Here is a 57,671-nt window from a genome sequence, read left to right as displayed (position 1 = left end):
ATGGTTAAGAATGCATACTCTACAATCAAGACAACCACTGCTGAGATAATCGCTTTCGTATTATTGCGTATGGAAGCAAGTGCAATGAGAATAAAGAAAACATAAACCATAGGAGCCGCATAAACAAGGCTTGGGTTTTTTTGAGCCTGTGCGGTATAACCTATAACAAAAGTTAGTAAAGATATCTCTAAAAAGGAAGAGAGAAATTTAAAGATATTGAGGTATTTTCCAGATTTATTTAACGAATAAAGAACAATAAAGTTATAACAAAGAAGAATTAAGATAGAGGAAATTTGATAATAGAATTCTACTACAGGACGGCCAGAAAGTAGTCCCAAAGTGGAAAAGATAAATATCATTCCAAGGAAGTAGAATCGAAACTTCGTTGCGAAAATTTCAGCCCTAAATTCACCTTGGTAGGCAATCTCATTGAGTTGTTTTTTGTAATAGTTAGTAAGGACGAATCGGTTTTCGTTGGAAGGAGATTGCTGCATAGAGTAAAGGTTTCTTCCTTTATATTTCGTTTGGGAAAATAAAGAGAATCACTATTAACTTTATTTATTTTGTTAAAATTGCAAATGATTTTTTATATTTTAAAGAGAAGACAACAAGGATGTTCGTTTTGGTGTTAATGAAATTAGTGATATGATAAAGTTGGGATTTATCTTACACTCTAATTAATGTAGTAATATGAATGTGAGAGTTCGATAGAGAGATTGGATGAAATGTCCCGCCAAATTCTCGAATATAGAATGTAGTTCGAGAAGAATGGGGAGTAGATATAGGTGTGAGAATTTGTGGTTTAGGAAATTTCCAAAACCACTTGGTCCCAAAGTTTTTTGAAATTGGATAGAGATTTTGACTGCCAAGAAACGTTAAGAGATCCTTGGATTTTGATTTGGCATGCTGCACTTTTTCTGGAATCGATAATGAACATGGATAGGGTAGTGATTCCTGAACTGTTTACAAATTGTAAATCTCGAAAGTCCAGGGTTAATAATGAGCCTTGGCAAAGTTTGGCCGCATCTCTTAAAAATATTTTTAAAGGTTCATAAGCTGGTAAGTTCTGCAAGCGGATGGAACCTGTGAATCTGACAGTCTTAGTGGCTTCGTCGTATTTTATATTGTAATCTAAGTCTTTGATTTCCATGAAGCTTCGCCTATTATATCTCTTCTACGTTGATAATTGCTCTTACTATGATTTCATGAGTATCGGCATCGATCTCAGTGAAACTATAACCAAAACGGACACGGTAGTCTTTTAACATCATGAGAAGTCCTAGTCCTGAATTGGTATCACCATCTTCTTTGGTTTCGAGTGTAGAAAAATACATCTCCTCCACGTTTTCTGATATGAGTTTTTTTACAAAAAGCTCAAAACTATCTCGTAAGGTTTTTGACGCTACATTTAAAACATCAATCCTTAAAAGATTTCCATATTGTTTCAATTCTACGTTGACTTCGCCATTCTTCGATTTTGAGAATTTAGAAGCATTCTCCAAAAGTTCGTTAATGATGGTAGAGAGGGAGTTGGCTTTGGTCTCACTTGCTTCGTAACAATAGGAATAAAATCCGGCAACAAAGTTTGCAGTAAGTCCGCACCGTCTCCAATAAGATGTCATATCAATTGGTTGGAAGATCAATCGAAGTTGGCCATCAGCAGGCAAATTTTCTGGAATGCTGTGGTAATCCCCCAAAATGATGGGTGCCTTTTGATTCAATTTTGCCTCCCTTTCATCCTGGATGGGTATGTTTGTGTATTGGTTTTCACTCAAAAATGGATACACGCCCGAAGTGGTTTTAAAAAAAGAACCTTTTTTTAAAGATCGGTCAACTGAAATACGGATTGGTTTTTTCTGTTTTTTTTAGGGGAACTTCGAAGGTGTTATGGATCTTAGAAAGTGATCAATGAATTACTGAATCTCGCGGGCCACCACACCATCAATATCACTTCCATTGTAACTGCCTGGGGGCCATGGGAATTTATTCCCTGGATTCCCAGGATTATTCACATTACTGGCAGACGTAATTTTGATAAATTTAAATCCATTCGTTTTGATATTGGTGACAAGTGCTCCATTACAACCTGAGTCGTTAGGATCATTTTCGTCTATTTGGTCTAAATCGAAGCCGTCTCCACCACCTAACAAAAACAATCCACCTGTATTGATGAATAAGTCTTCATTGGTATATGGTTTTGTTGTCATATTGTAATAAACTGGCCTGAGTCCACCAAATTTTGTCCAACTGTCTATTAAGTTGACATTGGCACCCGAATAACTTGGGTTAAATCCACAATAATTTGTTCCATCAATCGAAACTTGAATCACTGAGGGATCCATTGCATAAGTATTTGTATCATCGGAAATACGAAAACTATTGTCATAAACAATAAAATCGTCACCGAATACATTCTTTACTGTTTTTCCACCCCAACTGAGAACAATTGTGGCACCTGGACCTGTGATGTCTAAAGCATAAACATCTAAGGATCCTACAAGTTCGCCTGCTCCGCAGACTCCATTGATCGCTTTGTTTGGATCAGAAAATCCAGAGACATTGGCACTTGCACTAATAACTGTTGTGGCAAGAAAAATATCTGAGGGAAGAGAGGATTTGGGACAAGAACTAGCACTACTTGCCGCATTGAGTAAAGGCAATAAGGCAACCAGATTTTCTTCGGCTGTTGCCGAAGGTGATGGTTTGCAAAAGGAGGAGGATACAAAAATCACTAAGAACATTAGACATAACGTTTTTGTGTTTAAATGTTTTTGCATCACTTCTCCTAGTTTTAGAAACTATTTTTTAAAGTCCAGTCCAAGTTGAGTTTTCAGTTCTTGCAAGAGCCCTGCTGAATGTAAATCCACCACAACCATTGGTGGCATAATTCGTTGAATTGCTTGTGACCGTACTTGCTTGTACTTCTGCAAGTGTTGCTTTTCCAGAAACAGCCTCACAAAAATAAAAACATTTTGAAGCACCTAGTTCGCAACCTGAACTAGTGACAGGAGTATAATCAATTCTTCCAAAAGTAGAGTTTGCAAAATTATTTCCACCAGGTGTGTTTTGGTAATATAGTCTACGAGTAGCTTTATCAAAAGAAAGAATTCGGTAAGTTGTATCTCCACCACCAAAGTAATTTGCATTGGAATTGAATCCAGAAATGATACTTCCCGATCCATCTGGGTTTGTGGCAATGATGAGTCGTCCGTTTGGAGTTCCTGTCATTTGTCCGCTTGCATTATACGTATAACCAGCGTTCCACTGTCCATTGTATTCCAATAAAAATGATGTAGAGACGGCACTTCCTGCCAGTAGTCCAACTAATAGTTTATTATTTGCATCTGCTTCAGAAACTTGTTTTTCTGTTTGGCATGCGAATAGTTGCGCGAGAAGGATCAAGGATAGGGCAGTGGTTTTAAAAGTTCTTTTCATAGAAGTCTCCTAATGGTTTAAGATTTGGGGAACTCCGGCCAATGATAAACAAACTGTAGTTAACTTTTAAGTAAACGAACTTAAAATACAAATATTGTTTGTGATTGTTTCGGGTGCCCCGATTCCTTCGGGGCCCCTTATCCAAATGGAAGGCATTTGGAATCAGTGTGTAAAGCCCCATGACCGCGAGGTAAACTTTACGGGGAAGATCTGGCTCACCAAATGTTAATTTGGATTACAGTTGCGGGTCAGCACAGGAATTTCACCTGTTTCCTCCCTGAAGGTATTTCCCAGATTTTTGCCAAAGGAGGAATTGTCAAATTTTTAAAGCCAACAAGATCATGCGGATAAGTATCATTTGAAACAGAAATGACTTGGAATTGTAGCTAAAATCTTGTGTAAACTTTTGCAACCAATTTGGATTTTGGGGCACTGACAGTATAAGAGGAAAAGTTATGTTCTATTATGTAGGAAGATCAATTGGATTTGTGCTGATGTGGATTGTTGTGAAACCAATGCGTTTGAAGTACGGACACAAAAAAGTTGAAATTCAAAACGACCATATCTTACGCAAGTTAAATGGAAAATCCGCCATTTTGATTTCAAACCACATCAAACCAAGAAATAAGTTTTTAAAAGCAATTACAATGCCTTATGATGCCTTCGTGATTCGAGGGGTTCTCAAACGATATGGAATTTATACAACTGCACTTACTAGTTACGATTCTGGTGTTTCCAACAAAGGGAAAAAAAGAAAATGGTTACATAGAAAAGAACAATTGGTGAAAGGAATTGTAAAGTCCATTGATTTGATTCCACTCAACAGAAGTGAGTCTGATCCAACAACAATCAAAGACTTTAAACGAAGGATTGGACGTGGCAATTTAGGAATTGGTATTTTTCCAGAAGGAACTTGGTACCGAGGATTTCGTAAAAGTCGAAAATTATATCCGGGTATGGTTGTTTTGAGTAAACGATACAATTTACCAATCATTCCATTGTATCTTGATGCTTATAATTTGAATAAACCCATTCGATTGTCCGTTGGAAATCCAATTTGGGAAGTAACAGATGCGCCCGAAACCATTAGTTATATCCGAAGTGAACTCATTCGGTTGAAAGATAAAGGAACTTCTGTTACGATATCTGATACAACCAAAGAAATGTTAGAAGATGAAAATGATGGGTTAAAAATCTCACCAGTAGGTTAGATTTCTTTTTTACTCAAAAGTTTTTGGAAATAGGAAATCCCTTCTTCAATGGGGTTTCCTGAACCTTTTCTTTTTCGAAGCATTCCAGTCATATCCAAAACAATCACTCCATACATCCAACTCCACATCAATCGCGCGATGGCAGGATATTCATTTTTTGGATACGGAATTTCACCGGATTCAAATCCAATGCGAACCGTTTCTAAAAAGAAACGATAACTTTTTGGTAATTGAGGAAATGCTTTTCTATGTACTCCGCCGTAGTCGGTCACAAACATGACTTTGTGTAACTCTCGGTTGTTACTTGCGAAATTAAAATAGGCACGGGCAATGGCAGCTAATTGTTGGAAGGCGGAGTTAGTTTCTACTTCCGCACTTGCCTTTTTTAACATGGAGAGGAGCTCATCCTCACCTGATTTGATCAAGTCTTGGACAAGGTCAATTTGGCTTTCATAATAGGAATAAGGACTGGCAACACTGCAACCAAGTCGGTTGGCAATCTTTCGCATGGAAAGACCTTCCAATCCTTCTTCCTTTAAAATTAGGAGGGAAACGTTTCTAATTTCCTCACGCGAGAGGCTATTGCGAATCCGTCTTTGTTTGTTTGAAGCTTCCAACATGGACTTGAATCAATCTGACCTCCATCATATTCAAATCCATCTAAAAATCGAACGTTTTTCTTAAAAAGCAGCGTTGATTTGGGCATAGGCCATATAGGCGTCACGTGCCAGTTGGTTTTTGCCTTGTAAGTAGTTTTGGTTCCATTCAAAGGATTGTGTGGTCGTATTGTATTGGATTTTGCTATTTCGATAATTACGCACCGAATCCCCCGCATTCAAATACCCAAATCCCATCCATAAGGAAACAAAATCGTTAATTTGTCCGTGCCAAGTCAAATCCACTTCCGTATAAATTCGTTTTCCCAGGGCATAAGGAGAAGAGTATGAATTATTAGAATAATTCTCTGTACTGCCTTTGTCGGAAGAAACTGGATAAGGATTTTTTTCACCCAGAGAACTTGTGGAATTGGCAGCACCGCTGATGGCATACCAAGCATCTTGTTTTTCTGCTTTATCATTCTGGAAGTAAGTGACCTGGAATTCTCCAAAGGAATCGGTTTTATAACTGATACTCACTGACTTTGAATAAAGATTTTGTGCGTTGATGTTTTCTGAAATCCCAGCCACACTATTAAAATAGGGAATCACTCCAAATCTTGGATTGGCCAGTGTTTGGAAAGTGGATACAGACGCATCAGCTCTATTTTTGTCACCAGATGCGTATAAAACTTGTCCACCTAACCGTAGTTTTTTGAAAAAAGTATATCCGGTTTGAAACACATGCATTTGTCCTGTATATTTTTCTCTTTCGGTCCTCGAGTTGTCATATTCATTGGGCAGATATTCTTTTAAATACGGGTCTTGGATTCGTCTGCCACTGGTTCCTGTTTGGAAAGCGGATTCCCAAGTGAAGTCCCAAGATTTTCCTTCTGGAAGGAAATTTCCTTTGGTTCTGTTGGTCAGACGAAATCCTGTTGTGATAAGGTTTTGGTTTTGTTTACTTCGATTCATAGCTTGAGGATCATCATTCGAAGATTCAGGCAAACCAGTCACAGGATTGATTGGATTTTTTTTCCATTTGCGAACCACTCCTAAACTATAAAGATCCAAAGTCACCCAATCAGGAATGGTAAAACTATTATAGGTTCCGAGAAGTGTTGTATCTGTTCCTGTTGCTGCCGAGTTGAGTTTAGGATCATTGGCAGATACTACACCGTTGGTTCCGCTTTGTGTCCAGTAGGGCCTTGCCATTAAAAAGTGGATTTTAAAATTCTCATAATTGAACATGAGTCTTGCGCCATCGAAAGAGAGGCCGTTCACTGTCCAGTTTCCTCCACCAATCATCCGTTGGTCTCCATAAGCCCAAATTTGCCTTCCCACTTGTAATTTAGAATGTAGGGGGAGTTGGTTGAGAGTCACAAAGGCTTCTCTAACTCCTGTTTGGTTTAGAGAAACTGCATTAGTTTGGTTCTTTGAATAAAGATCTGCAGTATTGTTAAAAAAATTAGCTCGGATGTCTCCAGAGGATGCGGGGGATTCTCCTCCCCAAACTCGAGCATCTTGGAGTGTTACCTTAGCTTGAACATAAGGACTTGGGTCAAAAATAAAATAAATGGAAGATGTTTGGATGGTTCTATCAATATAACCTTTGTCAGAGGCATTAAAATCCAAATTGTATCTGGATTCTTGTCTGGGTCTTAAATACAATCCAAATCGTAATACATCATTTAACCAAAATTGTTGCGAGTTGGCGGAATGTTTGGACAACTCTGGTTCGACAAACATATGCCGATTGTATTCAGGATCGATCCCTTTTTCTTTCATTGTTGAAACATAAGGTTTGGGAGTCTGAACTGTTCCTTCGGAATTTTGTGTTTCTGTTGGTTCAGCCTTTGGCACTGTTAGCGGCAAAAAAACCGCTAACAGTAGAAAATAGAAATAACCTTTTGAAATATACATGCGATATCTCCTTTTCCTTAAGTGATATGTTCTCTCAAATTATGCGACTCCGCTTATTACTTTTAGTATATAAAAGTATAAGGGAATTCCAATAATAATATTAATTGGGAACACGATTGATAAAGCTACTGTTAGGTAAATGCTTGGATTTGCCTCGGGAATAGATTCCTTCATGGCTGCCGGTACTGCAATGTAGGATGCGGAAGCACAAAGTACTACGAACATCAGAGCATCGCCGATAGGCATTTGAATGATTTTTGTGAGTAGGATCGCAATGACGACGTTGATCACCATGATGGCAATGGCTGATCCAACCAAAAAGAATCCAACTTTCTTTAGTTCGCGCATTTGTCTTGCGGCATCAATTCCTTTGTCCAAAAGAAAGAAAGTGAGAAGTCCTTTAAAAATATCCTCAGTGAAAGGTTTTGTAGTATTCCAACCAGATTCACCAGATAGATAACCAACGATGAGTGCTCCGATCAAAATATAAACTGAAGAACTAAAGAAAGCTTCGTGGAGTAATTGTTTCCAATGAATTTTTTCGTTTATATTTTCATGGTTTTTCTTTTTACCCAAACGATCCAAAATCACTGCGAGAACAATCGCGGGTGATTCCATAAGAGCCATTCCTGCTACGATAAAACCTTGGTATTCATATCCATAGCTGTGTAAGAAAGCTCCTGCGGTCACAAAGGTAACGGCACTGATCGAACCAAAACTTCCCGCAAGGGCTGCAGAGTTCGCATGATCCAGTTTTGCTTTGAAGATAAAGTAAGAATAAATGGGAACAAAACATGCCATAAACATACAGGCGATGAGTGTTAACAAATGTTCTTCTGCAAAAGGGGATTTGAAAAGTTCATGACCACCTTTGAAGCCAATGGAGAACAAAAGATACAAAGATAGGAATTTGGAGACACCTTCCGTAATCCTTAGATCTGATTTGAAGAATACGACACCCATTCCTAAAAAGAAAAAGAGTACCGGTGGGTTTAAAATGTTGTTGAGTGCTGCGTGGAAATCCATAATTTCATCCCTCTATTTGTCATCATTTTAGACATGTATTTTGTCCAAAATCATAAAATTGGACAAAAAATAATTCATTTCAAAATTCATTAAACATCGAAATCGCTTTCTCATGCGTAGATAACACGAAGACTGGTGATTCAGATGAAACAAATGGTCCGAATTATCCTCCTATTGGCAATCTATGCCGGATTGGGTGGGTGTTTGTGGAAGCCTGAAAGTTTCTACGGGCGGAACATAAGCCGCGATGTCCAATTTTTAGTACCTCAAAAAACAGAAGTTCCTAAGAACTGTAGCCACGAATCGATCCAATCTCTGCGAAATTTGGTCTGGATTGAGAACAGAAGCGCGGATGCTATGAGGGGAAAACGGGAGGAAGGTGGCCAATGGGTCCGGTTTCAGTTACTGAATGAACTGGAAATGGATTCTCAATTCAGCGTGCTCATCCAATGGATTAACATTCCTTTTGTGGAACTTTGTTCGGAGGGTCCGGAAGGGAACGTCATAGATTCCTATAGTGGTTACGTTTGGGAAGATTGGATGGGTTTACTTTCTCCATTTCCTCATTTCAATGTCACCCTCCGCCCTAAAGAGAGTCGTTATTTTTATATCTATCTAATTTCCAACGAAGATTTGAACTTCCCGATCAGAACAGTCTCTCAGGCAGGTTACCGTTCTGTCGTTTTGTTTCGGTTTCTGACCTTTTTATTTTTTTCAATGGTTGGGATAGTTTCTTTTGGTTGGGCTTTATCAGAGTATTTTAAATCAAAAGAAAAAGTTTACATATCCATTTTAATACACTTTCTTATGTTCTTTCTTCTTGTGTATTCAGTGCACGGGAAAGAATTTGCATCAATTTTTGGGAATACTAACAATTTAATCAGGCATTCTTATTACATCTTTTTATCGATTAATCATTTCATCTTCTTTGTTTATTTAGCTTCTTTTGATCAGTTTGTCGGCAATCGTGTTTCTCGGACTATTTTGTTTTGGGTTTCAGGGTTTGCAGGATTTTTGTACATCCTTGTTCCTCTTTTTTCACGTGTTTACGAATTTAGAATTTTTCTAGTTCTATCTATCTTCGGAACTGCTGCCTATCACTTATATAAGACTCATGAATCTTTGTTAGTAAATCAAGAAAGTGAAAATAGATCTTACGTTCTTGGTTGGTTCTTCTTTCTTTTTTCCGTCTTCTTAAAGACATTGTTCCATTTCGATTTTTATCCATATCAGCCGTTTTTTATTTATGCGTCTGTGTTCTATCTTCCTTTCTTAACTGCGGGATCTTTTTTGTTTTTGCGGAACTACGAAAAAAAAGATAAATCGAAGACAAGATACAGATCGTTAACTACAAAACTAGATAAAACGGAGTTTCGTAATAAACTTGAGATGTTGTTAGGCGCAGAAAAAATCTACCTTGATCCAGCATGTAACGAAGAGCTCATCGCATCCAAAATGGGTCTTTCTTACCATCAGCTAAGCGAACTCATCAATTCAGAATACAACTTCAATTTTCCATCTTTGTTAAACCAATATCGAATCAAAGAGGCTATGATTTTACTGAATGAAAAACCAGAACTCAATATTGCTGAGGTTGGCAAACTATCTGGATTTGGATCCAGATCCGCTTTTTATTTAGAATTTAAAAAACAATCCGGTGTGAACCCGAACCAATTTCGAAAAACAAAAGGCCATATAAATAAAGATAGTTAGATAGATAGAGAGGATGTTCGCTATGAACAATCAAAATAAACCAAAAGATTGGTTACCCGGGTTAAAGGAAAACTGGAGATCTGATATTGTCTCCGGTTTTATTGTGTTTCTGATTGCATTGCCGCTATGTTTGGGCATTTCACTTGCTTCGGGAGCACCACCAATGGCTGGAATTTTTTCGGGGATTGTTGGTGGAATCATTGCTTCCTTACTGAGTGGCTCCCACCTAACAATCAACGGACCAGCCGCTGGGCTCATAGCCGTTGTTTTGAATTCGATTATGGTTCTTGGTGGTGGAGATCCAAAACTTGGATTTGAACTCACCCTTGCGGCCATTGTAATTGCAGGTGCTATCCAAGTCGTTTTGGGACTTGTGAAAGCAGGCAATTTAACTGTCTATTTTCCAATTTCAGTTGTTCACGGAATGATGGCTGCCATTGGAATTATCATTATCTCAAAACAGTTTTATGTAGCTCTGGGAATAACCCCGAAGGCAAAAACTATCGGTGGATTACTTTTAGAAATACCTTCGAGTTTTCCTTTTGTAAATCCCGAAGTCGCCATTATTGGAATTTCTGCCATTGTGATCATTGCAGTCCTTGCAAAAATCAAAAACCCATTAGTCAAAAAATTGCCTGCACCACTAGTCGCAGTGTTAGTGGGGATAGTCCTCGGATTGGTTTTTGATTTAGCAGATGAACATTCTTATACATTACTCGATCAAACTTATAAAATTGGACCTGAAAAATTAGTAAATCTACCTGATCATATTTATGATGGGATTACCTTCCCTGACTTTTCCAGATGGAAAGATGGGATCTTTTGGGTCATGGTGATCACAATCGCACTCATCGCAAGCATTGAATCTTTGTTAACTGCAACCGCTGTTGATAATACAGATCCATATCGACGTAAATCCAATATGGATCGTGAACTTGTGGCGAAGGGTGCAGGAAACTTTCTTTTAGGTTGGATTGGTGGATTGCCGATCATCGCAGAAGTGGTCAGGTCTTCGGCCAATATGGAAAATGGCGCCAAAACTCGTTGGTCGAACTTTTTTCATGGTTTGTTTTTGTTATTTTTTATTTTGCTTTTGCCCGGCCTCATCCACAGAATTCCTCTCGCATCACTTGCAGGTATTTTGATTATGGTGGGGATTCGATTGGCTTCTCCTCATGTTTTTAAAGAAACATACGACAAAGGTTGGGACCAAATTGTTATTTTTACAGTCACTGTAGTTCTAACGATTGTTGAAGATTTGTTAGTTGGTGTTTTCTGTGGAATTGTTACAGCAATTTTAATTCAGATTTATTTCGGAGTTCCTCTTCGTTATATTTTTGTCGCCGATATTACTGTAAAATCTGAAAATAAAGTCCATGAGTTGTATGTAAAACATGCATTGCTTTTTTCGAATATGATTTCATTGAAATTATTACTTAGGAAAGTGACTCCCGGTGAAAGAGTGGACTTAAAGTTTGATAAAAACGTAAAGATGATTGGATTTTCAGCTATTGAGTTTCTACAAAGTTTCAAACGAGATTATGAATTAAGAGGTGGGCAAGTAAATCTAATTGGTTTTGAGGATTTAAAACCAATCTCGACTTATTATGGAGCCACACGAATCCACAAGTAAGTAACAAAAAATTCTTGTAACTTCTAGTTTCAAAACCAATATTCCTGTATGCAGAGAGTATTGGTTTTTTCTCTTCTTTTCTTTTTTCCCATTTTCATCCAAGCAAAAGACGTTCCCACTTTGACTGGTAGAGTTGTGGACGAAACCTGGACTTTGGATTCTGGTTTTGTTTCCGCTTTAGAAAGGCAACTGAAAGAACATGAAAGTAAAACCAGCAACCAAATTGCGGTATTAGTGGTTCCGTCATTAGAAGGTGAAGGAATAGAAGAATATTCCATGAAAGTTGTGGAGGCATGGAAATTAGGCCAAAAGAAAAAGGATAACGGAGTTTTATTGTTAATTGCCATAAACGATCGAAAATTACGGATCGAAGTGGGATATGGATTGGAAGGAAATCTAACGGATGTTCTTTGTCACCATATCATAGAAAAAGAAATAAAACCTTATTTTAAAAAAGGAGATATCCAATCTGGAATTCAGAATGGTATCAATGCAATTATTGATGCGATCCAAGGTACTTATACGGCTCCAATTCCCGATGATTATTCCCATTTAGGTCCATTGTCTTTTTTGGGAGAGTTATCACATGGACAAGAAGAAATTCCTTTTGGAGTAAAGGTGTTTGTTTCCATTTTCGTTTTGTTTATTCTTGGTATTTTTACTTATATAGCAGCTAATGCACCTTATATTGGTTGGTTTATCTACTTCTTTTTGTTTCCTTTTTGGAGTTTATTTCCAACAGCAATTCATGGTGCCAATGTAGGTGCTTCTGTATTTTTGACTTATGCGATTGGAATTGGACTATATAAACTCTACCATTTGTTAACGCCACATGGAAGGAAAAGAATGAAAAAAGGTGTATTTGGTGGAACTTCCCGCAGTTCAGGAAGCAGTGGTTGGTCGAGTGGTGGTGGAGGATTTCGTTCGGGTGGATTTAGCGGTGGCGGCGGAAGTTTTGGAGGAGGAGGGAGTTCCGGGAGTTGGTAATTTTTTTTAAAATCAAACTTTTGGGAACTTTTGTAATCAAACTTAGGTTTATTATATAGTGAAGTTTCATCGTATTCTATTGTTTGTTTTGGTAACAACAGGGTCAGTTGTTACCCTTTCGGCAAAACCTATTCTCATTAAAGAACTTTGGCAAACAGCCTTACAATCCAATCCTGAATTTTTATCGGCAAAGGCAGATTACGACAAAGCCTTTTTCGAAAACGAAAAAAGTTACGCTTCTTATTTACCTACCGTAAATGTTTTGGCTTCAGCAAGACAATCGTCCGCCAATTTTAGTGGATCGGGAACTGTGAATGATCCTTTGATCAATGGATCGGCTGGAACAGCTTCAAATACAAACCAACAAACCAGTTCAGGGGAATCAAGACCAACGGCAATCAATCGTTATTCAGTAGGCCTTAGCACCAACCAAAACCTTTTTGCCGGATTTAAGGATAAAAGTGGAATAGATAAAACAGAAGCTTTGTTGCAAGCAGCCAAACAGACATTACATGATTCTAGGTTGAAAGTTTGTTTTGAACTAAAGTCAGGTTACGCACAGATGTTGTATGCCAAAGAATTACACCAACTTTCAGAAAAAATCAAAGACCGACGTACAAAAAATCGTGATTTGGTAAAACTTCGATATGAAGTGGGTAGGGAACATAAGGGAAGTTTTTTACTTAGTGAATCTTTTGTAAAACAAGCCGAATTTGAAGTGTCTTCTGCCTTTCGATTGTTTGAAAGTAATGTAAATGAAGTGGAGAGAGTAATCTCCAATCGTTTGGATATCAATATCAATTCAGAATTTGTGTATGAGCCAGTTTTGGAAAAAAAGTTTTCGGAAAAAGAAAAGGAAAACTTGTTAGAGTCACATCCCTCTGTAATGGCGGAACAATCCAAAGTGCGCGCTGCACAGGCAAATATTGGTGTGGCAGAAGCAGGGTTTTATCCTGATCTGAATTTAAGCGCGACTGTCACCAGGCAAGATGATGTATGGTTACCAAAACCAAGAAATTATAGTTTTGGTTTGAACTTAACCTATCCATTGTTCAATGGTGGAAGAGATTATTATAATGTTAAAATTGCAAAAACTGAATATGAAAAATCAATTCATACAAGAGATGCCAAAAAAAACTCTCTGACATTTTCCTTAGAACAGTCACATCTCAATTTCAAAAATGCATCGGAACAGTTGGTTGTATTGACAGAATTTTATAAAGCTTCGGAGATTCGTGCCATGATAGCCAGATCACAGTATTCGAATGGACTGATCAGTTTTGAAAATTGGGATATCATCGAAAACGATTTGATCAACCGAGAAAAAAATCTATTGATAGGCAAACGGGATTTAGGTTTGGCAGAAGCTACGTATTTGAGAAATTTAGGAAAGTGTTTTGATGAAGATTAAATTTGTTTTGATAGCAGTTGTGTTGGTGATCATTTCACTTTCCATTTATTTTTTTGGATTTGGGAAATCAAAACCAAATATGAAACTAGAATCTTCCAAAGTGTTTCGTGGAGATTTGATTGTTACTGTGCGTGCCACAGGTTCAGCCATCCCCAAAAATCGATTGGAGATCAAACCACCAATTGCCGGGCGTGTGGAATCCATTTTAGTCAATGAAGGAAACCACGTAGCACGTGGCAAAATCATTGCATGGATGAGTTCAACGGAAAGGGCAGCTTTGTTGGATGCTGCTAGGGCCAAAGGGGAAGAAGAACTTAAAAAATGGGAAGATTTTTATAAACCAACGCCAGTCATTTCACCTTTACGTGGTTTGGTGATTGCATCCAACATCAGTCCTGGGCAAACAGTAACCCAACAAGATATCCTCTATGTTCTTTCAGATAATTTGATGATCCAAGCAAAAGTTGACGAAACAGATCTTTCCAAAATAAAAATTGGCCAACTCGCAAATGTAACTGTTGATTCTTATTCAGATGCCGTCATCCAAGCTAAGGTAACACATATTGGATATGAAGCCGTTACAGAAAATAATGTGACTATGTACAATGTAGACTTGGAATTAAAAACCATTCCTGAATATCTAAGGAGTGGGATGTCGATAACAATTGACTTTATTGTTTCCGAAGAAAGAGATGTTTTGCTTCTTGCCAATGAGTTTGTAAAAGGGAAATCGGAGAAAGGTATTGTTTTAAAAAAGATAGAAGGGGAGTTAGTGGAATTCTCTGTTAGTATTGGAAAGAGTGATGATCAAAATACTGTGATCCTCTCCGGACTTGAAGAAAACGAAGTAGTATATCGAAAGAAAAAAATTCAGGAAGAAAAAAAGTCCGGTAGTAACGGTCCATTTTCTTCACCTAAAATGCCCAAGAGATAACTTTTGTTAGCAATTGAAATTCAGAATTTAAATAAATCCTATAAAATCGGGAATTCAAAGTTTCCAGTTCTTTCTGGAATTAATTTAGAAATTTCGCAAGGTGAATTTGTGGCGATCATGGGTCCTTCCGGTTCTGGTAAATCCACACTTTTGCAAGTGATGGGACTACTGGACCATGTGGATTCTGGCACCTATCGTTTGTTTGGTCGAACGGTCAGTGGAGAATCTTCTGATGTATTGTCAGATGTCCGAGGCAGTATGATTGGATTTGTATTCCAACAATTCCATTTGTTAGCAAAATCGAATGCATCGCAAAACGTAAGTTTACCTTCTTTGTATACAAATGTGGATCATACAGAAATAAGAGCTGAAGAACAACTTCGAAAAGTGGGTTTGGAAAGTAGAATGTTTCATACTCCCAATGAACTCTCAGGTGGCCAACAACAAAGGGTTGCCATCGCAAGAGCACTGCTTGTCGATCCACCTATTATTTTTGCTGACGAACCTACTGGAAACTTAGATTCCAAAAGTAAAATTGAAATCATGTTGGAATTACAACGCCTTCATAGGGAAGGAAAAACCATTGTGATGGTAACTCATGAACCAGAAATGGCAGAGTTTTGCGATCGAATCATTCATGTGAGTGATGGAAAGATTGTTTCCGATGAAGGGAAAAAGAAAAAAAAAGAATTGGTTACCTTTCCTAAAACAAATTTGAAACGGAAAACGGGTTGGCCTCTATTCCAAGGAATTTTTTTACAATCCTTGTTTTCTTTATCATCAAATCGTTTGCGAACTTTTTTATCAGCTCTTGGAATTCTTTTTGGTGTTGTTTGTGTGATTTCAGTGATGGCACTAGGCGAGGGAGCAAAAAAATCAGTAGAGGAACAATTTTCTTCGTTAGGTGCTAATTTGGTCATTGTAAGAACAGGTGGAATGCGTAGCGGGGGAGTTTCGCTGGAGGCAGGTACTGTCAACCGCCTGGATGTTTTTGATGTAGGAGCTGTGGCTAAAAAATTTCCAGAGGTAAAACAAATCTCCGCTGTTGTGAACGGAAGAGGACAACTTGTTTTTGGAAATCGAAATTGGAATAGTTATATCACAGGTGCCAGTCCAAATTATGAAGCGTTAAGAAATTTGGAACCTGTGGAAGGAAGATTTTTTACAGAAGAGGAAAACCAAAAAAGAGCCTTAGTTTGTCTTGTGGGAAATACAGTGGTTAAAGAACTGTATGAAGGAAAAAATCCTGTAGGAACTTATTTAAAAGTAAATCGAATTCTGTTTCGTGTGATTGGACTTTTACCTGAAAAAGGGAGTGCTGGATTTCGTGACCAAGACGATGTGATTCTTATGCCTTTGCATACTGCCATGCGAAGGTTATTAAACAAAGATGCTGTCGACAGTTTAGAAATGGAATTAGAAAAAACAGAATCTTCAGATGAATTCACAACTTCTTTAAAACGTTTTTTACACAAAAGACATGGAACCAACGAATCAATGGGTAATATTTACCAAGTAATGAATATGGCTGACATCCAATCAGCAGTCTCTGAAACAAACCAAACAATGACAACCTTACTCATTGCACTGGCAACCGTATCTCTTGTTGTCGGTGGGATTGGAATTATGAACATTATGTTGGTATCTGTGAAGGAACGAACCAAAGAAATTGGCCTACGGAAAGCTCTCGGTGCGAGGGAATCAGACATTCGTATGCAATTTTTAATAGAATCCACTTTGACAAGTTTGACGGGAGGAATTGTTGGACTTGTTTTTGGAATTTTATCTGTTTTGTTTTTACAAGAATACTTTGGGTGGAGTATTGTTTTATCCTTTCCTTCTATTGGATTTGCTTTTCTATTTTCCATAACGATCGGAATTCTTTTTGGCTGGTGGCCTTCTGAATATGCAGCAAAATTGAGTCCCATTGTGGCCCTAAGATCAGAATGAATATAAAATTAAATCCAAGGAAAATTCCCCAACAAAAACGTTCCAAGGAAAGGTATCAAAAAATTGTAGATACAACAATAGAGTTGTTAGGTGAGGTTGGGTATGACGATTTAACAACGGATTTGATTGCAGAGAGAAGTGGGATACCAGTCGGTTCTATTTATCAATTTTTTCCAAACAAAGAATCCATTATATATTCTCATGCAGAATCATGTTATATCATTCTACATGACTTTTTTTTCAAACTTCTGGACGAAGAACTCAAAAAAAGAAAAAAATTTACACCAGAGTTCATTGATTTTACATTACATTCCTTCGAACGGGCGTTAAATGAAGTAAAAGGATACCGTTTGATCAATTCGATTCTTTATACAAACCCAGCATTGTTAAAACTTGATATCGAAAGTAACGAACGGTTTGCAAAATCCTTAGCGGAAAAAGTAATTCTTTATTTGTTTCCCAAGGTGGATAAAAAAAGGGCCTACTATAGTTCTCTAATGATTGTGGAAACTGTCGATTCTGTCGTTAAAATTGCGCAAAGAAAGGGAAAACCGGCTGAAAAAAAGGCAGTCCTTTCGGAACTACAAAATCTCTTATTTGTATATTTTTCCTCCTTCCTTTGATTTAACATTGACAAAGTTTTAACACAGATGTAAAATTCTCCAAATGTGAGGGAATCCTCATGTTCTGGGAAAGAACTATGAAACAGACCAAAAAATATTTATTGGGAATCTTCATTGCAGTATTCATAACGTTCGGTATGAATCATTGTAGTTCGGAAGACCCTGCCAATTCGGCCTTCGTCCATGTTACGATGATGGACAATGCCTTCCACCCGCCAGTCATACGGACATTCAAAGGCGGTAAAATTCGATTTGTGAATGAAGGAAACAACCCTCACAATGCTATCTCGATCACCAAAGATTGGTCCACAGAGAAAACATTTGGCAATTTGGCAATGTTTCGTGGTGCACATACCGATGTGTTCTTCCCAGAAGAAGGTGTGTTCCCTTATTTCTGTTCCTTCCATGCTTCCCCTGATGGTAAAATTGGTATGACTGGAGTTGCCGTCATTGGTGACGCCACTTACAATCCACAGACGAACATTGCAAAGTCGAAGATATCTAAAAAATGGACAGGTGTGACTCGCAAAGTCCCTTCTCAATACAAAACCATTCAGAATGCTGTGGATGCTGCATCCCCAGGAGACTTAGTTCTTGTTGCAAAAGGTATCTATAAAGAAGAAGTAACTGTCACCACTCCTTCCATTGTGATTCGCGGTGAAGATCGTAATGAAACCATCATTGATGGAGAATTTTTACGCGGAAACGGAATTATGGTTGTTGGTGCTGACGGTGTTGCCGTTGAAAACCTAACCACTCGTAATGCGACACTCAATGGTGTGTATTGGACTGGTGTAAAAGGATATCGCGGTTCTTATCTAACTGCTTACAACAACGGCGATTATGGAATTTATGCATTTGATTCAGTAGATGGACTTATGGAACATTCCTATGCATCAGGATCTCCAGATTCTGGATTCTATATTGGACAGTGTAATCCATGTAATGCGATTATCAATGATGTAATTTCTGAAAACAATGCTCTTGGATATTCTGGAACAAATTCGAGTGGTAACTTATATCTTTTGTCTTCCATTTGGAGAAAAAACCAATTGGGAATTGGACCTAATACATTGGATCGTGAATTACTTCCTCCACAAAAACAAATTGTGGTGAAGAAAAACATTGTCTATGACAATAACAATACCAATGCTCCTTCTAAAAAATTGGAATATCCATCCATTGGAAATGGAATCGCTCTTCTTGGTGCACTCGAAAACTTAGTTGAAGGCAATTTGGTTTTCAACCATAACAACTATGGAATTTTAGTGACCATGAATATTGACGAAAATATTTGGATCTCCAATAATAACGTCATTCGAAACAATCAAGTGTATCATTCCGGTAGAGGAGACATCGCTCTGAGTGGTCCAGTCAACGTTGGAAACTGTTTTGAAGGAAACTCATACGGTGTTTCAAGTCCGCCATTTTTGGAATCTCTTCAATCATGTTCAGGGCTTCGATATCCACATACAGGAGATATGTCATCTAGTATCGGTTTACTGGCTTTATTTGTGCAAGCAAACCTTCGTGAATTTGTGTTAGGTTCCTATAAAAACCAACCAATCCCTGCGGCTCAACTGAACATGCCTAAAGATAGTTTGGCGAATGTGATTCCTGCACACGATGTTTTTGAAACAAACAAAGGTTTGATTGAAACAGCGGAGTTACCAAAACTTAGCCAAGCAGAATTTGATGTTGCGACAAACAAAATGTATACTTCTGGATGGAGAGTTCATTTTCCAGGTACTTTAAAAACTTGGTATTTCCATTTGATGGGTTATTTATTGCCATTTGCTATTTTTGCTGCTTGGACAGGGTTATCAATCCTTGATCGATTCTCTCTAAAAGGTGCAAAACTAGATTTTTACTTTTGGTTAATTTTACTTGTTCCTTTTATCGGTTCTTTGGTTTATTTATATTCAAAAGAATCTAAAGTTTCACGAGTCGTTCGGAATACCGTTGTATTTGGTGGTATTTTGCTTTTCTTTACAATTCTGGCTTATGCCGGTTATGCGATGACAGCGGTAACGGAACCGTCTGTATAATCATTTAGGAGATTATTTATGGAAACAACTTTTGCAAACCCAGGTTTTTGGACTTATTTTATCGGATCCTATGCGTATTACCTTCCTTTCGTTTTAACGATGGTATGGGCACCTTTGGCATTGTTTGGATTATCTAAACAAAAAGATATGGACACAACAAAACAGATTATTTGGTCACTTGTGATCTTGGTAATCCCTGTTCTTGGTCCGGCAATCTATCTTTTGTTAGCTGACAAGGAATACGAAAAAAAATTCAAACAAATCGCTGTAGGTGGTGGGTTAGGAGTTTTTGTTCTAGTTTGGGTTTTGAGTTTAATTTCTCACATTTAGGACATAGGAAAAGAGAGTTTATTTATGGATCGGAAGAGTTTTTTAACAACACTGGGGTTTGGAGTGATGGGCTTTGTGGGATCATTGTTTGGTTCCATGAGAAATAACACTCGAAATTCTGAGGAAATCTGTGGGCCTTCTGATCCGAATCGTTCTTCCACTGCTGCAAACTTTGGAATTGTCACAACGCCAACAGTCAGTGATAACTACCAAAATTCAATTGGGGCAGGCGGAAGTCTACGAGCCACGAATACATATGGAAGCATGGCTCATCCGCCATTTTTTATCAAAGAAGAATATACGGAGCGGTTTTACTATCCACCTAACTATTCAAATACGAAAAATAAGGTGAAAGATTTTAGTTTAAATCTTTTTCCACTGAGTATGAATATTGCTCATAATATCAATTATCCCGCTTGGACTTTTGATGGACTTGTCCCAGGTCCAGTCCTTAGAGCAAATTTGGGTGATACACTCCGTATCCATGTCAAAAATTCAAGTCCTGATCCCCATTCTTTACATTTTCACGGAACACATGATCCCTTAGAAGATGGATGGGAACCCATTGCTGCTTTCGGAGAAAGGACCTACCAAATTGAAGCAGGTCCTATCGGACTTCATCCATATCATTGCCATGTTCCTCCACTTATGTTACATACCGCCAAAGGATTGTATGGTGCATTACTTGTGGATCCACTTGTCAAACGTAAACCTGCGCATGAATTTGTTTTAACATTTTCTGGTTGGGATACCAAAGGTAAAGGTAGGAACGATTATTATACTTGGAATGGAATTGCTGGCATTTATGACAGATATCCTATGAAGGTTCCTGTGGGTGAACGAGTGCGCTTTTATATTCAAAATATGATGGAAAGAGAACCAATCATTACTTTCCATTTACACGCACAAACTTTTGATATCATTCGTAATTTAGGTTCAGTTGTTCCTGAGGGTCATTCTGATGTTGTCTCTTTGGGGCAAACAGAACGTGTTGTGATTGAATTTGTCCTTAAGAAAAAAGGGAGATATATGTTCCATCCACACCAAACACATATGGCAGAAAATGGAGGAATGGGTTGGATCGTTGCCGTATAAAAATAGTATTTATTTTATTTGTTCTTACCTTTAGTTTTTTTTGTAAATCCAAAGAAGATCATATCAAAGAAGAGTGGAAACACCTATCTTTTGTTAAACCTGATGGAAGTTTATTGGAGCCAAAGTTTTGGTCTGAAAAAAAGTCAGTTTTGTATTTTGGATTTTCGCACTGCCCAGATATGTGTCCACTTGCTTTGACAAACTTTGGAAGGGCCTCATTAATATTAGGTGAAAAATCCAATCGTTTTCGGTTTATTTTTGTAACTCTTGATCCCGACAGGGATTCTCCTGCGACTCTCAAAAATTACGTTCAAAATTTCCCTGGAAAAAATTTGACCGCACTTTCTCCAAATGCGCAATCATTAACTAAACTTACCGATTTATTTGGGATTGTTCGTGAAAAAGTAGGCGAAGGAAAAAATTACAGAATCGATCACTCCAATTTTATTTATGTGTTAGATGAGGATTTGAATACAATTGCCAATTTTCCTGGTGGAGTCTCTGCGAATGCTCTTGCCACAAAACTTAGAGAGTTTGTTGGACCCGAGAATTAAGTATAATTTCTATTTCTGTTCGTGCACCTTCTGGGAAATTTCTCGTTACTTCAAAATTAAATTCCGAATAAATATTTCTTAACCGTTCTTTGATATTTCCAAGAGACCTGGCTAAAAGTTTTGTTTTATCCGTTAGTAAATCTTCAGGAATTCCAATTCCATTGTCATAAACAACAAAACTAAAAACTGAATCCCTTATCATTTTTGCATGAATGAAAAGTTGGAACTGTTCTTCTGCGGAACCACGGAATCCGTGTTTAAAAGAATTTTCAATGATGGGTTGGAGTAATAATGGAGGAAGTACTACCGAAGAAAAATCACCAGATTTTTTGAAATCAATTTGTACTGTATCATAAAATCTTAATTTTTGAAGATGTAAGTAGTCTTCTAAAAAATTCCACTCTTCTTCAAAAGGAATCCAATCTCTATCCGTGCGATCAGAAATGAATCGATAATTATTTGCCAAACTTAGGATTGCATCCCCGATTAACTCTGGTTTTATTTTATGAAGAGCATGAATTGTATTCAAAGAATTGAATAAATAATGTGGACTCATTTTTGTTTGTAAAGTTTTCAGTTGGCTTTCTTTTAAAGACTTTTCTGCTTTTAACAAATCTTCTTTATAACTTTGTGCCTTTTGTCTATTTGCAAAAATGGTGCGTTCTAAGGCAAAACCTTGGGAGATTACACCAAAGAGGACACCCCAAAGAACTACTTTGTTTGTAGAGTTATCATTTGATTTGATTGCAATAAACAATTCTAGGATTACAAGAAGAAGTGTAACACTGAATCCGATAAAATGTCCAAATGCTTCCTGATTCCCTTTTTTCCAAGATTCAAAGGTAATGAAAATTGGGCCTAGAATATTCAAAAGATTGAATAAGATAAAGAAAGTTCTACTGCTAATAAGCAATGTATGTGATAAATCAAAGAAAGGAAGAGAAAAAACTAGTATGGTAGTCAAAGAACATATGAATACATCTATATAAATTAAGATGTCCAGAACCCTAAAACTTCCGCTGCCGAAAAGACGACGAACACCTGACAACATAGGTATAAAAACAAAATTGGATGCTATTGTTGTGAGAATGAATAATGTTTCTGAATTTGTAAATAAATATCGGATTAGTACATTGGATGTGAGTCCAAGTAATCCGAAACATAATGAAAATGCAGAAAAATCAAGGAGAATGTTGTATTGCTTTTTGTATTCAATGAAATAAACGAGAGCACAGATAATTCCGATCATCAAAAAAAAAGAATGAAAGAAGATAGGTGTTAAATTTTTTAAAGCAATTTCTCTATAGAGAGCAGTTTGTTTACCCACTAAGTTTTCAACAATAGAGATTAGAAAAAGAATACCTTTTTTATGGTATAACCTTAGATAGTAATATTTTGAATCATCATTTGGAACCTTGACCCAATCAAATTTTGATTGGAAAATATTGGGCAGTCTTTCTTGTTCTGAAAAATTTCCATACTTAAAAATGGAATCTCCGTATTCATTAAAAATCTCAATATTTAATCCACCATGTTCTAATAATAAAAAAAGATCCTCCGTCTCTTTGTGATTTGGAAATGCTTTGGAACGTAACCAAATAAACTCTGAATCTGTAATTCGTTGGAGTTCGGAATCATTGATCCAACCGAAGATGGATTCCCAATATACTTTATGCATTTTTTGAAAGTCAATGGTTCCATTGTCATCTGCTGGTATATCACCAACAAAGTATTCCGTATTTTCTGCTAGGTAATATTCAGCTAAAGAACTATCGGTTGGTTTTAATACAGAATAACCGTAGGAAGTTACTGTAACAGTGATGACGAGAGATAAGAGGCAGATTGATAGAGTTGGTTTTTCTAAAAATCTGCTCCAGAAAATTCCCATATAACGAATATTAGTCTTCTAGGGAAAATAAAATAGGAAGTCTATGTGCCATTTTTTTAGGTTGTCCCTGCACATAACCTGGACTAAAACGAACACGTTTGATGAGTTTCATAGCAGCTTCTTCAAATCCGTATCCAGCCCGACCAGACACAATTTTAGCGGACTGAAGACTTCCATCTTCATTTACCTGCACAAGAAGTACAACTTGTTTCTCGACAATGTTTGCGGCTTTTGCTTGCGGAGGAAAGTATTCCTTTAGATCGAAGTCAATGATGGCAGTCGGCATTTTGTCTCCGTTAAACGAAAACAAGTATCCATCTTTATCAGTTCCATTACCAGAAAGTTGGTTTGGGTTGATGTCAGAGTTATCTGGTTCGTCGGCTTTGTCTTTGTTACTTCCTTCTACCCATTCTTGTTTTTCGATGGGTGCTGGAGAGGAAGTACCTCCAATGAGTTCCGGTGGAATTTCTTCGAAACTAACGTCTACATCTTCAAAGTTCGATTCTTCTACCACTTCATCGCCACGTAATTGGCTAATCTTGTAACCAGCGTAAGTTGCGGTATGGAGAAACAAACTGCCAATCAAACAAAGATGAAATATACGTTCTCTATTTTGTTTGATGGAATGTTTGAATTTATCCAATAATTCCGCGAAACGATTCATTTTTTTACACTGAGGGCAATTTTAGTCACACCCGCTTTTCGGATGATTCCCATCAGCTCCGTAATTTTTCCATAAGGAAGGCTTTCATCTGCAGATAAAGTTAAACGCATGTTAGGTCTAATTTTTGCTTCTCTTTCAAGGTTTCTTACTAAACCTGAAATGTCTGTGTCTTTTCCTTCCAAAAGAATTGCGCCAGTTTTGGTTAACGCTACTTGGACCGATTCCGCAACGTTTGGATCAGCTGCTTGAACTTTCGGTAAATTGATATTCAAACTTTCTTTTTTTAGGAAGTTTGCTGTTACCATAAAAATTACAAGAAGTACTAAAATCACATCCACCATCGGTGTGATGTTGATACTTCCAATTTCTTCGTCTTGTGAACCTGATGCACCAGCCATAATTATACCTTTGTCTTATTCATTTGATAAGAGAGTAGTTCTTTTTTCAGAATTTCCAAATTCTGTAGGATGACTTTGGATTTACGAGAAAAATAATTGTTAGCCATTACCACTGGAATTGCCACGGCAAGACCGGCTGCTGTTGCAAGGAGGGCAGTCGAAATAGACCGCATGACAACTTCCGCACCAGAACTGCCTAAGGTTCCCAAACCATAAAATGCTTTGATGACACCTAGAACGGTTCCGAGTAGACCAATGAATGGAGCATTATTTCCCAAAGTATTTAGGATTGGTAAACGTTTTTCCAATTCTAATTTTTCAGATAAAATTTGACCATCTAAACTTTCATCTAATCCTTTGCGGCCTAATTTCAATTGGTTTAGAGCAAATTGAATGAATCGAGTATAAATTGATTCTTCTCCAGCATCCGTTTTCCAATGAATTTCTGGTTCTTCTTGTAATGAAGTTCTAACTTCTGTTAAATAGTCTTCGTTTTTTTTACCTAGAGATTTTTTGAAATAAATCAACCTTTCTGCAAATACTGCCAAAGCGATCACACTCGCCACCGCCATTGTTATAAAGACTAATTCTTCCCCTAATTCTACATACTCTTGCATATTATCCTCCGTTTTGAATGTTATTAAATAATAAATATAATGGTATTTGATCGTTACTAATTTGATTGTTTGTGGATGCAAAACAAGATCTTAAACAAGAAATTACCGAACTTGAAGTTAGACTCGATTCAATGAGTGCCGGGATTGTTGACTGTGCACAAAAACCAGATGAAGTTTTTGATTTCCAATCAGTAACTTGGCAATTGAAAGAACAGGTTTGTGCTATCCCAGACATATTTTTATATGTTGTGGTGATTAATCCTTGGCAAGTTGTTGTTTTTGTTGCCGATGGAGTATCTGTGAAACTTCCACCGACTGCTGTAGCATATGCTTTGAAACATAAATCTTTATTGGTTATCACTGATTCACATGTTTCTTGTGGAGCGTTCGGTGTAGTTAAGTATTGTAATAAAACTGTTTCTTTATAAGAATCTTCAAATTTTTTTGATTCGGCACAAGAGAACACCATCACAATTCCAAAAAATAGAATCGAATATTTCATTAGAAATGTACCTCCATACCAACGTTAAAGAATGGAATCACTGTACCACCTGGAAGTTCTAAGGTTCCGAAGGTGTCATTTTCTTTTGGGTTTGTTGCAGAAAATGGTCGGGAGTTATCGAAGTCATATCCGTTTTTATTTTTTCTCATGTAAACGTTTACGATTTCTAAATACCAGTTTAGGTATCCCCAAGAATAATTTTCAAAGATATCAAACCGAATATCGAATCTATGAAAGTCGGTTCCGCGTTTCACATATCCATATTGCGATGAGTAAGGGTTATTTGAATATTGCGGATTCCAATAAGTAAGGCCATTGAGTGGATTTGAAAATTTACCACCGTCATCTCCAACAACGGGACGAGTCGGAATTGCAGTTAAGTAACTCCATCTTCCTCCTATTTGGAATTTTTCATTCATTCTCCAACCATAAATAAAATTGGCCACATGAGTCCTATCCCAAGGTGCTAATTGTTCGACTGAGTTTGGGAAGTATGCAGCAAGAATTTTCCTTTCAATCCCACCTACTTGCGAATTGTCACCTTCGTAAACTTGGTATAAATTTGTATTTTGGAATGACTGAGACCAAGTATAAGAAATCCATCCAAACCAATCTCTTGTTCCTGGACGTGCATTTTTACGGATTAAGAGTTCATAACCATGGGACCAACCAGACGCCCTGTTAGAATAATTTAACGGACGATTGGCGACAATCGGTTGTGTTAGCCATTGTCCTTTGTCTGGATTTAAACCAACAGGAGTGGATACATAAGGATCGTCAATGATCGTATCAGTGAATTGGTTTTTGAATACTTCCATCTTCACTTGCCAAACTTGATCGATTTTTTGATCAATCCCGGCACTTACTTTTCGTGCTCTTTCAAAACGTAAATCAGGGTTTCCTGTTTCTGAATTGAAGTTTGTGGTTAATGGAAATCTGGAAACATCACCACCACTTCCGTAGATCGTCATCCCTTTTCCAACTTCAGGGAATGTGTAAGAAGCTGTTGCCCTTGGTGTTAGTGCACCATTGCCAGTGACTTGGACATAGTCGTAACGAGCACCTGGCTCAAATACAAAATTTCCAAATTTAAAATGAAGGGTCGTGTATGCATTGTAATATGGTGAATTTCCTTGAATACTAATTGGCCTACCCACAAAATCAGGATTTGCCGAATTGTATGGGTTAGGTGAAGGATTTGTTGGATCACGGAGTGCCACTTCTGTTCCATAATCTCTAAAGGAAAACTTTCTAACTTCAGTTCCAAAATCCACTTTTAGAAACTTTGCCGCTGTCCAATACGCATCTTGACGAACACCGACATAACTACCTCTTTGGTATTGTTTTCCTTGGATGGTTCCAAATCCAACATTGTATTCTCCAATTGGGTCAAAGTTAATTAATGTAATACGGTTTTGAAATTTATCACCAGGAATCCAGGTATATCTAAGTGCAGTCGTACGGAAACTTTGTCCAAAACTAGCTTTGGCTCCACTAAGAAGTGCAAATGCTGAAGCTGTTGGATCATTTGCAGGTTTGTTTGGAACGTTAATCGCAAAGTTATCCTGTGCAGTTAAATTATAAAAAGATATTTGGTGTTCGGGTGTAAAGTTATGAACATATTTGATTTGAGAATCGTTATAACGAGGAAGTCGAATTCCTTCAGGCAATAAACCTGTAGCTCCTAACGATTTATCCAAATATCCAAGTTTACCAGCAATCGCCAGATATCCTTTACCACCTGAAGTGGGTGTTGCTGCATAAGCAGTTGTGTTCCATAAGGAAACTTGAAATGCACCTTTTGTTTTTTGCACAGAGTCAACAGTTTCGATTTCAATGATACCACCTGTCGCATTATTAAAGTTCGCTGGATATGCTCCTGAATATAAATCAATGGATTTAATTAAGTCATTATGAATGACAGATGTTAATCCATCTAAGTGGAAGGGGTATAAAATAGGAAGGTCATCGTAAAGATAGGTGTTTGCATTTGGATTCGCACCTCGGACAATAATTCCGTTTGCCCCACCACCAAAACCAATATTGGGAATAACCCCGGGTAGAGTTTCCAAAGCACGAAGAGCTTCTCCAAAGGTTCCTGGCATCCTTTTGATTTCTTCGTAACGAACTTTGGTACGGGAGGCTACAGTTTTTTCTCGTTCACCTTCCACAACAATTCCAGTTTTTGGGGCAGTTGCTTTTTTTTCAGTGTAAATGGTTCTAGATTCATCTTCGGATCCAACAGAAATTTTAATTTCTTGGATTCCCGTATCACGTAACAAACGCAAGGTGTATTCACCGGAAGATGGAAAATCAAGAGTGATATTACCTTCTTCATCTGTTTGTGCAAATTTCTTTGTTTCGAAAATTAAAACAGATAAATTCTTTTCGGCAATTTCCTTTTTAGGATTGATGAGTTTCGCACGAATACTCACAGCGAATATTGGGGATCCGAAACAAATAAGGAAAATCCCAAATAAAAAAAGTTTATTTAATTTGAATTTTGCTGAGTTCATTGAAGTTTAAATACCAAGGGACATCTCCCGTTTCTTTTTCGAGGTAAATGAGCGTGCAGGGTAGTGGATATCCAAGAAACGGACATTCTGTACGCGTAATTGCAATTGTACAAAAATCTAAATTTCTTTGGATTGGTTTATTAACAATCACCAACGGTGGATTGGGAATTGGATTCCCGCATTTTTCTGAAGCAAATTTTGCAGCAGCATACACTTGGCTTTGTGCATCATTGGTGTCTACACGATCAACACCAGGTCCGCAGTTTACGATGAGTGCTGCGATAACAATCAAAAAACCAATCAGCGCTTTCATTTGTTACCTTTTGCGTTTGGATTTTCCGTTTCTTCTTGTTGGCCAACGACATCTGCTGTTACATTGACTACTGTTACAAGACCTAATGGAAAGTATGCTTTATCTTCTCTTTGGATTTTGATATTGATAAGAGTTTTTCCTGTAGGATATTTCTCTAGAATTTGACTCATTGCAAGTTCTACGTTAGGTGCTTTTGTTACAGGAAACATTCCTAATAAATAAAAAGCAGAGTCCTGTCCTTTTCCTTTGCCAAGGATCTTGTAATCTGTGGAACGAACAACAGTTGCAGAATCAAATAAAGTAATCTCTTTAGAAACATGAGATCCAATGCATCCCATAACCATGATGGAGGCAGATAGGAAACTAATAAAAAATTTGAAAATGGAGGTTTTCATTTGTGTTACTATTTTTTGTTTTTAGTACTTGTTTGTGATGGAAAACGCACCAGATCACCTTTGATGGTAAATCGATAGCGAGTTAAAGGTCCGAAAATTGATTTATCGTTCCAGTAACGAATGTTAACGAGCGCATCACCAGAATCTTCTTCCATAACTTTTTCATACAAATCGGTGACGGGAGGTTCAGTAAAAGGTAAACCAAAGATGATGAAATCCAATGCATACCATGTAAAGGTTTTCTCTACAGTTTTAACAGTTTCGTAAGGAGTGTTCGGGATTGGTTTATTGCTAGTAGCAAGCCCAACAGATGAGGACGCACAATTATTGATAATAAAGGATAAAAAGAAGATTCCGGTTATGGTTATAATTTGTTTCATAAAAGACTCCGTCTCTGTCCAAATCCCATTTTTATGAGATTGGTCAACGGAATATTTGCACTAACGATGATTAACTACTTAACTCGGAATGAACGCTACATATTCCGGAGTGAAATAAAAAATTGTTATAATTTGAGAGCTTCTTTTAGATTTTGAGCAAAGGAACGGCCGACAGGTAAAGTAGTTTCATCCTCATTTTTTAGTTGGATCGTATAGGATCCGCCCTTATCATATCGTAGACTTGCCACATAATCCAAATTAACCAAAAAACCTTTGTGAATGCGGATAAAGTGTTTTGATGGCAGTTTTTCCTCGATTTCTTTTAGTAATTTTGCAGTTTCGTAATCCTTTTGAGAGGTATGAATCACACAACTTTTGTTATTTGCAGAAATAAACTGAATGTCTTGGTACGGCAAAAGAAATACGGCGGAATCAGATTGGATTTTTAGATTTGTGTTATTGTTTGTAGGTTGGATTTTGGATTGTTTTGATTCTTGTAAAAAACGCAAAGCTTTATCTACAGATTTCCGAAATCTTTCAAATGAAAATGGTTTTAATAAATAATCTGTGGCATCCAAATCAAAAGCCTCTACTGCATGTTCGCTGTAGGCAGTCGTAATGATAAAAAATGTACCTTTGTTATGTTCCTTTCTTAGAATATCCATCCCATTAACGGCAGGAAGATTAATATCCATAAAAACCAAATCAAACTGTTTGTCTTGTAGTAGGTTTAAGGCCTTATCTCCACTTTCAGCAATTCCTGAAAGTTTTAATTCCGAACAGTTCATGATGTAATCCATCATGAGCATCCTTGCTGGATATTCATCTTCAATGATTAATACTGAATAGGTGGATGATTCCATGGTTTTAAGTTATATCTATAAAGAAAAAAGTAACATCATCTTTTAGTTCTTCTTCCGAAAACTTGGAAATTTGTACTATAATCTCTTGAGATAATGATTTTATATCCTTGTCTTTTCCTCTTTCCAGTAGATCAAGTATTTTGCTTTCACCAAACAATTTATTTTCAGCACGAGCTTCGGTGACGCCATCTGTGAAAAAAAAGTAACGATCGCCAGTTTCCATTGGATGGGTCCATTCGCCGTAAGTAAATGACTCCCTCCAGCCAATGATGGGACCTTTGATATTCATAAACTCGAATTTACCTTTGGATCGATTGTATATGAGTGGATTTGGATGACCTGCTGTAGAAAAGGTAATGGTCTTTTTATTTGAATCAATCAATGCACAACAAGCTGTGATAAAGTATCTGCTAACAAGTGAGGTCAATGCTTGGTTCATATGTTCTAAAACATCTTTTGGTGAATTGATATTTTTGGTAGATTCTCTAAATTGAACTTTAACCATGGATGAAACAAATGCAGCGGGGACACCATGTCCGGCAACATCTGCAATTAACAAGAGTAGACGGTTTTCATCTAATTCCACCCAATCATATAAATCGCCACCCACTTGTTTCATTGGCAAATAAGTTGTATGAATTCGAATTCCGACCGTGTTTGGATGTTCCTTTGGCAAAAGATAACTTTGGAGTTGGGATGCAAAAAATAAATCTTGTTCGAGGTCTTGGTTTTTTTCTCTTAGTTCGATAGTCCTTTCACGGACACGAATTTCTAAATCTTTTGTGAGTATTGAAAGTTCTTTTTCGTTTTTTGCATGTCGGTAAGAGATTGCAACACCCGATAAGATCATTAGAATTAAAAAACCGTATTGTGTTAAGTATATGTTTTTTCCTGATGTTACATCGATAATGATATCTATAGTTGTACCAATGCAGATACAGATGAAACCGATGGTAAGGAAGTAAGCTTCTGCTTTTTTTGCTTTGGCTGCTCGAACAACTCCTCTTATAATAAAAAAAACAACTATGATTAAAGAGAATTCCCAAATCCTTAGTAACAATATTCTTGTTGGAATTTCAATTTCCCAAGTTTGCAAAAAAGCAAGGCAAAGAAGGAAAAAAATTAACAGTCGTTCTTTGAGTTTAAGTTTAGTTTGAAATAAAGAATAACTAAATAAAAAGATAGAAACCGGAAGTAAAGTTTGGGCAGTAAAAAATACTTTTAACCAAAAGAAAAAAGAAAAATCAGTATATGTGTAACTTATGTTTAATAAAGGAAATCTCCACATAACAAAAATTAGCGTAGAAAGGAGTAGGTAAAAATTGGATTTTGCCTGTCTTTTGAGAACAATTGAAAAAATTTGGTAAGCACCAATTCCAAAAAATAACATAATAAAACAAAAATCACGTCCGTCTTCCTTAATAATAAATTCTTGAAGTTGTTCGTAATTTCCCATCACTGGAATTTTTCTAAATAATCCTCCTTGGAAGGTTTTGTTTCGAAAATGGATTTCGATTTCTAAAAGATTTGTTTGGTTTTCTTTGAGGACGGAACTTGGAATAAAATATAAACGTTTGTAATACCAGTTTGGTAAATACAAACCTTCTTCTGAAATTTTTCCAGTCTCTCCTAACAACACACCGTTGACAAAAAGTTTGTCGACCTCTTGGATTCTGTCTAAATAGATACCAAGGGGTTTATTGTTTGGTTCATAGTAGAAGGTGGTTGTATAGGTTCCGTGGACCGGTGGGTCCATTCCTTGTAAAGATAACCCTTTCCCCACTTGGATGGGGATTGTTAAACCTTGGGACGTAAAGGTCCAACCTTCCGACATCGTCGTAAGGTATTTAGAACTTACTTTGAGTGGTTCCGAGGAAAGCGAAAAGACCGCAGTAAGGACAATGGGGAAAATAAATGAGAGGATTCTCATCACTATCGGATAAAGTTAGTTGTGTACAACAAGAAAGCAAGTTGATTTTCAATCTCTTGTTTGGTTTAGTTAATTTTTTGGAGCAAATCTAAATGACAATCACTCAACTTCGGTATATCGTTGCTTTGGATCAGTTTAAGAGTTTTGCAAAAGCCGCCGAACATTGCTTAGTTGCTCAGCCTACCTTGAGTTTACAGGTCCAGAAAGTAGAGCAAGAGCTTGGATTTGAGTTATTTGATCGAAAAAAAAATCCGGTCATTACCACAAAATTAGGTAAAGCTGTGGTGGATCAGGCTAAAAATACATTGAAAGAGGCGGACAAACTCTTTGAAATTGCCGGCCAATGGAAGGACGAACCAGCGGGAAGTATATCGATTGGAATCATTCCTACTGTCAGTAATTATTTGATTCCTTCTATTTATCTAAGTTTACAAAAAGAATTTTCCAAGGTGAATTTTCGAATTTCAGAACTTCCCACACTAACCATTTTAGAAAAATTAGAATCAGAGGAAATTGATTTAGGTATACTTGCCACTCCGCTTAAGATTCCGAACATCGTAGAACATCCGCTTTATTATGAACCCTTTGTTGTTTATTATCCTAAAGATGCCAAAGAAAAATCTTCATCTGTTTCTATGAAACATATCGAGAAATATCCTTTGCTTGTACTGGGTGAAGAGCATTGTTTCAGGCACCAGTCTTTAAAAATTTGTAATCGAAATTCACTTGCGAAAATTGAAAGTGGAAGTGTGGAAACTCTGAAACGAATGGTGGATATGGGAATCGGAGTGACTTTGTTGCCAAAGTTAGCTGTCGGAAAATCATCTGAGCGAGTGGTTCCGTTTCAATCACCAGAACCGGCACGTGAAATTAGTTTGGTTTATAAAAAAGGTTTTTATAAATCTAAAATTTTAAAAAAACTTACCAGTTTAATTCTCGATGCAATTCCAAAGGAATACCATTCAAAAGAAAAATATAAAATCATCGGGGTTTCTCTCAACCAGGACTAAATTAAACTAATAGCTTTTGTAAATCTCATCATTTATAGTATTTATTTTACAAATGATCCTTTATAGGGTATATTCTTCTTAACAGCAAAGGAGGATATTCAATGTCCAATATCAACACTCAAATTCCAGACTTTACAACGGAAGCTTTCCACAACGGAGCTATTAAAAAAATCAGCAAAAAAGACGTACTTGGAAAATGGTCCGTTTTTGTTTTTTATCCTGCAGATTTTACATTTGTTTGCCCAACTGAACTAGGTGATGTAGCAGATCATTATGAAGAACTCCAAAAAATGGGAGTCGAAGTGTATTCTGTTTCTACTGACACACACTTTGTTCACAAAGCTTGGCATGAAGCAAGTGATACCATTAAAAAAATCAAATTCCCAATGTTAGGTGATGCTTCTGGAAAGATCACAAGAGGATTCGGAGTAATGATTGAAGATGATGGTCAAGCACTTAGAGGAACATTTGTAGTGAATCCAGAAGGTGTGATTAAAACTGCTGAGATCCATGATCTTGGAATTGGCCGTTCGGCTGAAGAACTCGTTCGCAAAGTGCAAGCTGCACAATATGTTGCAAACAACGATGGCGAAGTATGCCCAGCGAAATGGAAACCAGGTAACACAACATTGAAACCAGGTCTTGACTTGGTAGGAAAAATCTAAACTTAATTAGGCGGGCATTGCCCGCCTAAATCGGGAGGTTATTATGTTAGATGAATCAACAAAAGAACAAGTAAAACAATATTTTGAAAGAATCAATAATCCTGTAAAAATACGATTGTATTCAGGTGTTCATGAAAAAAGAGAGGAGTTAGTAGCGTTTTTAAAAGATATCGTTTCTCTTTCTTCAAAAGTTTCATTGGAACATTCTGAGGAAAAAAATGATGGTCTCCGATTTGCAATTTTTTCTGAAGATAAACCTACGGGAATTGAATTCTCTGGTATTCCTATGGGTCATGAATTTACTTCATTGATTTTAGCAATTTTACAATCAGGCGGGAATCCAATCAAATTAGAGGAAGGCATTCTTTCTGCTGTATCAAAACTAAAAGAAAATTTGTATTTTGAAACATTCATCTCACTTGATTGTCATAACTGTCCTGAAGTAGTTCAAACTCTTAATAGTTTTGCACTAATCAATCCAACTATATCTCATAATATGATTGATGGAGCTATGTATCCAGATCTTGTAAAAGAAAAAAATATCCAAGGTGTTCCTGCTGTTTTTTTAAATGGCAAACGTTTTCTTTCGGGAAAGGCAGAAGCTTCGGTAATCTTTGATAAATTATTAGAATTATATTCTGTTCCTGAGTCGAACGAGGAAACAAAGGATCTTTCTAATCCATCTGATATTTATGATGTCACTGTCATCGGTGGAGGCCCTTCTGGTGTGACTGCGGCAGTGTATTCGGCTCGGAAAGGATTAAAAACCCTTGTCATCGCAGACAGATTAGGTGGACAAGTAAAAGATACTTTAGGTATTGAGAACATCATATCTTTACCTTATACGACTGGTCCAGAGTTGACTCATGTATTATCTGAACAACTTGACAAAAACCAAATCAAAAAGAAAGAAAATGTCCGAGTTTTAAAGATTGATCCTGGTAATTTAAAAACAATCCATTTGAATACAGGCGAACGAATTGTTACTAAAACTGTAATACTCTCAACAGGTGCCAAATGGCGTGAACTCAACGTCCCAGGTGAAAAAGAATTCGTTGGAAAAGGAGTTGCATATTGCCCTCACTGTGACGGCCCATTTTTTAAAGACAAAGATGTTGCTGTTGTGGGTGGAGGAAATTCTGGAGTAGAAGCGGCTTTAGACTTGAGTGGAATTGTAAAATCAGTCACCTTGATCGAGTTTGGTGACAAACTCAATGCGGACAAAGTGTTGTTGGATAAGGTAGCTCAGTCTCCTAATATCAAAACCCTTGTAAAAGCGCAAACAATGGAAATCCAAACGAATACGGAAAAAGTAACTGGGTTAACCTATAAGAACAGAATTTCGGAAGAATCTGAAACCATTCCTTTAGATGGAGTGTTTGTGCAAATAGGTCTAGTACCAAACAGTAGTTTTGTGAAGGATTTGGTTACAACAAATCGATTTGGTGAAATTTTGGTCGATGAAAAATGTAAAACCAATGTGGATGGAATATTTGCATGTGGGGATGTGACAAACACTCCATACAAACAGATCATCATTGCAATGGGTGAAGGAGCAAAAGCAGCTATTAGTGCGTTTGAATATCTTTTACACGCTGCTTGATAATAACCATTTTTCAAGAGCAGCATAAAGATCGGCGGAGGAGATTGGTTTGGTGAGAAAATCATTCATTCCTGACTCCATCGCCGTATCTTTAACAGAGAAAAAAGCTCCTGCTGTTAGTGCAATGATGGGAGTTTTTTTGATTGATCCTTTTTCTAGTTTTCGAATTTCGATAGTTGCCGTATAACCATCCATCACCGGCATCTGTAAGTCCATAAAAATTAAATCAGGAGGTTTTTGTTGGAACTGTTTGACGGCGTCAGCACCATCAGTTGCAAATCTTAGTTGTATATGAGGGTATCTCTTTAATAACATTTTTGATAATAGTTTTTTGTTTAAATCATTGTCTTCTACTATCAAAATATCGTTTCGGATTTGTTTATTTTCAACAATAACTGTTTCTTCCGGTGCTGTCAGTTTTTCTTCAAACAAATTAGAAGAAACAGATCCGGTTGCGTTCATCTCTAAAGATAAAACAAAACTAAACCTACTTCCATTTCCAAGTTCACTATCTATTTTTAGTTGCGAGTTCATTTTTTGTATGAGTTGGTTTGTGATCGAAAGACCAAGTCCAGTTCCACCATATTTACGAGTGATGGATGTATCTGCCTGCGAAAAAGAATCAAATAGTTTTGATTGTGAGTTTGGATCAATTCCTATTCCTGTATCAGAAATTGCAAACTCGATATCAATGATATCACCTACTTGTTTAAGAGGTCTAACTGAAACATCTACCTTCCCTTCATGGGTGAATTTAATTGCATTTCCAATTAGATTGGAAAGAACTTGTCGGAGTCGCAAAGGATCTAAAGAAACAAATTTTGGTAAGTTGGAATCCAGCTGAAGGTTTAGAGGAATGGCTTTAGATGCCGCTGAAATTTGGAATAAATCAACAGTTGACTGAACAAGATCAATCAAATCGGTACTAATAAATTCTAGATCCATTTTCCCAGAATCAATTTTTGAAAAATCTAGAATTTGGTTTACTAAAGATAACAAACTTTTTCCAGAAAGAAATATACTTCTCAAATATTCTTTTTGTTCGTCTGTAAGAGAAGAGTGTAACAAGAGTTCTGTGAATCCAATGATTCCATTGAGCGGAGTTCTAATTTCGTGGCTCATATTGGCCAAAAAATTTCCTTTCGCCATATTTGCTGTTTCAGCCATTTCCTTTGCTTTTCGAAGTGTATATTCTATTTTTTTAGTTTCTGTTAGATCGGTATTGGAACCAACCATTCTGATTTTATTTCCAGAAGAATCTCTTTGGATATAACATCTTGATAAAACATGAGCATAATTCCCTTTTCTTTTTTTCATCTGAAAGCTGAATTCAAATGTTTCTCTTTGTGAGAGCATGATGTTTTCTAAAAATTCTGAAACCCAATCCAAATCGTCTGGATGAATCAAACTTTTCCAATATCCAATCGGGACATTGTCAGCCTTATCGTCATTTCCGAATTCTAACCACCACCTGCGTGAATAGATGACTGTATCGTTGACTAGATCCCAATCAAACCAACCATCAGAACTGACTTCCAAAATTAGAGCATAGCGCTCGTTAGATTCCTTTAATGCGGTTTCTGCCCGTTTTTGCTCTGTAATGTCTTTACTGGCGCCGACAATGAATTTATATTTTCCTTCTACTTCAATGGGAGTGAGTGCAGTTGTCCAAATTTTTGTTCCCGCAGGCATCGGAATACTTTCTTCATAAGTAATTGTTGTTTTTGCATTTAAAACATTTTTGTAATTTCTGATGACAGGTCGTCCCAACTCTTCTCCGAGTAATTCGATTGGAGTTTTGCCTTGGATATAAGATTGAGTTACACCTGTTGATCTTTCATAAGCTAAATTGATACGACGGATGATAAAGTTTTCATCATCCATTACTTCCACAAGGAACATCGAATCTTGGCTTCCATTAAACAGAATGTTATTTTCGAGTAACAACTGTTTGATTTCTCCAGATTCATTTTTGATGATATCTTGGAGGGAAAGTAACTCGGAGATATCAGTAATGATTCCATCGAAACGTAAAATTTCACCGGTTTCATTTCGAATCAGCTTTCCTTGGCACTGTATAAATTTGATTTTTTTATTTTTAGTTTGGATTCGGTAACGAACTTGAATTTTATCGTCAGCGTGAAGCGATGTTAACGCAGTTTCAACAATAGGACGATCTTCCTCGTGGATTAGATTTTTCCAGTTATCTCGTGCATTTGTAAAATATTCTCTGGGGTATCCAGTGAGAGTTTCTGCCGAAGGGCTAATATAAAGAATTTCTAATTCTGGAAAATTAGCCGAAAAAACAACCTCCTCCATTGCAGAGAGAATTTGTTTTTCCAGAGATGGCGGAGGCAGACCCATACCGTCAATTCGACGGAAATTTTCAAAATATTTAACATGCTAAATTAGGATTTTCTAATAAGAAAGGGTAGGGCCAGTTGAGGGGTGAATAGACTGTAATTCATTCCCAAAAGTTCCTTTTCATTCAAAACCCGAAATTCATCTACGAAATAGGGCCAAGGAAAAGGTGCTTCTTTTGTGTATTCCAGGATTAAACTTGGGTTTCCATCAAGCCTCGACTTTCCAATGGACAACTTCATGGGGTGGCGCATTTGAAACTCTGTTGCTTTAGGAGGTAAAAAAAGATTATAAGCAATCTCAGATCCATCGAACGATTTGCCCCACCAATGACGAAAGGACATAAAATTCAAACTGAGGCGGGCGCCGGTTTGGAACCATCGGGGGCCTAGCCAATCGGCTTGGTAGTTTCCGATGGGGAAGGAGTTGGGTGCTTTTAATTCCAAAAATTGTTTTTTGAATTGAGATAGGGACATCGTCATCAATCAAATTCCAAAATGACAAAAGCATAGCGAAAATTCCGATCTGAATAAAAAAATATAGAAAGAAATTCCATTTCATTCAGGAAAGAGTTGGCAATGGGAAGTACCCATCGTAGAACAGGGAACATTCGAATTTCGGAGTCCTTATGCGTAAGTTGGTTCTTACTTTTGGTTTTTTGTTTTTTCTAAGTTCCTGCCATTCCGTTTCTGGTTTTTTTCGGTCCATCAAGCGCAGTTTTTTTCCAAGTAGTTGTCGTATCGAGGTGAAACTCGACACAACTGATTTAAAATATTTAGAAGATCTTTGGGACTATCGATTTACAGTTACAGAAGATACCAATTTACGAGATTTTGCATCTGCAGTTCAAATTTCCCCTAAACCATCCAATCCAAAAACCGAATTTTCAGATTATGTAAGCCGCGAGTTTTCTCTTGATACTTGGAACTTTGATCCAGGTGTTGTTTATGAAATCAAAATAGAAAAGTTTTATGCAGAGAATGATTGTTTTTTAGAAACGCCTGTTAGCTTCAAACTTCCTGTGATGCAAAGGAAACCATCTTTCTATTTATCAAGGGAAAATATATTTGAATCCAATTTAAACAAAGTACTTCCAATCTCAATTTCGAATGTACCTGAATTCCAAATTCGTTCTGCAGAACTGTCGATTCCAGTTCTTGTAAATGCAGTGGCAACATTGGGCGATAAGTATTATGAATTTGAAAACCAATTAAATTGGAAAAAGACGGTTTGGAAATCTGGTATCAAAGTAAATTCCTTTGGAAATCAAGGAATGGATATTGACCAATATTTTGGATCCAAACCAAATACGAAAGCTTGGGTCGCATTCCAGTTAGGTGCCAATGTCATTGGTGAAAATAACAAGGAAGAGTTCAAAAAAGAATCTATCTTTTTACAATCTACAAATTTAGGAATCACAACAAAGTTAGATCCTAATACGATCCATGTTTGGGTTCATAGTTTATCTAAAGCGGAACCAGTTGCAAACACGGATATCAGTTTGTATGAAAAGGGAAGTCTGCGTGGAACTTGTAAAACGGATAAAGATGGGTATTGTACGACACCTTCTATCAGCGACAATAAAGCATTCGGTAAATCGGTGTTAATTGCAGAAGATCCTACCGGTGATAAAGCATTTTTACATTTTAATGAAACACATATTGAAGGTTATAGTGACTACTACACAGAGAATCATGTAAAAGGAAAAATTTACTTTGATCGAAAACTATACCGACCGGGAGATCGAGTTGAGGTTAAAGCAGTCCTTGCTGATCGAAAAAACGGTGTTTTGGTTCCATATTCTTCGAAAGTAGTCAATGTACAAATTCGAGATTCGAGAGGAAAGGATATCTCGAATGTAAACTTAACTTCTACCGCACAAGGTGGCATTTTTACAAGTTACTCGATTCCTTCTGATGCTCCGCTTGGGCATTATTCCGTATCGGTTTATGTTTCAGGAAAAGATTACTCAGTTACCTATGATACCTTCCAAGTAGAAGAATTTCGTCCAGTAAATTTTATGGTGAATGTAAATTTGGCCAATACCGTAAATAAAAATCAAAATCTTAAAGGATCAGTAGAAGGAAAATATATGTTTGGGGCTCCGATGGGAGGAGCTAAGATTAGTTATTCGGTTTTAAAAAGGAAAAGATATATATCTTTCGATACTTATCCAAATTATGATTTTTCGGATACTTGGAACGATTACGAGGACGAATACTCGAGTGGAAATTCTGACTATGTAACTGGATCTGAAGGTGTTTTAGATACAAAAGGTTTTTTTAATTTGGACATTCCCATTAGCGATTTAACAGGTAAGTTTGCCACTGATGGAGAAAATATCGAAATAGCCGATCCGTATAATTTGATTGTAGAATCTTCTGTTTTTGATGTAGACGGGAAATCTGTTACAAAGTCTTCCAGTTTACCTTACAATCCATCTGAAACCTATGTTGGTTTAAAATGTAATGATCGATACCAGTCAATGGATAAACCATTCCAATTTAGTGCAATCGCTGTCAACTTACAAGGGAAAGCAGTTGCCGGTGCTGAATTAAAAGCCTATATTATCTACAATGATTGGACTTCCGTTCTTTCCAAAGGTCTTGGAAAGTTCTTCTTTCGCAGTAACCAACTAACAAAAAAAGTTGTAGAAGTAAAAAGTCTCACTTCGAAAGCGGAGGGAGTTTCGTTTGATTATAGAGCAAAAGATTCCGGAAGTTATACTATTTTAGTTTTAAATCGGGATAAAGTATTTTCGCGAGTAGATTTTTATGCATATGAAAAAGAATCTTATTACACTTGGGACTTTCGTGGTGATGACTCCATCGAATTACGTTCTGATAAAAATGAATATAAAATCGGAGATAAAGCAAAAATCTTAATCAAATCTCCGTTGCAGAATGCCAGGGTGATTGTCACGGTAGAAAGAGATTCTGTTTATTTTAAAAAATCATTTTTAATGAAAGGAAACAGTTCCCCGCTTGAGATTCCAATCGAAGAATCTTATCTTCCCAATGTAGATGTAAATGTTGTTATGTTGTCAGGAAGATTACCTGTACCAGAAGGACTCTCTGAGGATGATATTAAAGAATTCAATGAACAAGACTTAGGTGCTCCAAAAGCCAAAACAGGATCTGTGACTTTGAAGGTAAATTTAGCCTCTCGAACAGCACCTGTGGTTATCAAAACGGATAAAGCAGAATACCAACCGAGAGAACAAGTCAAACTATCGATCCAAACAAATCCAGGTGCCGAACTCACAGTATCCGTGGCAGATCGAGGGGTTTTAGATTTGGTTGGATATTCTTTTCAAAGTCCAGTACAAATGTTCTATCAATATTGGTATAGTATCGTGAAAACATTTGAACTCCGTAGTATGATCATCAAACATTATATTTACGAAAACAAAGGAGATAGTCCTGGTGGAGATTATGGTGAAGATTCTGGAGGAGGATTTTCTGCTGAATCAGAATCAGGAGCAAGAAAAGATTTTCGTTACACTGCTTACTGGAACCCAGTTGTTACGGCAGATAGTAATGGCAATGCTGATTTAAGTTTTACCTTACCAGATAACTTAACAACATTTCGAGTTATGGTTGCCTCCTCTTCTAATGGAAAATATGGAGCATCAAACTCAGAATTCATCGTCAAAAAGAATTTAGTTTTACAAAAGACCGTTGCAAGATTCATTCGCGTTGGCGATAGTTTGGAGTTAGGTGGTAGTATCACAAACAATACGAAGAAAAAAGGAAAATTTAAATATAAAATCGATTCAAAATTCCTTTCACAGGAGAAAGGATGGTCATCGATAGAACTTGCTGCTGGTCAAACAAAAGAAGTGCTCAGAACATTCCAAATCACAGAAGCACAGTACATCAAACTAAAACTGGATCATCCAAAAGATGAGATTCAATTGTCTTATCAAATTTCAGTGGAGCCGGAAAACGCAACCGAGTTTGCCGATATGAAAAAGGCGGATCTTTCTGATGCTTTAGCAGTTACGATTCCTATCAAAGAATTTGATCCTGTAACTTCAGTGCAATTTTCGGGTTATACCGATTCAGAATATAAAACCTTAGTAGTTTTTCCTAAAAAAGACTCTATTTTACTCAATAAAGGATCGTTGGACATCCGTTTGTCGGGAACTGCTCTTACTGCCTTAAAATCTGCCTTTGATTTTTATGAATCAAATCCTTATTTTTGTATGGAACAAAGAACATCGGCTTATTTGCTTTCATTGAGTGCAGGAGAGTTGTTGAAAGAATTTCAATACAAAGCACCAACAAAAGATTCATATGATTTTACTCAAATCGAAAAGTTGTTTTTGGATGAGATGTCAGAATTCCAAGCTGCTGACGGAAGTTTTAAAGTATGGAAAGGACATGGAAGAACTGGTTATCCATATTTAACCGCTTACATTGCTTCTGTAATGCAGATTGCAAAAGACAAAGGAAAAAGATCCAATCAGCAAGCATACCAAGCTGCGATCCAATACTTACAAAACTATGTCAAAAATCCTACAGAAACATCTACGAATTCCTATCAAACTCTAAGTTTAATATACTCAGTACTTTCGAAAGACAAGAAAGATGTTCATTCTTTAGAAAAAACATTGGTAGATAACTTCGAAGAACTAAATTTAAAATCCCGCGGTATTTTTCTAACAGCTTATGCAGAAACACATAAACTAGAATCTTATGAATCGGATTCCGTTTTTAAAAAGTTGTTTGTCGAATACACAAAGTACATTTCGTACGAAAAAGAATTATTCAGTTTAAAACCGATCAAACAAAAAAATGATGAATATTATTACTATTCTTACTATAGTTCGCCAACAGTTCTAGGTAACTATTTGAGATTGTTACTTAGGGTTGATTCAAAAAATTCTAGAATAGTCGATTTAGTAAAATCAATTATGATGGATCGACAAAACCATTTCTGGGCAGACAGTCATAGCGTGGGAACCATTGCTTTGGCACTTTCTGAATATAGAAATCGTTTTGAGTCAACCTCAACTGACACAGAAGGGCAGGCTATCTTTGGTGAAAAAACTTTGATTGATGAAAGCTTTTCTCCTTCATCAGATTCTATTTATAAAGAAGAAATTACCTTTGATCGTCTTTTTGAAGGAAAAGATCCTTCTAGTCGTCCTTTGCTGTTTAAACGTACAAGTTCCGAAGGAAGATTATACTTTCAATCTAGATTGATGTACATTCCTGTAAAAGACACTACTACTCAAAAGTTTAATGGACTAGAAATTAGAAAAACATTGTATCGAATTGATGGACGGGACTCGAGTGGTGATCCCATCTTAAAAGAAGTAACAAACCTACAAAGAGGTTCTACTTATCTTGTAAAATTAAAAGTGCTAAGTAACTCGGACCAAGCATTTGGAATGATTGTAGATCCAATCCCTAGTAACACAGAAATTGTAAATACCTCTTTTCTGACTGAAAAAAATTCGGATGCAGAAGATACTGAAGTTACTGAAAATTATTATAGCGGTTATAAAGAATATCGTGATGACCGTGTGATTTTTTCAGAAGACCGAATTGAAAGAGGAGAAACTGAGTTTAATTATATATTAAGACCGGTTGCCAAAGGAAATTCAATAATGCCAGCTTCAAAAACATTTTTGATGTATCACCCGCAGTTTTATGGAAATACCAATACGATTCGAGTGAAAGTGGATTGATCTCTAAAAAAAAAATCATTCTTTATACACTGTTAGTTGGAGTATTTGTTTCTCCACTAGCAGTTTTTTTGCTGCGGCCTATTTCTTTTGATTCCTTAAGAAATCAAACAACCGTTCGTATTTTAACAAAAGAAGGTACGTTAATCGGACGAGGGAAAAATCAAAACCAAACAAAACAGGATTGGGAAAGTATTAAGGAGTATCCAAGTTTTGTACCAGAGATATTAAAGATTGCTGAAGACAAACGTTTTGATGCCCATCACGGTGTTGATATTTTGGCAGGTATTAATTCTCTTCACTCTTATTTTTTTTCTAAAGGAAAAAGGGGAGGTGCTTCTACCCTTACGATGCAACTCGTAAGAATCCAAAATCCTGAAGTTCGTAATTATTCTTTTTTATTGCGGAAAGGTTTTGAATTGATAGAGGCTTTTCGATATGAGTTGTGGCTTACTAAATCAGAAATTTTAGAAGCTTATTTAAATTCAGTTTCCATTCACTCAAATATTGTTGGATTTCCTTCCGCATCACTTGCGTTATTTGGTAAACATGTACGTTTTTTGTCGATTGAAGAAACTTTGTATTTAACAGTCTTAATCCGAAAAAACCAACCCAAATTAGAGGAACTTTCAATTCGGTATCTCAATTTGAGAGATAGAATTCCCTATGAAATTCCGATCATCAAAGACCCGAATGAACTTACGATCCAACATAATTCTAAATTTAAATCGGATTATGTTGACCAATGGAAAGGTGAAAATCAACATTTTCTCAATTGGATTCGAATGTTGATTTCGATTCCCTCGGAAGAATTTGTATCTTCCTTATCGTCTGAGTTGAATTTTGAGTTAAACTCTATTGTAAATTCTGAATTAGAAGGATTAGAAAGATGGAATGTATCAAACGCATCTGCTATCGTTTTGGAAAGAGTTCCAGGTAAGGATGATGAATTAGAACTAAAAGCAATGATTGGTTCAAAAAATTTCTTTGAAGACGGGAATGGTATGGTAAATGGCACTTTGGCTTACAGAGATGCAGGAAGTACACTAAAACCGCTGTTATATGCAATTGCTATCGAGAAAGGCCTTTATCATGTTAATTCTATTTTTTCCGATGAAAAGTATTCATATTCTTTGGCGCAAGGTGGGAATTATCTCCCTAGAAATGCGGACCTTCGGTATTGGGGGGATTTAACTCTGGCGGAAGCGCTTGGAAATTCAAGAAATATACCTGCTGTGACTGCTATCAACCAAATGGGTGTTCCTATTTTTTATCGGTTTCTACAATCAGCAGGTTATACCCACTTAAAAGAATCTCCTCAGTTCTACGGGCCAGGTCTTGCACTTGGGGCAGGAGGAACTAGTCTCCTTCAGCTAACGCGCGCTTATGGATCTTTCCCTCTGGGAGGAATATTGCCAAAAATTCGATTAGGAAACATTGATAAAAAACCTCTCTACTTTGGTTCATCCACTCGTTTATTTTCTGAAGAAACTGCTGAAGAAATTAAATTTGTTTTAAAAGATCCAAAACTTAGACAAAGAGCCTTTGGTCGCAGGAGTTATTTGGATTTTCCTTTTCCTGTTTCAGTCAAAACAGGCACTTCCAAGGATTATAGAAACTCCTGGACTGTCGCATTTAACGACCATTATGTTGTTGGTGCTTGGGTTGGAAACTTCTCTGGAGAACGAACCATGGATGTATCTGGTTCTTTCGGAGCCGGAAGAATTGTACAAAATATATTTAGAAATTTAATGAAAGACCGACCAAAGACAGATTATATATCTAAGTTCACTGAAACAAGGAATTTCTGTCGGCTAACAGGAAAATTGGCTTTGTCCCAATGTCCATCCATTGCCTTAAAAGTAAGGAGAAAACTTGCTTCATTGGAATTGTGTGATAAACACAAGGAAGAAACATATGTGTCTGTATTAGGAGTTGGATTTGTTTATCCTTCGATGGGGCAGATATATTTATACCATCCTTCTTATGAAAAAGAAACACAAAGTATTCCTGTTAAAGTAAGAGAAATTAATACCTTAAAAGATCCAAAATTAATTTGGAATGGGAAAACCGAATTGAAACCTTCCCTAAATGGAGATTTAAGATTACCAATCATACGAGGAAAACAATCTTTGGTGTTGTACGATGGAGAACAAAAAAAGGCATCTGTTGATTTTGAAGTTAGATAAAGAAAAATTAATAAACTGGAAATCGTTTGTTCAAAGTGAAAATTCACCGATGACCCTTTTATACTTACTATTGTATTTTTTCCAAGGGCCTATTATTTTTTCTTTCGGCGTTTGGGTTTATTTTCACGGACTTTGTGTGACCTTACTTGCAGTCGTAACTTTGAGTTTAGATTTTTATCTTATACAAAGTCAAAAAGATAAGCGCCTCTTAAAAATTATGATTCGATTGTTTTTGTGGGTTTTCTTTTTGGTTGTTCTGGGATACCAAGAAGTTTATCAAACTGCATTAACCTTTGAAATTGTTTTCTATTTTTTGAATCATATCAATCATTTGTATTCGGATATCCTAAATTTTTTCTACCAGTGGCAAGTTTGGCAATGGATCACTTTAGGTATGGGAATTTTAATTTTATTTTTCAAAAATCGTAAAATAGTCACTTATGTTTTGTTATTTGGTCTTATTTTTGTTTTGGTCCTTCGTTTTGATTCTGAACGAAGAAAAACTTCGATTCATTTAAACACAAACGCTAACCAACAAATTTCGAGAGGAAAAAAAAATTTACAGTCAATCCCAGGAAGACCAAATTTTGTTATGGTTATGTTAGAAGGAGTCGGACGAAAACATTTAGAAAAAACTAAATCAAATTATATTGATTTTTCGGTTCTGCAAGATTCTCATTTTTGGATTCCTATGCCACATACTTCTAAAAGTATTTTTACTTGGTTAACTGGGGATTCACAATTACAAACCACTCGTTTGACATTTAATGATTCTCTTGTGCAATTGAATCTTCCTAAACAATTAGAGAATTTATACGGTTACGAAACTTTCATGATTTATACTCAGTCACTTCACTTTGAAGGGATGGATCGTTTTTTTCCGCAGATTTTTCAAACGGTTCGGGATAAATCTTATTTGGAAGAAAAATACGGAAAACTTTACAGCGCATTTAGTTGGGGAATGGATGACCGAGTTGTCCTTTCTGCCATGAAACAAATGTTTGGGGCAGAAAAAAAACCTTTATTTGTTTTGATTGGTCTCAGTCAAACTCATAGTCCATATTTTGTAACAAATGAAAATTCTCAGAGTCAATGGAATTCACCTTTGATTCGTTATGAGGCTTCTTTGAGAGAAGAGCTTGCGGTTATCGATTCAATTATATCATATTGGAAAGATTACTCATCAAGAGAAACTGTTTTGATCTTAACGGCAGATCATGGTGAATCGTTTGGTGAAGAAGGAGCACATGCTCACAACTATTCTTTGTACAATCAGGAAACTGATGTACCGTTTTTGTTGTACTTTATAAAATCCGGTCAAATTTACGTTCCAAAACTTGGTACGTCAGTCGATTTTAAAGATACCATTTTGCATTTGTTAGAAACGGATAGTGGGAAAACAAAAAATAATCTAGAAGCAAATTTTTTTCATCCCAATTACCAACCAAATTTATTTTTGAAAACTTGGAATTCGGAAATTCAAAAATCTTGGGTTATAAAAGATAAAAAGTATATTTATCATAGTGATCGAGACCAATTAATTCAAATGGATTGGTCAGAAAAACAAAGAGTTCCTATCACTGATTCTCGTTTGAAACAAAAAATTAAAAATCAAATTTATTCAGGAATGTATTAAGGAGATTTGATTCCATTAAGAAGTGTCAAAATAGAAGTACTAATAAAACTTTTGAAATCTAAGACAAATATATCTAATCCATCGTCCTTTACTGCTTCTCGGAATTGATTGGAAGGAAAACCGTGAGACCATGATCCAACTGCCAAGGCATGGCATTGCATCAAAAATATAAAACCTGTTTGTTCATTGAGAAAAGGAAAAGTTTTGATAAGCAGTGGAAGAATTTTAAAAATTTGTGCTTTTAAGCTCAATTTGAATTCCCGGATGGTTTCAACACTTGCATTTTTTTCTAATATCGTTGGAACAATTGGTAGGAGTTTTAAAAAACGAATATGTCGATCCATAGATTCAACAAACCAATTAGAAAATCCTTCAGCATCGATATTCTTTGTTTCAGTAAGAAACAATTCCATATCTAAAAACCATGCTTCATAATCTGCGATGTGGACACGAAGGCAGAGATCTTCTTTGGTAGGAAAATATAAATACAATGTTCCTTTTGCTATTTTGGCTCGTTTTGCAACTTCATCCATTGAAAGTTCAGCCCAGTCTTTTTTTTGCAATAGGAAGGCCGCTGATTGAAGAATGGAAGTTCGTTTGGAAAGTTTATCTTTTTCCAATACGGCTCGTTTTTTGGGCGAACGTTCTGCAACCGAAAGGCGACTCATACCTCCAGAGTAGGGGAATCCTAAAAAATATGCTAGAAAAAAATGTCATATTGACTAAAGGTCAATTTAAAACAACCATCAGTCATTTATATTTGACTTATAGTCAGAAAGAAGATTGAAGTGATACAAATGAGGGAAGGTTTATGAATTTCCGTGGTCTCCTATGGTATTTTACGGCAATTGTTTTGTTTTTATTGATTGGGGTTTCTCATGTAACTGGCAAATCTAATGTTTGTTTACCACTCACTGAAGAAGAAAAAATAGAAAAACTTTTAAAAAAAGTTGGATTGCTCCAAGGGAGTTTCATTCGGAATGGAGAATCACATACAGCGGAAGAGGCAGAGAAACACCTTCGTTACAAATTGAAAGAAGCGAAAAACTCTTTCTTTGCTCCAGACCCTAAGGAATGGACCGCCAAACTATTCATCGAAAAAATTGCTTCCAAATCGTTTCTCTCTGGAACACCTTACCAAATCAAATTTGTGGATGGAAAAGAAACCAAGTCAGCAGATTGGTTATCTGCCGAATTAAAGAAAATTGAATTTTGTTTATAGTAGAATGGAGATGATTCTCCATTTTCATTTTATGTAAAACGGAGGAGCAAACTTTATTCTTCTAAAGTTTGAAATCCTAATCTTGATGGCGATTCACTTTCTGTTGTGAACACTTTGTCCATGAATCCAATTTTCCCAGTGCATAGTTCTTTCATCTGGTCTGTCCGTTTGGATTCAGTTCCACCTAAGTTAGAAGAATAGCGAATTCTATCAAAGATACCGTCAGGACGAAACCAAACATCTGCAATTTGATATGTTCCAGATTCTGTTCCTGTGGTTACACTGGCACCTGAAGTATAACGATCATATGTATTCGGGACTCGAGAGCGGTTTCGCCAAAACCCTTTAGAATCAAGTAAAGTTGGTGGTTCCTCAAAGTTAGGAACGTCACCACTATTAGATCCTAAAAAAGATATCCATTCCAAACCACCGTTCAAATTGTACTGCGCAAATGCATAATGTTGGGTATCACTCTGGATTGGTTCCTTTATCACGGAACTCCATGATAAATTTGTTGTTAAAAGTTGTAAGATTGATGTACCTGAGACTATGATTTGTCTAGTATCTCCGTATGTGGCACTTGTGTAACCAGTATAGACAAACATCTCTCTGATGCCACTAAGGATATTAAACTTTGTTATATAAGGTAGCTGCGTACCAGGATTCGGGTGAGTGGTTCCATCTATACTCCCGTTGGTTGTTCCTGATAAATAGATATACCCGTTCGAGTAAGATACATTAAATCCAAAATCATTACCGGAACTTGTGATGTATTTTTGAAATAATCCATTTCCAAAAGGATCCACACTTCCGTACAATATGTCTGTATCACTTGTGCTACCCAAAGAACTATTTAATATAGGGGGTAGTTCTGAAAATGGTGTATGGCCAAAGGATCCTTCAACAGTAGTAAAAAAATGAATCCTATCAAAACTATCAATCGTTGTGACTAAATAAATTCCTATATCCACTGTATCCAAATAAGTATACCAAACCCTACTGCCATCACTTCGGTGTCTTCCCAGATAAACTGACATACCTTCATCAGCTTTTGGAGAAAGATTAGATGGAAGTAATTGTCCAGCACCATTTGCAAAAAAACTTACAGCCAAATCACCGTTAGTGTATAAATGTAGTCTCGGGTTGAAGTTCAGTGAACTATAAGCCTCCCCTAAATAATCGATCCATTGGATATCGCCATTGTTTCTAGAAAGGCGCATGATAAAAAAGTTCTTAGTCAAACCAGGAGTTCCCACAAAAGATCCAGTGACTCCTGTTGACTTTCCCGGAATGATCGGTTCTTCAGTAATTCCTACTACAACGATGTCTCCATTTGACAAAAATTGAAAATCAGAACCAAAGGTAGAATAAGTTCCTGAACCATAACTTCTGTTCCACTGTGAAAAATTGGAACAACCGTTGTTTAAAAGAGCTGTTTGGATGAGGTTTCGTAACCAAAAATCATTTGTAGCCGGATCATTGGGGTTGTTTAGGTTTAATTTGCAGGATAATAGTAAAATCAAAAGTGTAAAAATAGAAAAGATACGCAACATATAGATAAACCAAAAAAGGATATAACCATATCATCGTCGTAAGGGTTAGGTGACGATTTGTTTTTGTAAAAGGATTTACTTTTTCATTTATTTCATTAGTTGTTTTGGTTTTAAGAAAAAAATTGTAAACAAAGTTTGTAAAAAAATTGCATTCTTGTAGTGTATTCTGCCATACGAAACGCGCTGGTTTTGTGATCGAAAATAAAGACAAATCAGTAAACACCAAACGGTATTTTTTATGGGTTAGGATCTAGTAACTAACAACATAGATGTAGTTGAATTGATTTATGAAATTGGAAAAGATGATAAAAAAATCTTTGTACAAAGTTTGGTGATTGGATATTCACAAAAAGTTAATGCTGGATATTTTACTTTTGCCGTTTCAAAAATTATAACTTAGAAATATTTTAGAAGACCCGGCTGGCGGTGCCGCCAACCGTATCTTAGTTTCTCCATAAATCTGATTCAGATTTATTTCCAAGAACTTGCGAAATCTTTTGCGTATTCTGCAAAAGAGATCGGATTTTTTCCTGTTAAGGTTTTAACAGTTTCAAGAATCGGGGCAGAAAATCCTTCTTTCAATGCTCCAGCGATCATCACAAGAAATGCCGCGTAATCTTTTGATAATCCAGCTGAAACAAGTGAAGATTCAAAAACTTTTGGATCAACATCAACATATTCAATATTTTTTCCACTTACGTTTGTTAAGTGTTTTGCAACTTCATTATGATCAATGGATTCTGGTCCAGTCAAAGTGAAGGCTTGGTTATCATACTTTGTAGTAGTAAGAAGAACGGCAGCAACAGAAGCAATGTCTCTTGCATCGATAAAACTTGTTTTTGCGTTCCCACCAGGAAAATAAATTTTCTGGTCTTGTTTGATACCTGCGATCCAAAAAGTATGGAAGTTTTGCATAAACCAGTTAGGTCGAATGATATTCCATGGAATCCCAGCACCTTCGAGTAAAATCTCTGTTTTGCGAAATGGAGCTTCTGGCGGTGTATGGTCCACACCCATTGCAGTCATAAGAACTATTTTTTTTAGGCGGACTTGTTTTGCTTTTTCAATCCATGGAGAAAGGATTTCGTATTGGTTGGTTTGGCCGGGAGGACTTAAAAAATAAGCGGCATCCACTTGTTCCAAAACTTCTAATCCTTTAGTGAGATTAGATGAATCAGCAAAGACCCAATGCAAATTGGCACTGCTTTTTTGGGACTCGGGTTTTCTGGATCCTGCCCAAACTTCATGCCCCTGTTTTTGTAATTCGGTAACGAGATGGCCCCCAACAAGTCCTGAACCACCATAAACAAATACTTTCATAACGTATCCTCGATTTCGGATTTAAATCCTTTATTGTTTTTCTATCATACTGGGGATTTTTTATACTGTCTATGTCGTAAAATATTAAAAATATATCCAATCGTATAAAATGATAGACTTTTGGGTAAATTTGAGAAAAATGGGAGAATGGATCTACTATCGGATATTCTCTCCTCTGCCGGTTGGACAAATGACCTACTATCCAAAGGCCAAATTTACCAAAGTTTTGGATTTCATTTCCCTTGTGAAAAGAGTGGGGGATTCCACGTCGTAACACAAGGCAGTTGTTATGCGAGGATGGGAAATACAACGATTCCTTTACATAAAGGGGATCTGATTTTTATCACCCGGGGAACCAATCACGAACTATTATCCGATCCGAAAGCAAAAGTAGTTACCATTGAACGTTTCTTAGGTGAAAAGAAAACACAGATAAAAAATGAAAATCCAGTTACTACTTTTGTTTCAGTGAGATACGAAGTCCCACCGGGACCTGTCCACCCATTGTTTTTGGAACTACCGGAGTATATTCATATTCCGTATGAAACGATTCAAGCTCATCATGCACTCGGAGACATCATTCAAATCCTTTCCCGAGAATTAGAATTGAATTTAGGAACTGATTTAATCGTACAAAGATTAACAGACATTCTGTTATATTATATGTTGAGAATGTGGTTAAACAATCATGTCACTTCACAAGTCGGATGGATTAATGCTTTCCATGACACGTTGGTTTTGTATGCATTGGAAAAGTTGCACAATGGATATAGCAAAGAATGGACTATCGAATCCTTAGCTAAAGAAACAGGAGTTTCTCGTGCAAATCTTGCGAACCGATTTCGAGACGTTTTGGGTATTCCTCCTATGGAATATCTGACAAAACTTAGAATGGAAAAGGCAAAAGAATTATTTCAGAAAGGGAATATCGGATTGGAAGAAGTTGCGCAAAATGTAGGTTATGCATCCGCTTTTTCTTTTTCAAAAGCTTATAAACGAATTTATGGAACTTCACCGAGCCGTGAGTGGAAACGAGTTGTTTAATAAAGATTTAATATTTTCTAATTGGTTTTTTTTCGGTAAAAACTCTGGATGATTACGAAATACTTCTGCAGCTTTTCTGATTTTGGAAGTATTTGCCATCATAGGTTTTGTTTCTTTCCATCTTCCATCTATTTTCATTTGTTCTGAAAGTTTTAGATAGGATTTGATCCTTCCTCTTTTTGTAGCATAAGTGACACGATCTTTGCAGTGACAAGGGTTGTCTGCTTTGGTTAAACTACATTCTTTTCCGAGAAAAGTTTCCATTTGTTTTCTTGATCTGGACAACTTTTGGCGAAAGGTTTCGGAGCGAATTCCCATAACCCAAGCCCCTTCTTCACTAGAAGTTTGGAATACTTCGCCTAGTAGATATACCATACGGTAAGGTCTTGAAAGGCCTTGTAACATAGCATAGGTGCAAGCAACTTGAACGTGTAAAATCATCTCCGAAAGTTTTGGAGAATTTTCCCCTTCTTCTGGACTTGGGGTGTAGGCGATTTGTGTTCGGTGCAATTCTTCACGAACGGCTCTTAAATGTACTTTCCTTTGTTCCATTTTTGATTTCTGCAGATTGATCAAGTGATTGCTTGCAATTCGATAGATCCAAGTGGAAAGTTTACTTTCCTTTCGAAAGCCACTTAAGTTTGTAATGACTTTGACTAAAATTTCTTGAGTGGCGTCTTCCGCATCTTCTGGGTTCCATAAAAACTTCAATGCCAAAGAAAACAACTTTGGTTGGAAGATTTGAATTAGTTCTTCCAACGCTTTTGTTTTTCCAGCAAGTGAACTTTCTAATAATAAAAGATGCGGATCGTCTATCATTGGTTTTTGTTAGATAAGTAGTGTAACACGAGAGCTAGGAAAGCTGGCAAGCCTTGTGAAAACAAAATAGAAAACTTAGCAGTTGCTGAACCATAAATTCCTGCCACTACCACACAAATGAGAAAAAACAAAATGGTTTGGAATTTCTGGTTTTGGTCTTTGATAAAAAATAAAGCCCAAAAAAGTCCCGCTGCTAAAAATCCATTATAAAGGCCTTGGTTTTTTGCAAGTTTTGCCGTTATTTCTGCAGTTTCTGGTGTTAACTGGAAAATTTTCATCCCTAGATCGGTTTTCCAAAGGAACATTTCCAATACCAATATGAACACATGTTCTACCGCAACAAATGCAGTTAGAATGAAGGAAGTGAGTTTCATCGAATTCTCCTAAAGAACTGTTTTACTATTGGGACAATTGATCTTACCTTTTGTGACAGATTGGGAAGAAAAAAATACGAAAATACTGCTAGTTTTGCACAACAAAATACGAGGAGCTGATTGGCGTTGGGTGGAAATTGCGCTGAAGGCAGTGGCGGCAGTGTATTATGTTTCAAGTTCGTACATGCTTTCTAAAAATAGTTGAGAGTGAACTCGGTTTGGAACCTGGGAACCATAAGATTAGTTAAAGTTCCCTTATCTTATGGTTCTTCGTTTGCCGGCCTTGTTCCCAGTTCGAGCACACCTATTTCAGATATAACATTCTGAATACTTTGTAATCGAACCAAACGACCGCCACATGCCTCTGTTACGGCAGATAGATTTTGTAGCAATTCATCTGCTCCAGGGGGGTCATTTAATATACTTGTTTTATAGTGGATTGATTGGTACTTTCCATTGGTTCCCGCAATGGTTAAGGTCGTCATTTGAAAGGGATTAATTCCAGTACCAGTTACTGGTATAGTTAAACCAGTATATAAACCTCCATCTTCAAAGGTATAGGTGAAGGCTTTCATTGAGTCAGATTCTTTGATATAGCTGATTATTGCTGGAATTTCCAAAGCTCCATTTGTCGTAGATCCAAGGAACTGATTCCAAATCAGGTTTCCATTCCAATCAAACTTAGAGAAAATATTGTTTCTAAAGTTTGAGGCCGATTGATAGGGGTGGATAGATGTTCCGAATTCACCAGCATTCAAACCTGTTCCATAAAATCCGTCAGATCCTTGCACTAGATTTTGTAAAGCTCCGAAAATATAGGTAGGATTAATGGATCCTAGATAAGTAATGTTGGAAATGGAAAAATTGGTAACGGAGAGATTAACAATTACTGGCCTATTATAATTATAAGAAGGTAGCGGGTGACCGGTGTATCCAGTAAAATTATCTCCTGCACTTCCAGATAAGATAATAGATCCGTTTAAACCGAGAATCGCAACATATACCGTTGAATTATTGTTAGATGGCAAATAGCGCTGGCGTAAAGGTCCACCATGTTGTGATAAAACTGCCCATCCTATCTCTTCTTGATTAGTTGAACCATTGGAAGGAACTTCCATGGCTAGAAATTCACCAAACCCATTTGTATCTGGATATGCTGTACCAATACTCGTGAAAAAAAGATGTATTTGATCAAAACTATCTGAGACAAGGGTAAATCTATTTACTACAATAGAATTATCAGTTTTGTCTAAATAAGAACTCCAGACACGGTTCCCATTGGAATCAAAACGAACTATTAGCATTGAGTTTGTATTTGTTTTTGGCGATATGGGATTCCCTTGGGCGGCACTGTTTGTATAAGCAGCCACAATAACATCACCATTCGACAATTCCGTAACCGGAATCATTTCTTTTTTATCTGAAGCAGTTGCAAGTTGGCCGAGATAATCCAACCATTCTATTTGAAACGTTCTTCCATTGACTATAAATGCAATACCGTTCAAATCGCTTCCTGGTGTTCCTGAAAAAGAAAAATTTTTCCCAGCGGTTTTTCCATTCCAAACCACTTCTTCAAAAACTCCTGCCGTCACTAAAAAATTCCCATTTTTGAGTTTAAGCAATTTATAAGGATAGGTCTTATATGTTCCAGTTCCCAATCGAAGAGAAGCTTTTGCATTGGGATTACATAAACTACGTAGGTATTCTTCCCAAAGCCAAGTTTCTGTATAACTTTTAGATATTGGGTCTTTTGGGTTGTTAAATTCCAGCTTACAGTTGTTCAACTGCATTAAGATGATAGTTAAGGGCAGAAGTATAAAAAACTTCCACTTTAAATTTCTAAAATGATTCATTGCCAAACTAAATTTTCCGCTAATTGGGAAAGTTTTCTGTATTTTTAGTCATTTCAGAGGAAGACAGAAATTTCTCAAGTCCTTTGTGGAAATCCCTAACAAAACAGATTCAATTTGAAACCGATTTTCAGAGTTTTTTGGTTTGAAGTTAATCTTGAAAATTAGAATATTCTGTTATTTATATGCATTGAATCAAAGGTGATTTTATGCGAATGGATTTTGGTGTTTATCCCTGTGGTCTGTAGTAAATACCGCATGGTTCTAGGGTTCTTCCATCGGAGGTTTGGTAGAGAATTCTAAATAACCAATTGTTGCCGGAAAATATAAGAATCTTTTTAAAGATACCATTCTCCCATTACAAGCATCTTGAATGTCTACATTTAATCCTATCAAACCAGAAACGGGATTAGTGACTAAAATATTGGTTTCGTATCGAATGGAGTTATAACGACCTGCTCTACCATTGATACGCAAAGTTACGTCCTGATAAGGATTAATTCCAGAACCATAACTGATGGAGTCGAGTCCTGTCATTCGTGTTCCAGCTTCTGTTCCCAATAGTTTCACGCGAATTTCATCGAAGTAAGAAATATAAGACAATGCAGGAACTAAATCAATCACGTTAGTAGTGGAAGAACCTAAGAATTGGTTCCAAAGTAAGTTTCCATTCAAATCAAATTTTACGAATGAATAATTTCTGAAATTTCCAGCAGGATAAAATTGATAGTCATGAATGGGAAATCCATAAGATCCTGCTGCCACTCCTGTTCCATATATTCCGTCATTTCCTAATGTCATCGCCTCTAATTTTCCAACAGTAAATGTTGAATCGCTGGAACCAAGATAATTGATTTTAATTACGTCTTGCGTATTGGAAGATAAAAAGGCAGAAAATCCTCTTGGTTGATTCAATGCTGGATGACCAGAGAAATTTTCGATTTGATTCAATGCACTACCACCTAACAAGATAGTGTCATTTTTAGTATAGATCGCAGAGATAACTTCAAAATCACTCGCACCACGTAAAAATCTTTGTCGTTGTGGAATTCCACTTCCATTGAGAATGGCCCAACCAATTTCTTTTTGTCCTGCAAACAATCCATTTGAAGCCACTGTAGGAGCTGGAAATTCAGTGATACCCACCGAGTTGGGTGTATTGGCAGCAGTGCCGATAGACGTATAAAAAAGATGTATCTGTTCCTTCGAATCGACTATATGGGCTATTTTGTCTATGTTAAAGGTTCCTATTGCCATATCTAAATATGTGAACCAAACACGCGAGCCAGATGGGGAATAACGTGCTACCATAAAAGAATCCGAGTTTAGTTTTCCTGAAATGGCTCCAGCTTGTTCAGTTCCAGTGACTTGAGTAAATATGCCGATCTCTCCATTGGAAAATTCAGAAAGACTGGAAAAATAACGATTGGAACTAGTAGTTGCTGCGTGCCCTAAATAGTCCAACCATTCAATTTCGAATGTCCTCCCATTAACTTGAAAGATGACTATGAATGGGTCTGTTCCTATTACTCCCGTATAACTATGATTAATTCCATCACTTCTTCCTGACCATAAAATTGGTTCTGAAACACTGGCTGTGATAATGTAGTTCCCGTTTTTTAAAGAAAGGAGTGATTGCGGTAATACTAAATAATTCCCACTGCCAATTCTAACATTTCCTCTCACGAGAGGACTACAAATCGTTCGAAGATAGGTATTCATTGCAGCTGTTTCAAAATAACTTTTTGATTTTGAATCACTTGGGTTGTTTAAATCTAACTTACAATGAACGAAAGCAAAAATGAACAAATAGATAAAGATAATCGTTATTTTGTGAGCTTGGAAACCAGATAACATGTTTTTCCTATTCCATTGTTCCTGAAGCGAATATGGAAACTAATTATTGAATTTGATTTCTAAAAGAGAGCAGAAAAGATTTAGTTCTCAAGTCATTTGCAGGGATTTGATTCGAAAAATAAGTTAAAATTTGTGGCTAGTCCTAGTTGTCATATGAATTTTTCTTATCTTCTCATACTTTTGCACCCATTTACAAAAGTAATACTCATAAAACCGATAAAAACGGTGCAAACCTGTTTTCAGACCGTTTTTAACGGAAAATTGAAACTTTTTGGACAAACTAATAAAAATTAGCTGTCGCCGAACGTCACAATGGAACACATTAAAATTTGTTAATATACTTCTAAACATCTAGGCTAATTTTTATAATGCGAATTCCCAAACAAATTTACTTTTTTTCTTTTCTCTTTTTATTCACTCAAAATTGTCTTCTGTTTTTTCCCACAGGTGACAACCAAACAGACTTTAGTCTATTTGCTTTTCTATTTGGCCTTGTCGGTGGATCACCTACATCTTCCCAAAACCTGACCCCAGGTGC

The 57,671-nt window shown here is 36.6% G+C and carries 48 protein-coding genes (1 of these 48 running past the window's edge); 20 read left to right on the top strand and 28 right to left on the bottom strand.

Annotation, left to right across the window (positions count from 1 at the left end):
* The 5 genes from EHR01_RS12665 to EHR01_RS12645 form a co-directional block, all read right to left on the bottom strand.
* A protein-coding gene (locus EHR01_RS12665; protein ID WP_135695132.1) for a PP2C family protein-serine/threonine phosphatase crosses the window boundary here: on the bottom strand, positions 1-494 show its start. 1,018 nt of this gene lie to the left of the window's left edge; the window shows 494 of its 1,512 coding nt (coding positions 1-494); its start codon is at positions 492-494; its stop codon lies off the left edge, out of view.
* A gap of 308 nt (positions 495-802) precedes the next feature.
* Positions 803-1,150 carry a slr1659 superfamily regulator gene (locus tag EHR01_RS12660; protein WP_135695131.1) on the bottom strand — a complete coding sequence of 116 codons (348 nt, stop codon included), beginning with the start codon at positions 1,148-1,150 and terminating at the stop codon, positions 803-805.
* A gap of 13 nt (positions 1,151-1,163) precedes the next feature.
* Positions 1,164-1,775: a slr1658 superfamily regulator gene (locus EHR01_RS12655; RefSeq protein ID WP_244310106.1), complete on the bottom strand. Its 612-nt coding sequence runs from the start codon at positions 1,773-1,775 to the stop codon at positions 1,164-1,166.
* A 138-nt stretch (positions 1,776-1,913) separates the two neighbouring features.
* Positions 1,914-2,777: an LIC_13355 family lipoprotein gene (locus EHR01_RS12650; protein WP_135695130.1), complete on the bottom strand. Its 864-nt coding sequence runs from the start codon at positions 2,775-2,777 to the stop codon at positions 1,914-1,916.
* Positions 2,778-2,805: 28 nt separating this feature from the next.
* Entirely contained in the window at positions 2,806-3,435 is a 630-nt protein-coding gene (locus EHR01_RS12645; protein ID WP_135695129.1) for a hypothetical protein, read from the bottom strand.
* Positions 3,436-3,890: 455 nt separating this feature from the next.
* Here EHR01_RS12645 and EHR01_RS12640 point away from each other — a divergent pair, with 455 nt between their 5' ends.
* Positions 3,891-4,646: a lysophospholipid acyltransferase family protein gene (locus EHR01_RS12640; RefSeq protein ID WP_135695128.1), complete on the top strand. Its 756-nt coding sequence runs from the start codon at positions 3,891-3,893 to the stop codon at positions 4,644-4,646.
* Here the strand turns inward: EHR01_RS12640 and EHR01_RS12635 are convergent.
* Genes EHR01_RS12635 through EHR01_RS12625 form a run of 3 tightly spaced genes read right to left on the bottom strand, consistent with a single transcriptional unit; the run spans position 4,643 to position 8,191 of the window.
* Positions 4,643-5,266 carry a TetR/AcrR family transcriptional regulator gene (locus EHR01_RS12635; protein ID WP_135695127.1) on the bottom strand — a complete coding sequence of 208 codons (624 nt, stop codon included), beginning with the start codon at positions 5,264-5,266 and terminating at the stop codon, positions 4,643-4,645. The genes EHR01_RS12640 and EHR01_RS12635 overlap by 4 nt on opposite strands.
* Before the next feature lie 60 nt (positions 5,267-5,326).
* Complete coding sequence (locus EHR01_RS12630; protein ID WP_135695126.1) at positions 5,327-7,165, bottom strand: alginate export family protein; 1,839 nt, start codon at positions 7,163-7,165, stop codon at positions 5,327-5,329.
* A gap of 39 nt (positions 7,166-7,204) precedes the next feature.
* Entirely contained in the window at positions 7,205-8,191 is a 987-nt protein-coding gene (locus tag EHR01_RS12625) for a sodium-dependent bicarbonate transport family permease (RefSeq protein ID WP_135695125.1), read from the bottom strand.
* A 144-nt stretch (positions 8,192-8,335) separates the two neighbouring features.
* Between EHR01_RS12625 and EHR01_RS12620 the strand changes: the two genes are divergently transcribed.
* From EHR01_RS12620 to EHR01_RS12570, 11 genes are all read left to right on the top strand, one after another.
* Positions 8,336-9,904 (top strand): AraC family transcriptional regulator, encoded by a 1,569-nt coding sequence (locus EHR01_RS12620; RefSeq protein ID WP_135695124.1) that lies wholly within the window; start codon positions 8,336-8,338, stop codon positions 9,902-9,904.
* 22 nt (positions 9,905-9,926) lie between these two features.
* Positions 9,927-11,537, top strand: a complete 1,611-nt coding sequence (locus tag EHR01_RS12615) for a SulP family inorganic anion transporter (protein ID WP_135695123.1) — start codon at positions 9,927-9,929, stop codon at positions 11,535-11,537.
* A gap of 48 nt (positions 11,538-11,585) precedes the next feature.
* Entirely contained in the window at positions 11,586-12,524 is a 939-nt protein-coding gene (locus EHR01_RS12610; RefSeq protein ID WP_135695122.1) for a TPM domain-containing protein, read from the top strand.
* Between the two features lie 58 nt (positions 12,525-12,582).
* Positions 12,583-13,935 (top strand): TolC family protein, encoded by a 1,353-nt coding sequence (locus EHR01_RS12605; protein ID WP_135695121.1) that lies wholly within the window; start codon positions 12,583-12,585, stop codon positions 13,933-13,935.
* Positions 13,925-14,869 carry an efflux RND transporter periplasmic adaptor subunit gene (locus EHR01_RS12600; protein ID WP_135697317.1) on the top strand — a complete coding sequence of 315 codons (945 nt, stop codon included), beginning with the start codon at positions 13,925-13,927 and terminating at the stop codon, positions 14,867-14,869. The genes EHR01_RS12605 and EHR01_RS12600 overlap by 11 nt, the downstream gene beginning before the upstream one ends.
* A 3-nt stretch (positions 14,870-14,872) precedes the next feature.
* Positions 14,873-16,819, top strand: a complete 1,947-nt coding sequence (locus EHR01_RS12595) for an ABC transporter permease (protein WP_135695120.1) — start codon at positions 14,873-14,875, stop codon at positions 16,817-16,819.
* Entirely contained in the window at positions 16,816-17,442 is a 627-nt protein-coding gene (locus tag EHR01_RS12590; protein ID WP_135695119.1) for a TetR/AcrR family transcriptional regulator, read from the top strand. Before EHR01_RS12595 ends, EHR01_RS12590 begins: the two co-directional genes overlap by 4 nt.
* A gap of 77 nt (positions 17,443-17,519) precedes the next feature.
* A complete protein-coding gene (locus EHR01_RS12585) occupies positions 17,520-19,490 on the top strand; it encodes a right-handed parallel beta-helix repeat-containing protein (RefSeq protein WP_135695118.1) in 1,971 nt (656 codons plus the stop codon).
* Positions 19,491-19,508: 18 nt separating this feature from the next.
* The gene (locus EHR01_RS12580) at positions 19,509-19,820 is read left to right on the top strand and encodes a PLDc N-terminal domain-containing protein (RefSeq protein WP_135695117.1); all 312 of its coding nucleotides are present in this window, start codon (positions 19,509-19,511) and stop codon (positions 19,818-19,820) included.
* A gap of 24 nt (positions 19,821-19,844) precedes the next feature.
* The gene (locus tag EHR01_RS12575) at positions 19,845-20,915 is read left to right on the top strand and encodes a multicopper oxidase domain-containing protein (protein WP_135695116.1); all 1,071 of its coding nucleotides are present in this window, start codon (positions 19,845-19,847) and stop codon (positions 20,913-20,915) included.
* Complete coding sequence (locus EHR01_RS12570; protein ID WP_135695115.1) at positions 20,897-21,469, top strand: SCO family protein; 573 nt, start codon at positions 20,897-20,899, stop codon at positions 21,467-21,469. Before EHR01_RS12575 ends, EHR01_RS12570 begins: the two co-directional genes overlap by 19 nt.
* Here the strand turns inward: EHR01_RS12570 and EHR01_RS12565 are convergent.
* The 11 genes from EHR01_RS12565 to EHR01_RS12515 all read right to left on the bottom strand — a co-directional run bounded on the left by EHR01_RS12565 (position 21,441) and on the right by EHR01_RS12515 (position 31,935).
* Positions 21,441-23,357, bottom strand: a complete 1,917-nt coding sequence (locus tag EHR01_RS12565; protein WP_135695114.1) for a sensor histidine kinase — start codon at positions 23,355-23,357, stop codon at positions 21,441-21,443. The two genes, EHR01_RS12570 and EHR01_RS12565, sit on opposite strands and share 29 nt — an antisense overlap.
* A gap of 10 nt (positions 23,358-23,367) precedes the next feature.
* Entirely contained in the window at positions 23,368-24,021 is a 654-nt protein-coding gene (locus tag EHR01_RS12560; protein ID WP_135695113.1) for an energy transducer TonB, read from the bottom strand.
* Positions 24,018-24,419 carry an ExbD/TolR family protein gene (locus EHR01_RS12555; protein ID WP_002973390.1) on the bottom strand — a complete coding sequence of 134 codons (402 nt, stop codon included), beginning with the start codon at positions 24,417-24,419 and terminating at the stop codon, positions 24,018-24,020. The genes EHR01_RS12560 and EHR01_RS12555 overlap by 4 nt, the downstream gene beginning before the upstream one ends.
* A gap of 2 nt (positions 24,420-24,421) precedes the next feature.
* Complete coding sequence (locus EHR01_RS12550; protein ID WP_135695112.1) at positions 24,422-25,036, bottom strand: MotA/TolQ/ExbB proton channel family protein; 615 nt, start codon at positions 25,034-25,036, stop codon at positions 24,422-24,424.
* A gap of 1 nt (position 25,037) precedes the next feature.
* The gene (locus tag EHR01_RS12545) at positions 25,038-25,538 is read right to left on the bottom strand and encodes a hypothetical protein (RefSeq protein WP_135695111.1); all 501 of its coding nucleotides are present in this window, start codon (positions 25,536-25,538) and stop codon (positions 25,038-25,040) included.
* Entirely contained in the window at positions 25,538-28,054 is a 2,517-nt protein-coding gene (locus EHR01_RS12540) for a TonB-dependent receptor plug domain-containing protein (RefSeq protein WP_135695110.1), read from the bottom strand. Before EHR01_RS12540 ends, EHR01_RS12545 begins: the two co-directional genes overlap by 1 nt.
* Entirely contained in the window at positions 28,026-28,367 is a 342-nt protein-coding gene (locus EHR01_RS12535) for a hypothetical protein (RefSeq protein ID WP_135695109.1), read from the bottom strand. Before EHR01_RS12535 ends, EHR01_RS12540 begins: the two co-directional genes overlap by 29 nt.
* Positions 28,364-28,762 (bottom strand): hypothetical protein, encoded by a 399-nt coding sequence (locus EHR01_RS12530; RefSeq protein ID WP_238837715.1) that lies wholly within the window; start codon positions 28,760-28,762, stop codon positions 28,364-28,366. The genes EHR01_RS12535 and EHR01_RS12530 overlap by 4 nt, the downstream gene beginning before the upstream one ends.
* Before the next feature lie 8 nt (positions 28,763-28,770).
* On the bottom strand, positions 28,771-29,142 hold the full coding sequence (locus EHR01_RS12525; protein ID WP_135695108.1) for an LIC20211 family lipoprotein: 372 nt from the start codon (positions 29,140-29,142) through the stop codon (positions 28,771-28,773).
* A 125-nt stretch (positions 29,143-29,267) separates the two neighbouring features.
* Positions 29,268-30,005: a LytR/AlgR family response regulator transcription factor gene (locus EHR01_RS12520; protein WP_135695107.1), complete on the bottom strand. Its 738-nt coding sequence runs from the start codon at positions 30,003-30,005 to the stop codon at positions 29,268-29,270.
* A gap of 4 nt (positions 30,006-30,009) precedes the next feature.
* A complete protein-coding gene (locus EHR01_RS12515; RefSeq protein WP_135695106.1) occupies positions 30,010-31,935 on the bottom strand; it encodes a PP2C family protein-serine/threonine phosphatase in 1,926 nt (641 codons plus the stop codon).
* Between the two features lie 92 nt (positions 31,936-32,027).
* On the opposite strand from EHR01_RS12515, the gene EHR01_RS12510 reads away from it, so the two are divergent.
* From EHR01_RS12510 to ahpF, 3 genes are all read left to right on the top strand, one after another.
* A complete protein-coding gene (locus tag EHR01_RS12510; protein WP_135695105.1) occupies positions 32,028-32,945 on the top strand; it encodes a hydrogen peroxide-inducible genes activator in 918 nt (305 codons plus the stop codon).
* 101 nt (positions 32,946-33,046) lie between these two features.
* Positions 33,047-33,610, top strand: coding sequence for an alkyl hydroperoxide reductase subunit C (ahpC, locus tag EHR01_RS12505; protein WP_135695104.1), 564 nt, complete (start codon positions 33,047-33,049; stop codon positions 33,608-33,610).
* A gap of 43 nt (positions 33,611-33,653) precedes the next feature.
* On the top strand, positions 33,654-35,213 hold the full coding sequence (gene ahpF / locus EHR01_RS12500) for an alkyl hydroperoxide reductase subunit F (RefSeq protein WP_135695103.1): 1,560 nt from the start codon (positions 33,654-33,656) through the stop codon (positions 35,211-35,213).
* Here ahpF and EHR01_RS12495 read toward each other — a convergent pair.
* On the bottom strand, positions 35,199-37,577 hold the full coding sequence (locus tag EHR01_RS12495; protein ID WP_208721775.1) for a PAS domain-containing protein: 2,379 nt from the start codon (positions 37,575-37,577) through the stop codon (positions 35,199-35,201). The genes ahpF and EHR01_RS12495 overlap by 15 nt on opposite strands.
* A 44-nt stretch (positions 37,578-37,621) precedes the next feature.
* Entirely contained in the window at positions 37,622-38,056 is a 435-nt protein-coding gene (locus EHR01_RS12490) for a hypothetical protein (protein WP_135695102.1), read from the bottom strand.
* 146 nt (positions 38,057-38,202) lie between these two features.
* On the opposite strand from EHR01_RS12490, the gene EHR01_RS12485 reads away from it, so the two are divergent.
* The 3 genes from EHR01_RS12485 to EHR01_RS12475 are packed head-to-tail and all read left to right on the top strand — an operon-like array spanning position 38,203 to position 47,094.
* Positions 38,203-43,272: an alpha-2-macroglobulin family protein gene (locus EHR01_RS12485; protein ID WP_135695101.1), complete on the top strand. Its 5,070-nt coding sequence runs from the start codon at positions 38,203-38,205 to the stop codon at positions 43,270-43,272.
* Positions 43,269-45,458: a transglycosylase domain-containing protein gene (locus tag EHR01_RS12480; protein WP_167482953.1), complete on the top strand. Its 2,190-nt coding sequence runs from the start codon at positions 43,269-43,271 to the stop codon at positions 45,456-45,458. The genes EHR01_RS12485 and EHR01_RS12480 overlap by 4 nt, the downstream gene beginning before the upstream one ends.
* Positions 45,459-45,507: 49 nt before the next feature.
* Positions 45,508-47,094, top strand: a complete 1,587-nt coding sequence (locus EHR01_RS12475) for a sulfatase-like hydrolase/transferase (RefSeq protein ID WP_135695100.1) — start codon at positions 45,508-45,510, stop codon at positions 47,092-47,094.
* Here EHR01_RS12475 and EHR01_RS12470 read toward each other — a convergent pair.
* Positions 47,091-47,762, bottom strand: a complete 672-nt coding sequence (locus tag EHR01_RS12470) for a TetR/AcrR family transcriptional regulator (protein WP_135695099.1) — start codon at positions 47,760-47,762, stop codon at positions 47,091-47,093. The two genes, EHR01_RS12475 and EHR01_RS12470, sit on opposite strands and share 4 nt — an antisense overlap.
* 143 nt (positions 47,763-47,905) lie before the next feature.
* Here EHR01_RS12470 and EHR01_RS12465 point away from each other — a divergent pair, with 143 nt between their 5' ends.
* Complete coding sequence (locus EHR01_RS12465) at positions 47,906-48,316, top strand: DUF5329 family protein (protein ID WP_135695098.1); 411 nt, start codon at positions 47,906-47,908, stop codon at positions 48,314-48,316.
* A 53-nt stretch (positions 48,317-48,369) separates the two neighbouring features.
* Here EHR01_RS12465 and EHR01_RS12460 read toward each other — a convergent pair whose 3' ends face one another.
* The gene (locus EHR01_RS12460; RefSeq protein ID WP_135695097.1) at positions 48,370-49,869 is read right to left on the bottom strand and encodes a hypothetical protein; all 1,500 of its coding nucleotides are present in this window, start codon (positions 49,867-49,869) and stop codon (positions 48,370-48,372) included.
* A 471-nt stretch (positions 49,870-50,340) separates the two neighbouring features.
* Positions 50,341-51,189, bottom strand: coding sequence for an NAD(P)H-binding protein (locus EHR01_RS12450; RefSeq protein ID WP_135695096.1), 849 nt, complete (start codon positions 51,187-51,189; stop codon positions 50,341-50,343).
* A 147-nt stretch (positions 51,190-51,336) separates the two neighbouring features.
* Here EHR01_RS12450 and EHR01_RS12445 point away from each other — a divergent pair, with 147 nt between their 5' ends.
* Positions 51,337-52,233, top strand: a complete 897-nt coding sequence (locus tag EHR01_RS12445) for an AraC family transcriptional regulator (RefSeq protein ID WP_135695095.1) — start codon at positions 51,337-51,339, stop codon at positions 52,231-52,233.
* Here the strand turns inward: EHR01_RS12445 and EHR01_RS12440 are convergent.
* From EHR01_RS12440 to EHR01_RS12425, 4 genes are all read right to left on the bottom strand, one after another.
* Positions 52,201-53,052: an RNA polymerase sigma factor gene (locus EHR01_RS12440; protein WP_135695094.1), complete on the bottom strand. Its 852-nt coding sequence runs from the start codon at positions 53,050-53,052 to the stop codon at positions 52,201-52,203. The two genes, EHR01_RS12445 and EHR01_RS12440, sit on opposite strands and share 33 nt — an antisense overlap.
* Positions 53,049-53,426, bottom strand: a complete 378-nt coding sequence (locus tag EHR01_RS12435; RefSeq protein WP_135695093.1) for a DUF1304 domain-containing protein — start codon at positions 53,424-53,426, stop codon at positions 53,049-53,051. Before EHR01_RS12435 ends, EHR01_RS12440 begins: the two co-directional genes overlap by 4 nt.
* Before the next feature lie 260 nt (positions 53,427-53,686).
* A complete protein-coding gene (locus EHR01_RS12430) occupies positions 53,687-55,279 on the bottom strand; it encodes a hypothetical protein (RefSeq protein WP_244310103.1) in 1,593 nt (530 codons plus the stop codon).
* Positions 55,280-55,540: 261 nt separating this feature from the next.
* Complete coding sequence (locus tag EHR01_RS12425) at positions 55,541-57,133, bottom strand: hypothetical protein (RefSeq protein WP_135695092.1); 1,593 nt, start codon at positions 57,131-57,133, stop codon at positions 55,541-55,543.
* Positions 57,134-57,671: the final 538 nt, after the last annotated feature.

Origin of the sequence: Leptospira mtsangambouensis (assembly GCF_004770475.1) — a bacterium.
Lineage (GTDB): Bacteria > Spirochaetota > Leptospiria > Leptospirales > Leptospiraceae > Leptospira_A > Leptospira_A mtsangambouensis.
Note: the sequence above shows the minus strand (reverse complement) of the source record. Positions and strands in the feature narration are given on the sequence as shown.

Excerpts from the sequence above, each read along its gene's own strand:
- EHR01_RS12660 (WP_135695131.1), bottom strand. The coding sequence starts at position 1,150 with ATGGAAATCAAAGACTTAGATTACAATATAAAATACGACGAAGCCACT.
- EHR01_RS12650 (WP_135695130.1), bottom strand. The coding sequence starts at position 2,777 with ATGCAAAAACATTTAAACACAAAAACGTTATGTCTAATGTTCTTAGTG.
- EHR01_RS12645 (WP_135695129.1), bottom strand. The coding sequence starts at position 3,435 with ATGAAAAGAACTTTTAAAACCACTGCCCTATCCTTGATCCTTCTCGCG.
- EHR01_RS12640 (WP_135695128.1), top strand. The coding sequence starts at position 3,891 with ATGTTCTATTATGTAGGAAGATCAATTGGATTTGTGCTGATGTGGATT.
- EHR01_RS12635 (WP_135695127.1), bottom strand. The coding sequence starts at position 5,266 with ATGTTGGAAGCTTCAAACAAACAAAGACGGATTCGCAATAGCCTCTCG.
- EHR01_RS12630 (WP_135695126.1), bottom strand. The coding sequence starts at position 7,165 with ATGTATATTTCAAAAGGTTATTTCTATTTTCTACTGTTAGCGGTTTTT.
- EHR01_RS12625 (WP_135695125.1), bottom strand. The coding sequence starts at position 8,191 with ATGGATTTCCACGCAGCACTCAACAACATTTTAAACCCACCGGTACTC.
- EHR01_RS12620 (WP_135695124.1), top strand. The coding sequence starts at position 8,336 with ATGAAACAAATGGTCCGAATTATCCTCCTATTGGCAATCTATGCCGGA.
- EHR01_RS12615 (WP_135695123.1), top strand. The coding sequence starts at position 9,927 with ATGAACAATCAAAATAAACCAAAAGATTGGTTACCCGGGTTAAAGGAA.
- EHR01_RS12610 (WP_135695122.1), top strand. The coding sequence starts at position 11,586 with ATGCAGAGAGTATTGGTTTTTTCTCTTCTTTTCTTTTTTCCCATTTTC.
- EHR01_RS12600 (WP_135697317.1), top strand. The coding sequence starts at position 13,925 with ATGAAGATTAAATTTGTTTTGATAGCAGTTGTGTTGGTGATCATTTCA.
- EHR01_RS12590 (WP_135695119.1), top strand. The coding sequence starts at position 16,816 with ATGAATATAAAATTAAATCCAAGGAAAATTCCCCAACAAAAACGTTCC.
- EHR01_RS12585 (WP_135695118.1), top strand. The coding sequence starts at position 17,520 with ATGAAACAGACCAAAAAATATTTATTGGGAATCTTCATTGCAGTATTC.
- EHR01_RS12580 (WP_135695117.1), top strand. The coding sequence starts at position 19,509 with ATGGAAACAACTTTTGCAAACCCAGGTTTTTGGACTTATTTTATCGGA.
- EHR01_RS12575 (WP_135695116.1), top strand. The coding sequence starts at position 19,845 with ATGGATCGGAAGAGTTTTTTAACAACACTGGGGTTTGGAGTGATGGGC.
- EHR01_RS12565 (WP_135695114.1), bottom strand. The coding sequence starts at position 23,357 with ATGGGAATTTTCTGGAGCAGATTTTTAGAAAAACCAACTCTATCAATC.
- EHR01_RS12560 (WP_135695113.1), bottom strand. The coding sequence starts at position 24,021 with ATGAATCGTTTCGCGGAATTATTGGATAAATTCAAACATTCCATCAAA.
- EHR01_RS12555 (WP_002973390.1), bottom strand. The coding sequence starts at position 24,419 with ATGGCTGGTGCATCAGGTTCACAAGACGAAGAAATTGGAAGTATCAAC.
- EHR01_RS12550 (WP_135695112.1), bottom strand. The coding sequence starts at position 25,036 with ATGCAAGAGTATGTAGAATTAGGGGAAGAATTAGTCTTTATAACAATG.
- EHR01_RS12545 (WP_135695111.1), bottom strand. The coding sequence starts at position 25,538 with ATGAAATATTCGATTCTATTTTTTGGAATTGTGATGGTGTTCTCTTGT.
- EHR01_RS12540 (WP_135695110.1), bottom strand. The coding sequence starts at position 28,054 with ATGAACTCAGCAAAATTCAAATTAAATAAACTTTTTTTATTTGGGATT.
- EHR01_RS12535 (WP_135695109.1), bottom strand. The coding sequence starts at position 28,367 with ATGAAAGCGCTGATTGGTTTTTTGATTGTTATCGCAGCACTCATCGTA.
- EHR01_RS12530 (WP_238837715.1), bottom strand. The coding sequence starts at position 28,762 with ATGAAAACCTCCATTTTCAAATTTTTTATTAGTTTCCTATCTGCCTCC.
- EHR01_RS12525 (WP_135695108.1), bottom strand. The coding sequence starts at position 29,142 with ATGAAACAAATTATAACCATAACCGGAATCTTCTTTTTATCCTTTATT.
- EHR01_RS12520 (WP_135695107.1), bottom strand. The coding sequence starts at position 30,005 with ATGGAATCATCCACCTATTCAGTATTAATCATTGAAGATGAATATCCA.
- EHR01_RS12515 (WP_135695106.1), bottom strand. The coding sequence starts at position 31,935 with ATGAGAATCCTCTCATTTATTTTCCCCATTGTCCTTACTGCGGTCTTT.
- EHR01_RS12510 (WP_135695105.1), top strand. The coding sequence starts at position 32,028 with ATGACAATCACTCAACTTCGGTATATCGTTGCTTTGGATCAGTTTAAG.
- ahpC (WP_135695104.1), top strand. The coding sequence starts at position 33,047 with ATGTCCAATATCAACACTCAAATTCCAGACTTTACAACGGAAGCTTTC.
- ahpF (WP_135695103.1), top strand. The coding sequence starts at position 33,654 with ATGTTAGATGAATCAACAAAAGAACAAGTAAAACAATATTTTGAAAGA.
- EHR01_RS12495 (WP_208721775.1), bottom strand. The coding sequence starts at position 37,577 with ATGGGTCTGCCTCCGCCATCTCTGGAAAAACAAATTCTCTCTGCAATG.
- EHR01_RS12490 (WP_135695102.1), bottom strand. The coding sequence starts at position 38,056 with ATGACGATGTCCCTATCTCAATTCAAAAAACAATTTTTGGAATTAAAA.
- EHR01_RS12485 (WP_135695101.1), top strand. The coding sequence starts at position 38,203 with ATGCGTAAGTTGGTTCTTACTTTTGGTTTTTTGTTTTTTCTAAGTTCC.
- EHR01_RS12475 (WP_135695100.1), top strand. The coding sequence starts at position 45,508 with ATGACCCTTTTATACTTACTATTGTATTTTTTCCAAGGGCCTATTATT.
- EHR01_RS12470 (WP_135695099.1), bottom strand. The coding sequence starts at position 47,762 with ATGAGTCGCCTTTCGGTTGCAGAACGTTCGCCCAAAAAACGAGCCGTA.
- EHR01_RS12465 (WP_135695098.1), top strand. The coding sequence starts at position 47,906 with ATGAATTTCCGTGGTCTCCTATGGTATTTTACGGCAATTGTTTTGTTT.
- EHR01_RS12460 (WP_135695097.1), bottom strand. The coding sequence starts at position 49,869 with ATGTTGCGTATCTTTTCTATTTTTACACTTTTGATTTTACTATTATCC.
- EHR01_RS12450 (WP_135695096.1), bottom strand. The coding sequence starts at position 51,189 with ATGAAAGTATTTGTTTATGGTGGTTCAGGACTTGTTGGGGGCCATCTC.
- EHR01_RS12445 (WP_135695095.1), top strand. The coding sequence starts at position 51,337 with ATGGATCTACTATCGGATATTCTCTCCTCTGCCGGTTGGACAAATGAC.
- EHR01_RS12440 (WP_135695094.1), bottom strand. The coding sequence starts at position 53,052 with ATGATAGACGATCCGCATCTTTTATTATTAGAAAGTTCACTTGCTGGA.
- EHR01_RS12435 (WP_135695093.1), bottom strand. The coding sequence starts at position 53,426 with ATGAAACTCACTTCCTTCATTCTAACTGCATTTGTTGCGGTAGAACAT.
- EHR01_RS12430 (WP_244310103.1), bottom strand. The coding sequence starts at position 55,279 with ATGAATCATTTTAGAAATTTAAAGTGGAAGTTTTTTATACTTCTGCCC.
- EHR01_RS12425 (WP_135695092.1), bottom strand. The coding sequence starts at position 57,133 with ATGTTATCTGGTTTCCAAGCTCACAAAATAACGATTATCTTTATCTAT.